Source organism: Aquamicrobium defluvii (assembly GCF_004363725.1).
In the GTDB taxonomy this organism is placed as follows: Bacteria; Pseudomonadota; Alphaproteobacteria; order Rhizobiales; family Rhizobiaceae; genus Mesorhizobium; species Mesorhizobium defluvii.
In genome coordinates this window covers 1-55,951 of the sequence record NZ_SNZF01000026.1, presented here as the reverse complement: position 1 = coordinate 55,951, position 55,951 = coordinate 1, and the positions used below count along the sequence as shown (strand labels likewise).

Sequence of the window (55,951 nt, the reverse complement as noted above, 5' to 3'; positions counted from 1 at the left end):
AGGCCTCGCCCGCCGGTGGGCCATTCCGTCGCTGCTTTCCATCCGCGACCTGTGGCCTGATTTCTTCAGCGATTTCCTGCCGTCGCCGGCAAGGCCGCTGGCGCATCTGGTCCTCGGGGGATTTGAGCGTCAGGCCGACTATGCCTGTCGCCACGCGACGGCGCTCGTCGGCATTTCGCCCCGCTATCTGGAGTGGGGGCTGGCCAGAGGCCGGCGCAAGAGAACGGATCGCGACGCGGTCGTGCCCCTCGGCTATCAGCCGGTCCCGGTGCCCAGGGGCGGGCGCGATGATCTGCTGCGCCAGCTGGGAGCCGACCCGCAAAGGCCGCTGGTCAGCTTTGTCGGCAACTGGGGCGCGACCTACGATCTCGATGCGGTTGTCGAGGCGGCGGCCCGGCTTGAAGGCCGCAGCGACGCCCTGTTCGTGCTGGCCGGCGACGGACACGAGCGTGACCGTCTGCTCAGGCGCATCGAGGTCCTTTCCAACGTCGTTGCGCCCGGCTGGCTCGCCGCCGGCGAGATCGCCCTGCTTCTCGATGCGAGCGCCATCGGCCTGATGCCCTACAGACAGGGCGCGCCACAGGGCCTGCCCAACAAGATCTTCGAATACATGGCCTATGGTGCTTTCCAGATATCGACGCTGGAGGGTGAGGCTGCCGAATTGCTGGCGCGCCTCGGTGTCGGCCTTACGGTTCCGGCCGGCGACGCCGGGGCCATGGCCGACGCGATAGGGGAGGCGCTGGCGCAACGGGGCGGCCCGAACGAGCGCGAGCATATCCGCACGCAGTTCCTGGCCCGCTACAGCGCGTCGGCCATCTATGAAGATCTTTCCCGGCGCATAGAGAGCCTTGCCGGCGCGGGGCAGCCGGACAGCGGTGCAGCAGCGGGAGCCGGCAGGTCATGACGCGCCGTGAGAAGCCATGCCCGGTTCCGGTTCAGCATGACGCGCCCGGCAACGCCGGTGCCTTCTTTTCCGTCATCGTGCCGGTCTACATCGACTGGCACCTGGTGCCCGGCCTGATCGATCGCCTGGAGCGGCAGACACTGCCGGCCGACCGCTTCGAGGTGATCCTCGTCGATAACGGTTCGCCGCAGTTCGAACCGCCCGATCGCCTGCCCGCCAATGTGCAGATCCTGCGCTGCGACACCCCCGGCTCCTATGCCGCGCGCAATCTCGGCGCGTCACGGGCGAAAGGCGAGTGGCTGGTGTTCACCGATGCCGATTGCCGCCCGGCGGCGGATTGGCTGGCGGAACTGGATGAGGTTCGCGGGCGGGCAGGCGACGGGGCGCTGATTGCCGGCGCGGTCGAGATCGTCGCGCAATCCGCCCGGCCGGGCGCGGCCGAGATTTACGATATCGTCAAGGGCATTCCCCAGCAGCGCTATGTGGGGCGTGGCTATGCCGCCACGGCCAATCTGGCGGTGCCGGTGGCGGCTTTCAGGGAACTGGACGGCTTCGACAGCAGGCGCTTTTCGGGCGGGGATGCGGACCTGTGCCGCCGGGCGGTTGCAGCCGGGCATGCGCTGGTCTTCGCCGAAACCGTGCGCGTCGAGCACCCCGCCCGCACGACGTGGCGGGAAATCGCCACCAAGGCGCGGCGCATCAAGGGCGGCCAGCTCAAGGCCGGATCGGCCTCGCGGCGCCTTATCTGGCTGCTGCGCACGCTGGTGCCGCCGCTGCGCGGGGCATGGGAGTTTCTCAGGAACACCCGTCATCCCCTGCGCCACAGGCTCGTTGCCATTGCCGTGCTCATGCGGCTCTGGCTCGTGGAGCTTGCGGAGGTCGTGCTGCTGATGGCCGGCCGTTCCCCGGAACGCCGCTGAAACCCCTGCAAAGCGCAAACCGGTCTTCCATTGCAAAAGTGGCGGGCGAGAAACCGCCTTGACGGCAGGGCGGGGCGCTTTACACTCATAAAGTGGTACCTACCACTTGCATACATGGATCATACCGGCGCGATGAAACAGCCCACAGCCCCCTGCATGCGTCCCGCGCTTGATATCCGGCCGGGGTGGCCGGAATATCCGGTGGCCGGCTGGCATGCATGCGGCCCGGCGATCCGCATCAACGGGACATTCGGGAGCCGGACATGACCGCAACGCCCACCGCCGCAGCCTATCTCGCCGAGCTTGCCGCGCGCACCGCCAGGCTCATGGAACTGAACGCGGACGCGATCGCCGCCGCCACGGAAGCGGTGGAGCGTACGGCGCGGGCCGATGGGCTGGTCTATATCTTCGGGACCGGCCACAGCCACATGCTGGCCGAGGAAGCGCACTACCGCGCCGGCGGGCTGGCGCTGACCGTACCGGTCCTGTCGACCCCGCTGATGCTGCATGAAGGAGCTGTGGCCAGCTCGGCTTTCGAGCGCATGCCGGGCTTGGTGGCTTCGGTGCTTCGCCGTTACCCGATAGGGTCCGGCGATGTCCTGGTTGTCGTCTCCAACAGCGGCGTGAATGCCGCCGTCGTGGAGGCGGCCGAGGCGGGCAAGGCGCTTGGCGCAACCGTCATCGCGCTCACGTCGCAGGATTATTCCAGACAGGCCGCGCGCGGGCGCAAGCGGATTGCGGCCATAGCCGACATCGTGCTCGACAATGGCGCTCCTGCGGGCGACGCCATCGTGGATGTGCCGGGCCTGGAACTGCGTGTCGGACCGGTCTCGACCTCCATCGGCGCGGCGCTTCTGAACGCCGTCTTCGCCGAGGCTGCGGCGCGGCTGCAATCCTCGGGCATGGCGGCGCCCGTTTATCTGAGCGCCAACATGCCGGGCGCAGCCGAAGTCAACGAAGAGCTGGTCGCCCGCTACCGGCCGCGCAACCCGCATCTTTGAACCGGCGGCCCCGAAGGCAGGGGCGCTGAAGTCGGGCGCGCGGATGAGACCGCAGAGGAGAAACACATGGCCGGCCTTTCGCTCAAATCGGTGAAGAAGCGCTTCGGCGAGACGGAGGTGATCCGCGGCGTCGATCTCGACGTGAGCGATGGCGAGTTCGTCGTCTTCGTCGGTCCGTCGGGCTGCGGCAAGTCCACGCTGCTGCGCATGATCGCCGGGCTGGAGAGCACCTCGGAAGGCCGCATCGGGATCGGCGGGCGCGACGTCACCGGCGAGGACCCGTCAAAGCGTGGCATCGCCATGGTGTTCCAGAGCTACGCGCTCTATCCGCACATGACGGTGGCAGCCAATATGGGCTTTCCGCTGGAAATGGCGAAGCGGCCGAAGGACGAGATCGGGCGCAAGGTGGCCGAGGCGGCGAAGATCCTTCATCTGGAGCCCTATCTGAAGCGCAAGCCGCGCGAGCTTTCCGGCGGCCAGCGCCAGCGCGTCGCCATCGGCCGCGCCATCGTGCGCCAGCCCGGCGTGTTCCTGTTCGACGAGCCTCTGTCTAATCTCGACGCGGAGCTGCGCGTGCAGATGCGCATCGAGATCGCGCGCCTGCACCAGCAGCTCGGCACCACCATGATCTACGTCACCCACGATCAGGTCGAGGCGATGACGCTGGCCAGCCGCATCGTGGTGCTGCGCGCCGGGCGCATCGAGCAGGTCGGCGCGCCGCTCGACCTCTACGAGAACCCCGACAACAGTTTTGTCGCCGGCTTCATCGGCTCGCCGCGCATGAATTTCATTCCCGCGACGGTCGATGCGGTGGAGGACGGCAAGGCGGTCGTCTCGGCACCGCAAGCCGGCCTTTCGGGGCTCGCCGTGGCGGCGCGGGGCGAACTGCCGAAGCCGGGCGCAAAGGTCAGCCTCGGCATCCGGCCGGAGCATTTCGTGCCGGCGGAAGGTGCCGCGGCCGCGCTCACCGGTCGGGTGACGCTGATGGAGCGGCTGGGCGGCGTCTCCTACGCCCACGCGCAACTGGGCAATGGCGAGAGCGTCACCGTCGAAAGCCGCGATGCGCGCAGCTTCGCCGCCGGCGAGGAGGCCCGCTTCGGCATCGATCCGGCGCGCGCCTTCCTGTTCGACGAGGACGGCCGGAGGCTCTGAGCCCCGGCCTGACCGGTCAGCCTTTCACGGCGCCGGCCGTCATCGAGCCGCTGATCTGGCGGTACATGACGAGCCCGAGCAGCACCGGCGGCAGCGCGCCGACGATCATCACCGCCGAGGCCACGCCCCACTGCACACCGCCGCCGCTGGCGGCGAAGAAGAACGAGGCGCCGACGGTGATCGGTACCGCCTTGGAGGTGGTCAGCATCAGCCCGAACAGGAACTCGTTCCAGGCTGTGATGAAGCCGAAGATCAGGCTGGTGACGATGGCCGGGCGGCACATCGGGGCGATGATGCGCACAAGGGTGCGGGTGCGCCCGGCGCCGTCGATCTGTGCCGCCTCGTCCAGCTCGGCCGGCAGCTCGCGGATGGCGTTGACGAGGATGATCAGCGCCAGCGGCAGGTTGACGATGGTGAGGATGAGGCCGAGCCCCAGCCGCGTGTCGAGCAGGGCCAGCCACTGGAACATCATGTAGAGCGGAATGGCGAAGATGATCAGTGGCACGGCGCGCAGGTTGACGATCAGCGGCAGCAGCGTGCGCTCGCCCACCCGCCCGCGCGCGATGGCATAGGCGGCGGGCAGGGCCAGCACCACGGCAAGCATGGTGCCGGTCAGCGCCGCGACCATGCTGTTGAACAGATAGAGCGCGATGTTGAGCCGGTCCGTCACCTGGAACACGGCCAGGTAGTTCGCCAGCGTCGGCGCCTGCACCCACAGGCCCGGATTGGTGGACAGTTCGCGCGCGCTCTTGAACGAGGTGGCGAGTGTCACCAGGATCGGGAAGTTCATCGCCAGCGCGGCGACGGCGAAGACCAGCCAGCGCAGCGCGGTGATCATGCTGTGGCTCCCTTGCGGCGCGTGGCAAGCGCATTGAGGCCGTAGAGCACGGCGAAGGAGGCGGCAAACAGCAGCACCGAGGCCGCCACCGCCTTGCCTATGGCCCCCTGCTTGAAGAAGGCTTCGTAGATGTAGATCGACAGCGATGCGGTCGCGCCGCCGGGGCCGCTGCCGGTCAGCACATAGACATTGTCGAAGACGCGGAAGCCGTCGATGAAGCGGATCAGCAGCGCCGCCACGATGGTCGGCGCCATCAGCGGCAGTTCGATACGCCACAGCCGCCTGAGCGGCCCGGCTCCGTCGATGGCCGCCGCCTCGCCGATGTCGGCCGGAATGGCCTGATAGGCCATGTAGAACAGGAGCAGGGCGAAGGGCGTCCATTGCAGCGTCTCGACCGCCGCCAGCGTCCAGAAGGCCGAGCCGGGGCCTAGGAAGGAGACGCCGGTGCCGAACCAGATCCACAGATAGTGGGGCACCGGGCCGACGAATTCGTGCAGCACCAGCCGGTACATCAGCCCGACCAGCGCCGGCGCCACCATCAGCGGCAGCATCAGGATCGCCAGCAGCCAGCTCCGCTTCACGATCAGCGGCGACAGGAAGATGGCGAGGAACAGGCCAAGCCCGCATTCGAGCAGCGCGGTGAGTGCCCCGAAGCGCAGCGAGAACCAGACCGACCGCCAGAAGGAGGTGTCGTTCCACACGGCCGCGAAGTTCGAGAAGCCGGACAATTGCGGGCTGCGCAGCGTCTCGAAAGACACTTGCGAGACCGAATAGACCAGATTGACGATGGCCGGGAAGCCGAGGAACACCAGAAGGAACAGCACCAGCGGCGTCGCCAGAAGCCTGAACTCCGGGGTCCGCGCGCTGGGGCTGGTCGTGGTCATCGGCGTTCCCGTGCCCTTACTTCAAAAGCTCGGCCATGCCCTTTTCGGTATTGGCCAGCGCCTCGTCGAGCGACTGCTGACCGGACCAGTAGCCGGTGAACTCCTTCGCCTGAAGCTCGTAGACCGAAAGCGCCCCGGCCGAGGTGCCGCCGCTCATGACATAGCCGTACGTGCCGGCGAACTCGCCGAGCTTGACGAGATCAGGCCGCTCCTCCGCCACCTCCTTGACCACGTCCGGCGTCAGCGCCGGCGCGCCGTTGTTGCGGGCGTAGGTGAGCGCAGCCTCTTTCGACGACAGCCATTGCAGGAACTTCACCCCGCCTTCCTTGTTGGCGGCGTTCTTGTTGAGGCCGAAGCCGAGGCCATGGATATGCGTGAAGCGGCCTGCGGGGCCGGTCGGCGGGGCGACGGTTTCCGTCACCTCGGCCACGGCCGGCGACTTTTCGGTGCTGGTCAGGTCGCTGGCGGCCGCGTTCCATTGCAGCATCGCCGCCACCTGTCCGGAGGCATAGGCGGCGTTGGCTTCCGGGAACTCGTAGGACAGCGAGTCGCGCGGCGTGGCGCCGTTGTCATAGAGCAGCTTGTAGGTCTCGAGGCCCTTGCGATAGGCGTCGGAATTGACCGTGACCTTGCCCTCGGCGTCCATCCAGTCGCCGCCATAGGCGCGCGGCAGAGACTGCCACACCATGACGTTGAACAGAAGGTTCTTGATCTGCAGGACGGTGCCGTAGCGGGTGGGGCTGTCCGGGTTGACGCTCTGGGTGAAATAGAGCGCGGTCGCGGCATAGTCGTCCCAGTCCCAGGCGTCCGGGTCCTTCGGCTCGAGCTTCTTGCTGAGCAGCTTTTCCGAGATCTCGCCATAGCGGGCCTTCGCCGCGTCGTCGTTCAGCAGCGCGTCGATCAGGTCCTTGCGGTAATACATGAAGTGCAGCGACAGGTCGGTCGGCACCCCATATTGCTTGCCCTCGAACTGCATGGTCTTGAGCACGGCGTCGCCATACACGCCCTCGGCCTCGCCGGACAGCTCGACCGGCTCCATGAACGGGGCGTAGCGGCCGATCGAATAGGTGGCGAGCAGGTTCACGTCAAAGGCGGTGGAGCCGGCGGCGAGATCGGCCTGGAGCTTGTCCCAGAAGCCGTCGCGGTTGAAGAACAGCAGCTCCACCTTGTCGTTCCCGGCCACGTCGGCCTTGGCGTTGTAGGCGTCGGCGGCGGCGCGCAGCGCCGTTTCCTCCGGGCCGCCCGGCCAGCCGAGCACGGTGACCTTGGCCAGCGCCGGGCTTGCCATGAGGGCGGCGATTGCGGTGGCCAGCAGGCCGGCTTTCCTGATCTGCGCCCTGAATTTTGCGTGTGTCATGTCCGTTCTCCTCCTGTCGGATTGTGTCTTGCCAGATCGGCGATGCCAATGATCCCGGCATGTTCGCCGAGCGCGGCGGCATGGATGTCGGGCCTGAGGCGGGCCGGCAGTTCGGCGAGCGCCTGCCGCACGCGGTCGAGATAGGACGGCGCCAGCCCGATGCCGCCGCCGATGACGATGCGGGCCGGGTCGAGCGCGAACTGGATGTCGCGGGCCAGCCGCGCCACCCGGCCGGCCGAGGTGTCGAGGATGGCGTTCGCCCAGCCCAGTCCGCCGGCCGCAGCCGCGAAGACCTCACGCGCGGTCGCGCCCGGCTGATGCCGTCCGGCCTCGGCGGCGATCCATTTGCCCGAGACGCGGTCTTCCAGCGGGCCTTGCGCGTCGTCGCCACCGACGAATTGCCCGAAATTGCCGGCCATGCCGCCGAGCAGATGGCCGTTCACGACAATGCCGCCGCCGATGCCGGTCGAGATGGTCAGGAACACCATGTCGGCGCCGCGGCCCGCGCCGAAGCGGTATTCGCCCCAGGCGGCGGCCTGCGCGTCGTTGGCCGCCAGCACCGGCGCACCGGAAAGGTTCGCCACGGTTTCGACCAGCGCAAAGCGCTCGGGAATGTTCAGGGTCCTGGCGTTGAGCGCCGACCACAGCCCGTCGTCGACGATGCCGGTGACGGCGACGCCGGTGCTGCCATAGCGCCCGCGCCACGCCGCGATTTCGCTGAACAGCGCCGCCAGCCAGTCGCCCGGCGTGCCGTTGGCCGGCGTCGCCATCCGGTGCGTGTCGAGGACGCGCTCGCCCTCGACCAGCGCCGCCAGCATCTTGGTGCCGCCAATGTCGAGCGCGAGGGCGGGGCCGGTCATGGCGTCAGGCCGCCCGTTCGGCTGCGGCCCGGTCGACCGCGACGCGGAACCAGGAGGTGGCGTGTTCCGGTCTGGTGATGGCCGAACCGACCACCACGGAAAAGGCGCCGGCCCGCAGCGCCGCGGCCGCAAGCTCGGGCGTGCGGATATTGCCCTCGGCCACCACATGGGGTGTGAGCCTTGCCATGGCGGCGACCAGTTCCAGATCCGGTTCGGTCGGCTCGACCGGCCCGGTATAGCCGGCCAGCGTCGAGCCCACGATTTCCGCGCCTTCCGCCAGCGCGCGCCCGGCGTCGGCCAGCACCGAACAGTCGGCCATGGCGATACGGCCATGGTGATGGATGCGCTCGACCAGCGCGCGGGTGGTTTCCGGGCGCACCCTATCGGTCGCGTCATAGGCGATGATGTCGGCTCCTGCCCCGGCCAGCGCGTCGACATCCTCCAGCCATGGCGTGATGCGCACCGGGCTGTCGTCGAGGTCGCGCTTGACGAGGCCGATGATGGGGCGGGCGGTGGCGGCGCGCACGGCGCGCACATAGTCCGCCGATTCGATGCGCAGGCCGGCTGCGCCGCCGTCGAGTGCCGCAAGCGCGAAGCCGACCACGATGTCGGCCCGGTCCATGGGTCCGCCCTTGACCGGCTGGCACGACACCACCAGTCCGTTTTTCAGGGAATGAAGGTCGAACGGCACGCGCAGCTTCTCCTGTGACCGGATCACAGTACCAGCGCAATACCAGAAAGCAACAGGACTTTAACTGGTATTATCTGACAAGCTCGATCACGAAGTCGTAGACGTCGCCCCGGTACTTGGTCTGGGTGAACTCCACGATACGGCCATCAGTTAGGAAGCAGCGCCGTTCCATCACCAGCAGGCTGGTGTCGTCGGGTGTGCCGAGCAGTTGCCGTTCCTCCTCGGTGGCGAGCTTGGCCTGCATGCGCTGCACGGCGCGCACCGGGCGCGCGCCAGTGGTGTCGAGATAGTCGTAGAGCGAGGACTGGATGGCGTCGGGATCGGGCACGAAGCGGGCGGGCAGGGTGGCCGTCTCGATGGCGATGGGGGTGTCGTCGGCGGTGCGCAGCCGCCGCAGACGCACGATGCGGTCGCCGGCCGAAATGCCGAGCGCCATCATTTCGGCCGGCGAGGGGCGGCAGGTTTCGCGCGAAATCCACACGCAGCCGGGTTCCAGCCCGCGCGAACGCATGTCCTCGGAAAAGCTGGTCATGGTGGCCAGCGATTTCTCCACCCGCGAGGCCACCACGGTCTTGGCGCCCTGGCGGCGGTCGAGCAGCCCGTCATGGACCAGTCCGTCGATGGCCTTGCGCACGGTGACGCGCGACATGCCGAGCGCCTGGCACAGCGTCCGCTCGCTGGGGATGACGGCGCCATGCTTGAGCTTCGCCCTGGCGATGGCGAGCTTCAGCGCCTCCTCGAGCTGCCGGTAGAGCGGCTCGCCGCTGCCGGCCGCAAGCGATTGCGCAAGAAAGTCGAGTGTTGCCTGATCGTCCATGGAATCCACCTTAGGAAGATGGCGTTCTTTATGCAAAATTCTGTTCGTGTATTAAACTGGTATTATCGCGATATGCGCAATCCACTTGCCGGCGGCGCAACTTTCGGACGATATGCAGGAACGATCCGAACGGCTGATGGTGCGGGGGTTGAATCGGTAACCATGATCGTCATGGCTGTCCTGGCACCCTGATCAGGATGAACGCATTGAAGGACGATCCGTTCATATGAATTTCCGTATTGGGGGGCCGGGGTGGCCCGCATGGCGCCGAAGGCCGGACCCGGCCGGGATGCTACCCGTTTCGCGCGGGTGTCTGTCCCAGAGAGAGTCTGCGACGAGCCTCGGAGTATTGCTGCCGGAGCCGTGCGACATAGTCGGCGGCGGGCCGGACATGTCCGATGGCGCCGATCCCCTGCCCGGCTCCCCAGATATCCTTCCACACCCTGGCCGATCTGTCCTCGCCGAAGTTCATCTTCGTCGGATCACTTGCGGGCAGGGCTTCCGGGTCGAACCCCGCAGCGACGACGGACGATTTCAGGTAGTTGCCATGGATGCCGCTGAAGAAGTCCGTGTAGACGACGCCGTCGGAGTCGCTCCCGACGATGGCCTGCTTGTAATCCGGCGAGGCCCTGGCCTCGTCGGTGGCGATGAAGGCCGAACCGATATAGGCCAGATCGGCCCCTTCCGCCTGCGCGGCGGGAATGGCATCTCCGGTCGCGATCGAGCCGGAAAGCGCCAGCGGCCCGTCGAACCATGAACGGATTTCCTGCACCAGGGCAAAGGGGCTTTTCGTTCCGGCATGGCCGCCTGCGCCGGCCGCAACGGCGATCAGCCCGTCGGCCCCCTTGTCGATCGCCTTTCCGGCGAATGTGTTGTTGATCACGTCGTGGAAGACGACACCGCCATATTGATGCGCCGCCTGGTTGATCTCCGGCTGCGCGCCCGCAACGGTGTCGGCCGGCTTCACCCGGATGTCAGTCCACCGGAACCTGTTCCAGAAGCGCGGCAAATACCTTCTTGGCCTTGCCGGGATGTTTGACGGCACTTGCCTCTTCCAGATTGACCGGATTGCCGACGACAACCAGCGCCACCATGCCCATGCCGTAGTGAGGCGTGCATTTGATGCCGTAGACGCCCTCCTTGTCGAACGTAACGGTGATCTGTTCATTCACCTTTCCCTTGAAGGGCGTTGCTCCTTCCGGGATCATGCCCTTGATGCTTTCGGCATCGTGCGACTTGTCGGTCGGCACGAAGGTGACGGTGTCTCCGGGTGCGGCCACGATAAAGTCGGGCTGAAAGACCATCGTTCCCTTTTCGCCCTTGTTGAGCATCTGTACCTGATGGTCCGCAGCCTGTGCGACGCCGCACAGCAACACGCCCGCAAGTGCCGTCGCGATCGTTAACGTCGATTTCATTTTTCTTGCCTTTCGTCCTGTTTCCAACGCTTGAGGTTGGGCTGTTTCTAGGTGCGCGCGCTCCAGGCGACTTTGCAAAAGTGCAAACAGAACAGGAAAGACCGAAACCCACGGATATGGCCGGGCGACCTTGCCGGACATATCGGCTTCATGTGAAAGTCATTATGGAAGAATCGTCTCGTGCGTGGGCGACCCAGAGGACCGATGAATGTGAGCAGACTTGACCGTTATCTGATTTCAGGCCTGCCTCCGTTCGAAGGTCTGGACGCTGCCGATCTGGACACCGTTCTTCAGGGCGCGCGGTCGTTGCGGGTGGAGAAGGACGCCGCGATCTTCGAGCAGGATGGTGAGGCGCATTCCTTCTTCGTGCTGCTCGATGGAAAGGCGCGGGTGGTTAAATCCACGGTCGACGGCCAGCAGGTCATCGTACGCTATATCGTTCCGGGCGAGTTGCTGGGCATCGCGCATGCGCTCGCACGCAGGACATATCCGGCCAGCGCGATAGCTGTCGTCGATTGTGTGTTGCTCTCCTGGCCGAGCAGACGATGGTCCGAATTCGCCGCGGCTTTTCCCACCTTCGGCATGGCGACCTACAAGACGGTGGGTACGCGTCTCGGCGACATGCAGACGCAGATCATAGAAATGGCCACCGAGCAGGTGGAGCGCCGTGTTGCTCATGCCTTGCTGCGGCTTGCCCATCAATCGGGTCGCAAGACTGACAAGGGCATTCTGATCGACTTTCCGCTCTCGCGGCAGGACATCGCCGAAATGACCGGCACCACGCTTCATACGGTGAGCAGGCTGATGACTGCATGGGAAGAAAAGGGGCTGGTCGGCAGCGGCCGCATGCAGGTGTGCATCACCGATCCGCACGGACTGTTCCTGCTTGCCGAAGGCAGGACGGGCAGGACCTGAATCTTCTCAGCCCCGCTGGCCGCGGATGGCTTTCATCAGGTCGTCGCGGAAATCGTCGCCGTCGATCTTGTGAGCGCGTATCGCGTCCTCCACGGTGTGGAAAGGTGCAATCGGACAGCCGACGCACAGCAGGCCATGATCGAGCACGACGCGAATGGTCGCCGGCCAGAGCCGCATGATCTCATCCATGCTCATATCGTCCCGATATTGCCTGTTGGTAGGCATGGCACAGCGCTGACCTCTCCAGCCAAAAGGAACTCCATGGAAAGGGAACGGGCGCATCGTGGATACGCCCATTCCCGCCGCCGACTTATTTGCCGAGGCTTCCGGCCGGGCCGGAATGCATGATCTCGTCATCCTTCGGGCCGTCCACGATGAGGTAGCCGGCCAGCCCGCGCTCGGCGCGCGACAGGGCATGGTCCACCAGCACATAGTGCCCGCCGCGGTCGATCTTGAAATCGACGATGGTGGCACCGCCGGGCGGCACGGTGACCGTCTGGACTCCGGCGAGCGGGGGCGAAAGCACGCTGCCCAGCGAGTAGACGTGATCGAAGATCTCGCCGATCACATGGAAGGACGATGTATAGTTGGGTCCGCCCACGCCGAAGAAGATGCGCACCGTCTCGCCGGCCGTCGCATAGAGCGGATGGGACTTGGTGAGCGCCCCGACGGAGCCGTTGAACAGGAAGTATTCTGCCTTCTCGGAGATCAGCTTGTCATAGTCCATCTCCATCTCGCCCTGCGTGCCGAACGGCTCGACGGTGTAGAGCTCGCCCTGCATCACGTAGAACTCGCGGTCGACCTGCGGCAATCCGCCTTCCGGCTCCACGAGTATCAGGCCGTACATGCCGCTGGTTATGTGGTGGGCGACGCTCGGCGTGGCGCAGTGATAGACATAGATGCCGGGCTTGAGCGCCTGGAAGGTCACCACCGCTTCCTCGCCCGGCGCGATCTGGGTGAAGTCGGCTCCACCGCCCGGTCCGGTCGCGGCATGGAAGTCGACCGAATGCGGCATCACGCTGTCGGAGGCGTTCCTGATGTGAACCTCTACGGTGTCGCCAACGCGCACCCGCACGAACGGCCCCGGGACCTTCTTGTTGAACGTCCAGTAGACATAGCTCGTGCCATCGTCGAGCCTGCCCTTCAGTTCCACGGTTTCCAACTCGACCTTTACGACCTGCGGCGGACGCTGGCCGATGGGGCCGGGCAGGTCGGCGGGATCGTGCACGATGTCGGCCGCATCCGTGTCCATGTCCTCGCGCGGGCCTGGCATCACATGGATCAGGCCCTCCATGCCCGCTTCGCGGTGACCCGCGATCGAGCAGAAATAGGCGAACTCGCCGACTTTCGTCGCGACGAAGGAGAAGGTCGAGGACGCGTTCACACCCACGACGATGGACGAGCGCGCCGGGTACTGGTCGATGACCACATCGTGCTCGGCGCCCTCGCCGTTGATGAGGTTGATCTGCACGAGTTCGCCCTCATGCACCATCAGCGTCGGATTGGTCTGGCCATCGATGTCTCCGCCGACGCCGATATAGACCATCCGTCCGCCCGCGATGCCTGTCTTCAGGGTGAAGATGGTGGCATTGTGATAGCTGACGGCGGGTGCGGTGGCCGCGCTGGTGCCGTCGGCGGGCGTTGCCACCGGTTGCGCGGTGTTCGCCTGTGACGAAGCCGTGCCTGTGGCGTGATTGTGCTCCTGCGCCATCGCCGGAGCCATGGCCAGCATCAATGCGCCCGCCATCGCAACCAGCCACCGCGCCGGATTTCTGCGAACCATATCCGGCCCGGCCCTGCTTCCTCTGTTCATCGGGAAAACTCCTCAGTCGACGATTTAGGACGGAATTTATCCGGGCCGCGCGGAACGGACTTTGTGCAAACACAAACAATTGCAAGGGGCGCGCGAGGCGCCTCAGCCGCGCTTCCCGTCCGGTTCGCCGGCCGAAGGCTCCGGACCGCCGCCGATCCGGTCGCCTTCCGCGTCGATGAGGATGCGCTGCGCCGCCCCGTCGAGGTCGTCATACTGGCCGCTCTTCAGCGACCACAGAAAAGCCCCGAGCGCGACCGCGCCGAGAAGCAGCGCCAGTGGAACGAGATAGAGAAGGCTGCCCGTCATCCGCAGGCCCGTGGCCGCAAGGCGGGGCGGCAGCTCATCTGATCGCCCTGTAGCTGTGCCAGGTCGCATGGCCGAGCAGCGGGAAGATGACGATGAGGCCGACAAGGCCGGTGACGACGCAGATCAGGAACAGCGCGAGCACGATGGCGCCCCACATCAGCATCACCGGCAGGTTCCGGAACACCATGGAGATGGACGTGCCCATGGCGGTGAAGGCGTCGATCTTCTCGGCCAGCAGCATGGGAATGGAAAACGTGCTGATGGCGAAGGAGAAGGCCGCGAACAGGCCGCCCACCACGGTGCCCACCGCCAGCATGCCCCAGCCTTCCGGCGTGGTGAACAGCATGGCCGCGATGTGGTCGAGGCCGGGGAATGGCCTGAGGCCGAAGAACAGCGCGTAGATGATGACCGCCGCGCGCATCCACACCAGCATCAGCAGGCACAGGATCGCCCCGGTGAACCAGACCTGCGCGCCCGATTCCGCCTTGACGAAGAGCATGCGGGCAAGGCTCACGGGCCTTCCTTCCTCCAGATCCCGGCTTTTCTGGTAGAGGCCGATGGCGACCAGCGGGCCGACCACCATGAAGCCGGCGAGCGCCGGGAACAATATGTAGTCGAGTTCCAGCCTGAACAGGCACGTCACCACCGCCAGCGACAGCACGAACACCGCCAGCCCGTAGGCGAGGCTGGGCAGGGGATTACGCCACAGGTCGCGCCAGCCTGCCGCCAGCCAGCCGAAGGCCGCACTTGCCGGCAGGTTGCGCCGGCGCTGGGCGGCCAGCGGCAGAGGCGTGCTTTCAGTGTGTCCCATGACCTTCCTCCTCTCAGCAGGCCGACCTTGCGGCACGGTAGCTTCCCGCGGTGTCGCCCGCCTTCTCGTCTCTCGTCTTCTCATGCGGCACGCATTCTGGCTGCGACGCCAGCGCGACGTAGACGAGATGGGCGTTGGCACCGACGAAAAGCAGCACGCCGCCGGCGACGATCAGCGCCGAGACCAGACGCCAGTTGAGGCGTGTGCCCTGTCCGGCGCTCATCTCTCGCCTTCCCCCAGCGTGCCGACATAAAGGGCGAGGATCCTGATGTCGGTGGGCGAAAGCCGGTCCTGCCAGTGCGGCATATGCCCTTGCCGGCCCGAATAGATGGTCGTGAACACGCTCTGCTCGTCCCCGCCATAGATCCAGTTGTCGTCGGTGAGGTCGGGCGCGCCGACCTCGACCATGCCCTTGCCTTCCTCGCCATGGCAGGAGGCGCAGTTCGCCGCGAACACCTCCTTGCCGGCCGGCAGCCGGGCCTGATCGGCCTCGCCGGGCTGCTGGCCAGACAGCGAGCGCACATAGGCCGCCACCGACCTGATGTCTTCGATCTCGAGCACGCCGTCGCGGCCGAAAGCCATCATCTGCGAGATGCGCGTGTCTTCATCGGTGGAATTGATGCCGACATTGATGGTTTCGGCGATGGTCTCGGGATCTCCACCCCATAGCCACGATCCGGCGGCAAGGTTCGGGAAGCCCGGACCGCCGGTGCCGCGCACGCCGTGGCAGACGGCGCAATTGTCCACGAACAGCGTGCGGCCGGTGTCGCGCACATGGCGCATCAGGTCCTCGTCGGCGGCGATGGCGGCGAAGTCCTCTGTGGCGATGCGATCGGTCCACACGGCACGCGAGACCGCGGCCTGCTCGACCTGCCGCGTCACCACATTGCGCTGATCGATGCCGAGCAGGCCCCTGGTGTAGGTCCAGCCCAGCGGCCAGGCCGGCATCAGCAGCCAGTAGCCGATGGCGAACAGGGTGCCGGCGATCAGGAAGAAGATCACCACGCGCGGGATCGGCGTTTCGAGTTCCTCGATGCCGTTCCACTCATGCCCGGTGGTGAGCCGCCCGGTTACGGGATCGTGTCTTTCGGTTGCCATGCGCCTATTCCCCGGGCCGGTCGTCCTTGTCGAGAATGCTCTTCTTGGCGCGGTCGAAGCGCTTCCTGTTGGAAGGCCAGAACACGTAGACCAGCACCCCGACCGCGAAGATGATCAGGTAGAAAAGCCCCCAGCTCTTGGCGAAGGCGACGAGCGTCTCGTGGTCCATGGCCTCACTCCTCCGCGGCTGCGGCCGCGGTCTGGTGCGCGGCATCCGTCAGCCGGCCCAGAATCTGGAGATAGGCGACCAGCGCGTCCATCTCGGTGATGCGGGCGGGCTCGCCGTCGAACACCCTTATGTTGGTGGCCTCGCCATAGCGCTCGGCCACGCCCTGCGCATAGCTGCTGTCGGGGTTGGCCTGACCGTAGGCATCCCACCGCGCATTGGCGATCATGTCGTCGGTATAGGGCACGCCGACCTTGCGCTGGGCCGCCAGATGCAGGCCGAGATCGTCGTATTTCAGCTCGTTGCGCATCAGCCAGCCATATTTCGGCATCACCGATTCCGGCACCACGTCGCGCGGGTTGATGAGGTGGGCGACATGCCAGGCGTCGGAATATTTGTCGCCGAGGCGGGCGAGATCGGGCCCGGTTCGCTTCGAGCCCCACAGCATGGGATGGTCGTATTGCGATTCCACCGCCAGCGAGAACGGGCCGTAGCGCTCGACCTCGTCGCGCAGCGTGCGGATCATCTGCGAATGGCAGGCATAGCAGCCCTCGCGGATGTAGATGTTGCGGCCTGCCAGTTCGAGCGGCGTGTAGAGACGCATGTCGGGCGCTTCCTCGACCGTCTCGCCGATGGTGAACAGCGGCGCGATTTCCACGATGCCGCCGATGGAGGCGACGCCGACGATCGCCAGGACGAAGCCGATGGCGTTGCGTTCGATCTTGCGGTGGAAGAATTCCTTCATCGCTATTCTCCTGCCTGCACGGCGTCGGCCTTGCCGTAGACCGGCACGTCCGCGCCGCTCTCCTGAGACTGGCCGAAGCGCGCCATGCGGATCGTCATCCACACGTTCCACGACGCCACGATGGCGCCGGCGAGGAAGAACAGGCCGCCGACCGTGCGCGCGATGTAGTAGGGGTGCATGGCCACGAGACTGTCGATGAAGGAATAGGCCAGCGTGCCGCTGTCATTGTAGGTGCGCCACATCAGGCCCTGAATGATGCCCGAGTTCCACATGGCGAAGACGTAGATGATGGTGCCGGTGAGCGCGAGCCAGAAGTGGACCTCGACCAGCTTCGGCGAATACATGCGCTCCTGCTTCCACATCCACGGCACCAGCGCGTAGAGCGAGCCGAAGGTGATCATCGCCACCCAGCCGAGCGCGCCGGCATGGACGTGGCCGACGGTCCAGTCGGTGTAGTGCGACAGCGAGTTGACGGCGCGGATGGCCATGAACGAGCCCTCGAAGGTGGACAGGCCGTAGAACACCGCCGCCACCATCATGAAGCGCAGCGTGGCGTCGGTGCGCACCTTGTCCCACGCGCCGTTCAGCGTCGCCAGCGCATTGCCGGCCGAGGCCCAGGAGGGCACCAGCAGCACCAGCGAGAAGGTCATGCCCAGCGTCTGCACCCATTGCGGGAGCGCCGTGTAGTGCAGGTGGTGCGAGCCCGCCCACATATACATGAAGGTGATGCCCCAGAAGCTGATGATGGAAAGCCGGTAGGAGAAGATCGGCCGCTCGGCGCGCTTCGGCAGGTAATAATACATCATGCCGAGGAAGCCGGAGGTGAGGAAGAAGGCCACCGCGTTGTGGCCGTACCACCATTGCGTCATCGCGTCCTGCACGCCGGAGAACAGCGAGTAGCTCTTGGCATGGCCGAAGGAAACGGGCACCGCGAGATTGTTGACGATGTGCAGCACCGCCACCACCAGGATGAAGGCCATGTAGTACCAGTTGGCGACGTAGATGTGCGGTTCCTTGCGTCGCTGGAGCGTGCGGATATAGATGAGGAAATAGACCACCCACACGATCACCAGCCAGATGTCGGCATACCATTCGGGCTCGGCATATTCCTTCGACTGGGTGAGCCCCATCAGGTAGCCGCTGGCGGCCAGCACGCAGAACAGGTTGTAGCCGATCAGCACGAACCACGGGCTGAACTGGTCGGGCAGCCGCGCCCGCGAAGTACGCTGGAGAACGTGGAAGGAGGTGGCGATCAGCGCGTTGCCGCCGAAGCCGAAGATCACGCCGGAGGTGTGCACCGGGCGCAGGCGGCCAAAGCTCGCCCAGCCGGCATCGAAGGTCAGATCCGGCCACGCCAGCAGCGCGGCCACCCATACGCCGAAGAACATGCCGACCACGGCCCAGATCATGGTCAGCACGATGCCGACCTTGGTTGGATCGTCGTAATAGCGCGACAGCCGTTCGGTGGGCGGTTCGGGATCGTTGTAGCGGGAGATCACCAGGAAGATCAGCCCGAGGCTGAAGGCGAGCACGATGAAGCCATGGATGCCCAGCGCATCGGCGCGTCCGGCCGCCGCCATGGCGAGCCCGCACAGCGCCAGCGCTGTGAGCACGACCAGTGAGAGCTGGCGTTCGGAAACCGTCAATCCTGAAACCATCTGGCTTTTTCCTCGATTGTTTGCCGGCTATGCAGCCACGCCTCCGGTGCCGGGCCGGCCCCCGTCGCGCACGATGCCGGCGCCGATGGGCATGCGCGGCACCGGACGCATTGCGGGGGCCATGCACAACGGAAACGGGGAAGCACGGATGAAAACGGGCCTGACAACGGTTGCCAGGCGCAAATCGGAAACGGATGGCATCAGGCTCTCCTGGACGAAGCTCGTGCACCTTAAAGAGGTATCTTAAATAATCTTTTTGCGCAAACTCGCCGGGCAACAAATGTGCGATATGGTCGCAGTCACGGTAAGCGCCATCATTACGGCCATTCTCCATCCATCGCGCATATTGATCCTCACGCGCAGCATTCTGTGCGATGCCCGTTCCTTGTCAGACCCATGGTGGGATCATGGGGCCGGAAGCCAGCCCTACTGCCCGCGGCACCATTCACGACGTTGCGGCGGCAAGGATCGCGGACTTGCGGAAGCGCCTTTCCAGGCTGGGCGATCCGGTGCCGGCTTATGGAAATCCGGTCCGGGCAATCCGCAGGTCGAAGGGCCGATATTCCATCTTTGTTTGATCTGGCACAAACTGGAATATCAAATTCAAGTTTATACGGGGAAACTGTCCATAAGGACCGACTACTCGTTCGTTGCCGGGAGCTGTTCCATGTACCAATCCGCGATACCATCCTGCGCCAGCCCGGACCGCCGCTCCGTTTTGCTCACTCTGGGCGGTGCGCTGGCGCTGCCTCTCGTGGCGAGTTGCGCCGGGCAAGCCTTTGCCGCGCCGCTCGGCGAACTTGAGCTCTACGGTCCGCCGGCCGGGCCTTCGGTCATCCTTGCCCGTGCGGCCGCGTCCGGCGCGCTCTCGCGGATCGCCGACAAGGCCAGCTTCAGGGCCTGGCGAAATCCGGATGAAATGCGGGCCGGCCTGACCTCCGGCACCATGCGGGCCGTGGTGCTGCCGGTGCAGGTGGCCGCCAGCCTCTACAATCGCGGTTTCGGGCTGAAGCTGCTCAACGTGATGACGAAAGGGCTGCTGTACGTCATTTCCGCCGATACCGGCGTGACCAGCCTGGCGGACCTGAAGGGCAAGCGTCTCGCGGTTCCGTTCCGCAACGATATGCCCGATCTCGTGCTGGCGCGGCTGCTGCCGCACTACAGGCTCTCCCCCGGCACCGATCTTGCCATTGAGACGGTCGGCTCCCCGGTCGAAGCGATCCAGATGCTGATGGCAGGGCGGGTGGATGCGGTCCTTGCGCCGGAGCCTGCGATCTCCGCCGCGATCATGCTTGCGGGGGCAACCGGCAAGACCCTGGCACGCGTCATAGACATCCAGGAGGTCTGGGGTGAGGTGAGCGGGGGGCCGCCGGTTCTGCCGCAAGCGGGCCTCGCCCTCACGGATGCGTTCACACAAGCCGATCCGGATATTGCCGAAGCCTTGCAGGCCGCGTTGGAGAAGGTGGCCGCCGAGGTCAATGCCGAGCCGGAAAAGGCGGCAGCAGATGCCGCGCCGGCGCTGGAGATGCCGGCGCCCGTCATCGCCGCGTCCATCGCCAATTCCAGGCTGGTGGCACAACGCGCGTCGACGGTAAGGACGGAGATCGAGGCCATGCTCGCCATGCTGTCGGATGCCGACCCCGGCCTGATCGGCGGCAGGCTGCCCGACGACGGTTTCTATCTCTAGGCGATGTTCGAAGCGGCGCTGTCACGGCTCGGGCGCATGGGAAGCTTCCTGTGGGCAGGCTGGTCCGGCCTTGCCGGGCTCGCGCTTCTGGCTGCGCTGTGGCAGGCCGGTCATGAGGCCTATGGCGCGTTCATCCTGCCCTCGCCGCTGGAGACGCTGGCGGCGGGAGCGGCCATCCTTTCCGACGGCCGCGCCTGGGAGGTGGCGATGCTCACATGCATCCGCGCGGTGGAAGGCTTTGCGGTTTCGGCGCTGGCCGGGGCCGTTTCGGGTCTGGCGGCAGGCTATTTTCCCGCCACCATGCGGCTCGCCCGGCCGCTCGTAACGGTTCTGCTGGGCGTGCCGCCGATTGCCTGGATCGTGCTGGCCATGATCTGGTTCGGCTCCACCGATGGCACAGTCGTCGTGACCGTCGTGGTCGCGGCGGCACCTCTGGTCTTCGTGGGCGTGGCCGAAGGGGTGATGACGCGCGACCGTGGGCTGGACGACATGGCGCGCGCCTTCGGCGCCGGGCCGGTGCAGCGCCTGATCACGCTCGGCCTGCGCCATGTCGCAGCGCATCTCTTTCCCGCACTGGCGGTTGCGCTCGGCATGGCTTTCAAGGTCGCAGTCATGGCCGAACTGCTGGCCAATGTCGGCGGCATCGGCGGTGAGCTGGCACGCAGCCGCGCCAATCTCGACGTGGCAGCCGCCCTCGCCTGGGTGACGATTGCGGTCGCAGCGCTGATTGTCGTGGAATACGGGGTCGTGCATCCCGTGCGCTCGGAGTTCGAGCGCTGGAGAGCCGCGGCCCAGCCATGGGGCGTCAAAAGATGAGCGTGCTTTCCCTCTCGCACATCGGCCATGCCTATTTCGGCCGGACCGTACTCGACAGGATCGACCTCGACGTCGAACCCGGCGAGATGGTGGCGCTCGTCGGCCCCTCCGGCTGCGGCAAGAGCACGCTGATCCATATCGCTGCCGGAATCGTGGAGCCGCTGCGCGGCACCGTTGCCGCCGGCTATCGCCGCCATGCCATGGTGTTCCAGGAACCGCGCCTGCTGCCCTGGGCCACCGCTCGCGACAACATCGCCTATCCGTTGCGGCTCGCCGGCATCCGGGCCCGCGAACGCAGGGCAAGGGCCGGGGCGGCGGCACGGCGCGTCGCCTTCGATGCCGTCGATCTCGACAAGTATCCGGCCGAGCTTTCCGGCGGCATGCGCCAGCGCGTGGCGATCGCACGCGCCCTTGGCGTCGACCCGGATTTCATTTTCTTCGACGAACCTTTCACCGCGCTCGACGCCGCCCTCAAGCGGCGCATGCAGGATCTCGTGATCGATGCGGCGCGCAACGCCCGTTTCGCCGCGCTGTTCGTAACCCATGACCTCATGGAGGCGGTGCGTATCGCCCATCGCATCGTCGTGCTCGATGTTGCCGGCAAGGGCATCGCAGGTCAGCGCATGCTGCCCGGCGAACCCGGCACACGCGAGGACAGCGACGTCTTCGCCGCAGTGCAGGCGTTCCTGAAACGGGACCCTCTGTTTCGTCATATCCACGATGTCAATGAACGGCGGGTGGCGTAACCATGCATGCTCCCGCCGAACGGCAGCCATCACCGCCAATCGGCGAGATTCTCGGAGACGAGGGCTTCCGGCTCTTCTTTCCGCTGGGGGCGATATACGCCGCGCTGTGGCCGCTGCAATGGGTTCTGGTGTTCGGTCTCGATCTGCCGCTGACGCGATCGACGCCGCCCGCCCTGTGGCATGCGCATGAGATGATCTTCGGCGCCTTCGGTGCGGCATTGATCGGCTTCATCACCACGGCCGTTCCCGAATGGACCGATACGCCGAAGATGCAGGGCCGACGCCTCTTTATTCTGGCGGGCTTGTGGGGTCTCGGCCGCCTTGTTGGCTTCTTTGGCGCGGATGCCGTTTCCGTTGTCGGCGCCATGGCCGACGCTGCATGGCTCGCGGCGCTCGCTGCCTATGTGACGCAGGTGTCGCTTCGCAGGCGCACCGACCGGCTGCTGGGTTTTCTGTTCTGGATTTCCGCCTTGCTGTGCACGCAACTTGCCGTGCGCTACGCGTTCCTGACAGGCGATGCCGAACAGGCGCAGTTGCTGCTGCATTGCTCCGGTCTTGTATTTCTCGGTCTTCTCGGACTGGCGCTGGCGCGTATCACCGTGCCCGTAACCAATCTGGTGCTCGATCCGGGCGAAGAGACCTCGCCCTTCCGTCCGCATCCCGGCCGCCGGCATCTGGCGCCAGGGCTGGTCGTCGTTGCGATAGCCGGCGAGCTTGCCGGGCTGTCGCCGGCGGCAAGCGGTTTCCTGATGATCGCGGCGGGCGCGGCTTTCATGGATCGCGTCGGCGAAGCTTTCATCGGACGTGAGGCTTTGCGCGCCGAAATCCTTGTCCTTGCGGCTGCGAGCGCCTTTGCCGGTTCGGGCCTGATCCTTGTCGGGGCGGCACGGCTGGGCGCGCCGTTTGGCGAGGCGGCCGGATTGCACACGGCCTTCATGGGGGGACTGGGCATCGGCGTGCTTGCGGTCTACTCCATCGCCGGTCTGCTTCACACAGGCCGGAAGCTCGTCTTCCCGCGGGGCGCGAAAGCCGCCTTCGCCTGCGCGGTCGCGGCAACGCTCCTGCGTGTCCTGCCCGATCTCGGCCTTGTCGCGCATCTGCCGGGGCCGCCTTACGCTGCGGCTTCCCTGCTGTGGGCCGCCGCCTTCCTCGTATGGCTGGCAAGCTATTGGCCGCTGTTTCGCCATCCGAGGGATTCCGGCGGGGACGGCTGCGGATGACCGGCTTCACCCAGCCTGCACAGGTAGTCCGCAGGGGCGACCTCCCATATCCGGCCGGCAGCACCGGCCTCCGTCAGGATATGCGGGGCAAGGAGCTGAACTGATGGTAGGGCGGTGGCGAGGACAATGTCCATTCCAGCGTGGTGGCGCCTTCGCCCCATGGGTTGGCTGAGGCTGCGCGCTTGCGCATGAAGGCTTCCGCCACGGCGATGAAGAACACCGCCAGCCCCGCGGCCGAGATGTAGGAGCCGACAGAGGAGATGAAGTTCCACCCTGCCATGGCGTCGGGATAGTCGGCATAGCGGCGTGGCATGCCGGCCAGCCCGAGGAAATGCTGAGGGAAGAAGACGAGGTTGACGCCAATGAAGGTCAGCCAGAAATGCACCCGGCCGAGCGTTTCGCTCATCATGTAGCCGGTCATCTTGGGGAACCAGTAGTAGAACCCGGCGAAGATGGCGAAGGCCGCTCCGAGCGAGAGCACGTAGTGGAAATGGGCCACCACGTAATAGGTGTCGTGCAGCACGCGGTCGAGGCCGGGATTTGCAAGCTGGACACCCGTGACGCCGCCAATGGTGAAGAGCAGCACGAAACCTGCCGCCCACAGCATGGGCACCCTGAAGGTGATCGACCCGCCCCACATCGTCGCCAGCCACGAGAAGACCTTGATGCCGGTGGGCACGGCAATGACCATCGAGGCGAAGGCGAAATAGCGCTGCGATTCGACCGATATGCCGACGGTGAACATGTGGTGCGCCCACACCACGAAGCCGATCAGCCCGATGGCCACCATGGCGTAGGCCATGCCGAGATAGCCGAAGATCGGCTTTCTGGCGAAGGTCGAGATGACATGGCTGACGATTCCGAAGCCCGGCAGGATCATGATGTAGACCTCCGGGTGCCCGAAGAACCAGAACAGGTGCTGGTAGAGGATCGGGTCGCCGCCGCCGGAGGGCACGAAGAAGGTGGTGTCGAAATTCCGGTCGGTAAGCACCATGGTGATGGCCCCCGCCAGAACCGGAAGCGACAGCAGCAGCATGAAGGCGGTGACCAGCATGGCCCATGCGAACAACGGCATGCGGTGCAGCGTCATGCCGGGCGCGCGCATGTTGAAGATGGTGGTGATGAAGTTGATGGCGCCGAGGATTGAGGACGCGCCCGACAGGTGGATCGACAGGATGACGAGATCGACCGCCGGCCCCGGCTGGCCGGTGGTGCCGGAGAAGGGCGGATACATCGTCCAGCCGCCGCCATGGCCCGGCACACCGGCCGCGCCCGGCACGAACAGGGACATGAGGAACAGGATCAGGGAGGACACCAGCAGCCAGAACGAGATGTTGTTCATGCGCGGGAAGGCCATGTCCGGCGCGCCGATCATGATCGGGATGAACCAGTTGCCGAACCCGCCGATCAGCGCCGGCATGATGACGAAGAAGATCATCACCAGCCCGTGGCCGGTGGCGACGACATTATAGAGGCCCGGATCGGCGAAGATCTGGAGGCCGGGTTCCTGAAGCTCCATGCGCAGCGCGACCGAAAGGCCGGTGCCCAGAATGCCGCACAGCATCGACAGGATCAGGTAGAGCGTGCCGATGTCCTTGTGGTTGGTGGAGAAAATCCATCTTGCGACGAAGCTCCGGCCGGAAGCCGGACTGTCATGAGTGGTGTCCGACATGCTCTTCTCCTTCCCTTTGCGTCCCGCTTTCGCGCGAGGGGTTGTTTCGGAAGGGGCGGCGTTACGCCGTCGCGGTCGGGAACAGGCCCTCGCCTGCGGATTGTGCGATCAGTCGGTGACGATCGCATCCATCGGAATATCGTGCGGCTGCGGGTAGATCGTCCTGATCCTGCTCAGCGTGTAACCGACGCCGATGGTCAGCGGTTTGCGCGGCATGGCGGCCAGCGTGCGGTCGAAGAAGCCGCCGCCGTAACCCAGCCTGTACCGCGCCTCGTCGAAGCCGACGACCGGGGCAATGACGACGTCCGGCAGCACTGCCGGGCCGCGTGAGGGCACCAGGATGTTCCACACGCCGCGTTCCAGCGGATCGCCGGGCGCCCATATCCGGTATTCCAGCGGCCAGCCCTTCTGGATAACGACCGGCAGCGCCAGCCTGCCGCCACGCTCGATGACGCCGATACCCCAGTTGCGCAGGTCCGGCTCTCCCCGGAATGGCCAGTATGTCCCCACGACGCGCCCCCGCAGCTCGCCGACCGCGGCGTCGAGCTTGTCAGCGATACGGACGGAGCGCGCGTGGCGTTGCTCCTGTTCCAGTGCCATACGCTCCGCGATCAGCCGCTCGCGCTCGGCTTTGCGCCAGCGCATGACGTCGCTCCAGGCATCCGAACGCAGGGGCATGAAACGGAATTCGGGATCCAGTTCATGCATGAAGCAGGGGGGCGACGCATATTCGGCGGTTTCAGTCTCCGCGTCCTTGCTCTGGGGATCGTCGCTCATCGTCGGCACCCTGGCTGATTGTCCCTTTCGAGGGTGCGCCTCCGGAAACCGGAAGGCAAATGGAATTAAATGCGGTATGAATGCAAAATAATTGCATTCAAGGCAGCGTCATGGACATAGACCGTGCCAGGACCTTTCTGGAGATCGTTCATACCGGCAGCTTCCTGAAAGCTTCGCATCGCCTGCACGTCACCCAGACGACGGTGAGCGCACGAATCCGCACGCTGGAGGAGGAGCTCGGCCGGCAACTGTTCGTGCGCAACCGCAACGGTGCGTCGCTGACTGCCGCCGGCCGCGAGTTCGAACGTTTCGCGCAATCCATGGTGCAGATCTGGGAGCGTGCGCGCCAGCAACTCACCATCCCGACCGGCCGCACCAGCGTCGTGGCGCTCGGCGGCGAACTCAGCCTGTGGAACCCGCTGCTGCTGGACTGGCTGGTGTGGATGAAGCGCGAGCAGCCGAAGATTGCGATTCACGCCCATGTCGGCGTACCCGACCAGCTGCTTGAACAGTTGCGGACGGGCGCGCTCGATCTTGCGGTGCTGTACGCGCCCAAGATGCTGCCGGGCTTCCGGGTCGAGCTGATCGAGGAAGAACAGCTCATTCTGGTGCGCACGCCCAGCAGGCAGGAGCCGCTGGATTATGTCCATGTCGACTGGGGCTCCGGCTTCGCCGCGCAACGCGGCTTCGGGCAGGCGTCATCCGCGGCGCCGGGCCTCATGGTCGGACTGGGTCCGCTCGGCCTCAGCTATGTCCTGCGCGCGGGCGGCATGGGATATTTCCGCAAGGGCGTGGCCGCCCCCCACATCGAAGCGGGCGAGCTCGAACCCGTCGAGGGTGCGCCGGAGTTCACCTATCCGGCCTATGCCGTCTATCCGGAATCGGCCGAAGCGCGAAGCGACGTGCAGGAAGCCCTGCGCGGCCTCAAGCAGGTGGTCGCCGCGCCCTGACGTCCCTGCAATCCGACACGAACCGTCCGGGCGGCCAGGGTCTCGATATGACGGGACATGGGGTCGTCGGATTGGTCGCAATGCATGTCGACCGGCAGACCGCGATCCGCAGCGATGCGGCACAAGGCTTCGACAGAAGCGGCCCCTCGCTCATGGTGCGTTCGTAACGGGAGATGCCGCCGCCGCCGTCGAGCTCTTCGATGATCCGGCTGGCGAAAGCCCTGTCGGCATTGCGGTTCACCAACCCGTTTCTTTTTGAGGGCCGGCGAGGATATCCGTTCAAGCACCGCATTTTCCCGGATCGCCATTTCATGGATCGCGCCCTCATGGTTGCAATCTTCCGGAATGCGGCCTCATTGCAGAGAGCCTTGAGGTTTTCCACCTGCGGCTGTTCACCGGCCGAAACCGTGCAGCGAACGCAGTTGCGGCGCGCATTCGATCAGATCGTTCATGCGCTTCCGATGAAGCGCCAGGGCCCGACAGAACAAGAACCGCCAGCAATTGTCTGGTTCCTGAAACCCCCGATATCTGTCGTGACTTGCGGCCTGCTGCCTTGCCGGCGGTCACATCGGCAACCGCCGCATCGAGGATCGGCATATGTTTCCAATGACATGGTGTTATTTTGTATTCAAAAAAACAACGACAATACAGGCAGGGAGATATGCGGGGCGGGGTGTGCATGGCATACGAAATAATCAGATTTTCTCTGTGGGCGGCTGTCATCAGATTGCAGTTTCCACGGAAACTGGCTGATTTTTCAAATACAGAGGATCGCCAGACCTCCTTGCGCTTCCGGCAAGGCGCATGCGATAGCATCGCTAGGGCGGTTAAATACCCTCGTAAAGGAGTAAAAAGTGACACAAATCCCGGAAAACAGACAAATTGAACTTGTCGAACTGACGGCCGATCTTGTTTCGGCCTACGTGTCGAACAATCCTGTCCCTGTTTCCGACTTGTCCGCGCTGGTCGCACAGGTGCACCACGCATTGAAAAACCTTGGCGCGACAGCTGAGGAAACGCCGCATCAGGAAAAGCCCGCGCCTGCCATATCCGTCAGGAAGTCGGTCACGCCGGACCATATTGTGTGTCTTGAAGACGGCAAAAAATTCAAGTCGCTCAAGCGGCACCTTGCCACGCATCACGGCATGACTCCCGAGGGCTACCGGGCCAGGTGGAACCTGCCCGCCGACTATCCGATGGTGGCTCCTGCCTACGCCGCTGCACGCTCGCAGCTGGCAAAGCAGATGGGACTTGGACGCAAAAAGCAGGAAGCTGCCGCGCCCGGGAAGAGAACGCGAAAAAAGCCAGATGCCTGAACGGGCAATGCAGCCACCTCGTCTCCCGCCCGTCTGATTGCAAAGGCTCCGTACCTGTAACGGAGCCTTTTCTTTCGGTTCCACTGCAAATTCCGCGGCGATCCGGCGGGAAATCATAAGATGAAACGAAACCCTCCGGAGCCGGCAACAACACGATCTCTTGACGTGCTGCCGTGGCTTTCGAAGTCTTGTCCCGAGAGGTGCGGGCCTCTCGGGCATCAATCGCGAAAGACGACCGGCCGGAGGTGCCTGCGCCGGATCCTGTCGGTAAATTCGATCAACCGTCCATCTGCTGCCGAAGCTGCAAGGCGATGCCTTCTGCCATTTTCACGGCTGCCTGCACAGCATCGATGATGGGTACGGAGATGTCGGCCTGCAAGGTTGAGGCTTTGCCCGCAAGTCCGCCGGAGCCGAGCAATATTGCTTCGGCCCCATCCATCTCGATAGCTTCGTGGATCGTCCGGAGAAACCGCAGCCGGGCCTCTGTTCCATTTTCGGAAGCGTCGGCCACACCCACGCCGGCGGCGCGCACTGTACAGATATCGGCAACGCCATAGTGCACCAGCAGATCATTGATTCCCGGCAAGGCCGCATGGACTGTGGTGACTATCGAGAAACGCCTGGCAAGGGTGCGCATGGCGGCAATTCCGGCCTCGCAGGGACCTACGACGGGCACCTTCGTCAAGGCGCGGGATTCGAAGAGCCCGATGTCGTCGAAACAACCAAGTACAAAGGCGTCGTATCCGGCAGACAGGTTCTCCGATACCAATGAAATCACACGCGGAACGGCCAGCGCGCGATGCTCGGCCGTTTCTATCGAAAATGGTCCCGTGGCAGGGTTCACCACTGTCACGGCGGTGGTTTCATGCACCACGCAGGCGGCGGCATCGCGTATGGTTCTCGTCACCGCCGGGTTTGTGTTCGGGTTGATGACAAGAAGGCGTCTGCCTTTTGCCGGTTCTTTGACGCCTTCCGCCCGTCGCAATGTCATCACCGGCCCGCCAATCGATCAGGAAGCCACATGACGATGTCCGGGAAGAACATCAGCATGATCGTGAACATGATCATTACGATCACGTAGGGGAAGGAGCCCCAGATGACATCGCTGTAGCCGCCGCCATCCTTGCGCACGCCGTGGACGATGAAGAGATTCATGCCCACAGGCGGCGTGATCAGCGCGATCTCGCACATCAGCACGATGAAGATGCCGAACCAGATCGGGTCGATACCCACCGAGACGACGATCGGGATGACAACCGGCACCGTCAGCACCAGCATCGACATGGCGTCCATGAAGGTTCCCAGCAGCACGTAGAAGACCAGAAGCGCGAACAGCAGTTCGATCTGTCCGAGGCCGAGCGACGCGATCCATTGGGTCATCGCCTGCGCCGCGCCCGTCATGGAGATGGTCACGTTGAGCAGGAGCGCACAAACCAGCACGATGATGACCATGCCGCTCGTCCTCGCCGCCTGGATCGAGCACTCGATCAGGAAGTGGATCGACATCCGGCCGTTGAGCGCGACGAATGCCATCGAGATGACGACGCCGATGGCTGCCGATTCGGTTGGTGTCGCCAACCCTCCATAGATCGATCCCATGACGACGGTGAAAATGACGAAAGGTGGAATGAGATGTTTTCCAAGCGCCAGCTTCTGCCGAAACGGCATATCGACCAGATCGGTCGCTTCCGCGCCTGCGTTCCGGTGCGCAATGAAGATGTAGAGGGAGAAGCAGAAGGCGAGAAGCAGTCCCGGCACAAGTCCTCCGGCGAAGAGTTGCCCAACCGACGCGTTGGCGAGCGACCCGTAAACCAGCAGGTTGATGCTTGGTGGAATGAGGATGCCGAGCGTGCCTCCGGCGGCCAGCGAGCCCAGAGCGGGCCGTATCGGGTATTTGTATTGCCGCAGCGCCGGCAGGGCGATGGTACCCACGGTCGCCGCCGTTGCCACCGAAGATCCCGAGGTGGCGGAAAACAGCGTACTGGTCGCTATATTGCTGTGAAGCAGGCCGCCCGGCAGACGGGCAAGCCATACCGCCATGGCATCGTACATGCGGTCCGCGATGCCGCCGCGCAGCAGCAGTTCGCCCAACAGCATGAACAATGGAATGGCGAGGATGGCCGGACTGTTGACGCTCTGCCAGATGACGCCGCCCATCATGTCGACAAGCGGGGCGCCATACAGGAAATAGCCGCCGAGTGCGCCGACGGTAATGATCGCGACCGCCACCGGAAAGCTGAGGAACATCAGAACCAGCATGGCGGCGAAGCCGACGAAGACGATGCCGATGCTCATTGGGCCATTCCTTCACGCTTCCTGAGATCGTCGAGTTCGGCCTGCAGTTCTTCCTCGGCCGATATGGTCCCGAACCGGCGTTTCAGCGCCGACCAGTCGCCGCGGGCGAGGAGCGTCAATGCCTGCGTCGCGAGAATGACCGCCGCAACGGGGAAGGTCACCGATGCGACAAGCCAGATCCCCTGTGGATAGATCAGCGGCGTGGCCCAGGGCGTCTGCGCGATGGACTTGTAGGCATGCGTGTCCATCACGGTCTGAACGGTGAAGTAGAAGAAGTACGCCGACAGTATCGCCATCGAGAGGGCGGCGATGGCATCCAGCGCCGCCTGTGCTTTCCTGGGGAACAGGTTGGTGAGCTGGGTGATGCGGATATGCGATTTCTGCACCAGCGCCACGGTGAAAGCCAGCGGGGCGCCCACCGCGATCGCATAGCCGCCCAACTCGTCGATTCCCCCGAGCGTGACGGAAAAGAATTTTCTGAGCAGCGTCTCCGCGGTTACCGCGAAGGACAGGAGGATCATCAATGCCCCGAATATGATGCCAAGAATGCGCGAATAGGCCTGCATCGTCCGTCTCCGTTTACGCGAACTAGAGGCCGAGCTGCGTGCCGACCGTTTCGCGCCACTTCGCCTCGCAGTCCGGCGCGACAGCGTTGCATTGCGCGGCCCAGATCGGCAGCGAGACTTCGCCCACCGCACCAGCCACCGTCTTCAGGTCCGCCTCGGAAACCGGCGCTTCGACCAGCTTGTAGGATACGCCGCGCTCGCACGGGGTCTGGCCGGTGTTGCAGCGCATGGCATCTTCATAGAGTTCCTCGGAGAATGCCCAGATGTCACTGGTCAGCGACGCAATGGCGCCGGCCAGCTTCTCCTGCTGTTCCGGCGTGAACTTGTTCCAGCTATTGGTGTTGATCGCATAGCCGTTGACAGCGAGCTGGAGGGCTATGGGCAGCACGGTGGTCGTCGCTTCCGGCCAGCCGCCGGAATTGGCCGAGGCAGGACCGGTGATGGCGCAATCCACCACGCCGCGCGCCAGTGACTGCTGGACCTCGCCGAACGGCATGGAGATGCCGGTTGCACCGAGCCTGGCCACGAAATTTGCGGCGCTCTGGTCGCCGACGCGCACCTTGTGACCTGAAAGTTCGGCGAGACCTTTCACTTCGGGCTTGCAGAAAAGAACCTGCGGACCCGCGGGCCAGATGCCGAGCAGCTTGCCGTTGAACTGGCTCTCGATGCGCCTGGCGACATAGGGGAAGAAGGCGTCGATGTGCTTCTTGCCGGCCTCATAACTGGTATTCAGCCCCACAAGATCGAGGCCCAGTACCGATGGCTCGTCACGGCTGACCTGTGGGCCACGGATCGAGATGATGTCGAACAGGCCGGACTTGAGGATGCGAAGCGCGTCGGTGTCGGGAATCCCGGCGACGTCGATGGGAAGGTATTCCACCTTGATGTCGAGGCCGGAGGTCTCGGCAAGCTTTTCAAAGAAGGGCTGCTCTTTCTGCTGGGCAATGAGGCCCGAACCCGAAGGCTGGCCGAGTACGCGCAGGGTGATGGTATCGGCACTGGCCGGCGCAGGCGCAAGAAGCATGGCGGCGGCGGCAAGCAGAGTACGGTACGACATGCGATTGTCCTTTCCCTCTGGATCAAATCAATTCCGGTCGGTCCGCGCAGGAATTGTGCGACCAGGGCTCTTGATGGCCTTTCCGTGACCTCATCCTAGCAGAAAGGAAATGAGATTTCACATAAAAGTTTGTGAAATTATAGTTTCTTTATAAATTACATTGACTTGCGGGGATAAAGCTCGTTTTCCCGATTGAACACGGCTATCTCAGCCGGGATTTTTCCGGATCGTTCCGGCACTCCGCCCAAATCGGGGTCAGAGTTCCTCCAGCGCGTCGTTGATCGCCTCGATTTCGCGCAGGCGCTTTCTTCCAGCGGTCGCCGCCAGCTCGATGCAGCGGCTGGCGATCAGATGGCAGACGGCCATGACCGACACATGGCTGAACAAGGGGCCGGGAGCCAATGTCTGGCAACGAATGTGCCAGGTTGCACGATCAAGGAAATTCTCTCCCTCGTCGGTAACGTAAAGCAGCTTTGCCGATGATCTGGCGACCTGATCGAGGATCTGGTCCATGCGGGCGATCCTGCGGCGCAGGCCGAAAACGATCACCACATCATCCGCAGCCAGACTTACCAGATGCTCGCCCATGGTTTGCCCTGCGCCGGGGATGGAAACGATGTTCTCCACGACCTGGGTAAGTTGCCACTGGAGATAGGCCGCGAAAGGCTGGCTGGCTCGGAACCCGACCACCCATACCTTGCGCGCGTCAAGGATTGCGGTGGCGATGGCGTTTACCTGTGTGTCGGCCAGCATCAGGAATGTTGCTTCCAGATTGGCTATTGCCTGGGCAGTATGTGTTGCGACCGACTGCGCACCGCTGGCATCCGCCGCAGAGGCGAGAAACAGACGCGAACCGGTTTGCTTCTCGACGCGGGCATGCCGGCGCGCTTCCTCGTAATTGTCGTAGCCCAGCCGCTTGATGAAACGCGAAACGGTAGCTTTCGAGACATGCGCCAGCATGGCCAGTTCCTGCGCGGAGTAGCTGGCGAGTTCACCGGGAAAATCACAAACGAATTCGCCTAGCCGCCGTTCGGCCGGTCGAAGCTGGGGCAGAGCCTCCCGTACTCTCGTCACAAAGGAGCGCTCCTTCGTTGCCATCCATCACTCCTTAAAGCCCGTTCCCACGCTAGCCTGAACGGGTCAGCAAGGGCAACTGTTGTCAATGGCCGGTGAGGAACACCCGTGAAACATCAATTTGCACAGATAAGCTTGAGCGGGCCTGCGCTGTCGCAGCCTGCTTCGAGCGGTGTGCGGAAACTGTCCTCCTGTTGCAGCCGCGCGCCACCGGTCCCGCCTTCCCGCAGGCAAAGTTGCCGGACACGCATCCGGAACGATCCGATCCTTGCGGCCAAAGCAGGCCCGGTCAGACGGGCTTGCGCAGATATTTGTTCAGCACGTTCATGGTCACTTTTTCGACCATGGGGTCTTCTTTCAGCAGGCCCGCAATCCATTCGCAGCTTCCTGCATGGAAGACCTCGCCCTTTCCCATTGGGAAATTGACGATCATTCCGCATCCGCGCTTTACCCGCTCGACATATTCCGCATCGTCGCTGCCGAAGCGCAGGCGGGCGACGAAACGAGCATCTGCATCGCCCATGAAGCGATGTTCCGCCGGCACGTCCGCGCTCTCTTCCTTGAGGGACGACAGGCCGAGCGCAAGAATCTGAAGACCTTCGGGAGCACCGCTGTCCGGAGTCGCCTCCGGCAGGCCATTTCGAATGATGTAGTCCAGCCCGTCGACCTCATAGCCGTAAACGTGGCTGTCGACGCCAAGCTGGTCGCCATAATAGAGACCGGTTCCTGCAAACGCCCAGTGCTCGGGGCGGTAGACCGGAAAGCCGCGCGTGCCTCGCGGCGCACACCCGCCCCATCCGGCATACAGGCCGTTGGTGGCGTTCAGCCCGAATGTCCGCGCGCCGGGCCGGCCGATATGCGGGTCTTCCCAGGCGCCGGACGTGCGGCTTCTGTCTGCCGCCCGATAGACAGGGTCTTCGTCGCGGGCGCGGTATTTGTAGCAGACATGACGCGCGCCCTCGTCCTCAAGGCGCGACTGCCACATGAAGTTGCCGGCGAAGCGGGCCACCCGGCCCCCGCGCGCGACATAGCTCTCGACAGCATCACGCATTTCCCATGTCCAGTATTCGTCGTGCCCGACGAAGACCACGCAGTCGTAAGCCTCCAGCAGTTCGGGCATGAAATGAAGCTCGTGCTGGCTTGCAAAATCCACGGCATAGCCTTGCCGCTCGGCCCAGCGGAAAAAATGGCTGTCATAGCTTGCCCAGCCGGAAGACGCATATTTCCGGCTGTGGCCAGTGGCGTAGGCCCATTCCATATGCGGATAGCGCGGGATCATGGCCGGCGGGATCGAAGGTTCCAGCGGCACGCGCGGCGCATCGGGCGGCAGCATGACAAAGCCGCGTGCCAATGGCCGTTCGATGCTGACTATCGGGGAATATTTGTTCTTCCCCGGACCGGTAAGGCCCTGATAGTGGTTGGACCCGCCCCAGGTGTTGTAAGCGGTCCAGGTTCCCGTGGCCGCAACCTGCAGCATGCGGCCGGGTTTGGCGCCCGGCAGCGGATGCACGATGAACATGTGGTAGCCGACGATTTCTTCCCCGGTTGGCCCGGTTCCGCGCAACGTCACGCGATAGGCGCCGGACGGCCAGTCCTGCGGAATGGTGATGCTGTGAGCGACCTCCCAGCCGCAGCCCCCGATCGAGCAGTCCTCGGGCGTTTCCTGCCAGCGCGCCGGAATATTGCTTTGCGTGCAGACGACCGTTTCGACGGCGCCGTCACGCGCGATCTCAAGATCGATCAGCGGTGCCGACGAGCTTATATGCAGATCGACCCGTGCGCCGGCCGGATAGGCATAGCGGCGTGTGTAGCACCAGATTTCCCCCTTTTCGCCGTCCATGCCGGGATATTCATAATAATGCCCCCGCACCGCTTCCCGCATCTGTTCGGGGGTAAGGCCGTGGTCGACAAATCCGGCAGTCTGCTTCGCCATGACGAGTTCCATCCGCGCCGCTGGCGTCGAAATCCATGATCCGTGGTTTTGAGACAGCTCAGGCGGAAGCGCCGGCCGGCCGCAGCGGTTGCCGCAACAGCGTGACAAGCGGCCAGTAGTCGCCTTCGTCGAATGCAGCGAAGGCCGGCTTGAAGTCCGCAGTGTCATAGCTGCGCGTCGCCCCGTCAAACTTCTCCATCAGCTTGTCCCGCGCCATCGGATTGTCCGGATCGCCGAGCGGATAAAGCACCTCGCGCATATGCTGCCCGGTCGCGGTCTTGAGGATAATGCGCGCGGCGGTGGTTTCGGGGAAGCGGTTGTCCAGCGTGGGGTCCACGAACAGATTGACCCGACGGGCAAAATCGACCGCCTTCTCATCGTGCAGGCGGTTATCCGACAAAGGAAGCAGTGCTTCGCGTCCGTACTGGGCCGCAACGCCCAGAACGAAGGGAACGGAATATTGCGCGCCTTCCAGTGTCTCGGGATCGACATCGTTGTTGAGCTTGAGAGCGCGGGCGAATGTGTGGACTTCGACGTGCTCCACCGCGTCGACCCGCAAGCCGTCATGTTCGAGAATGTCGGTCAATCCGTCGATGGCCGCGTGAGCCCAGCGGCAGCAGGAATAGGGTTTGAAGTAGACCCGCTCGATCGCAGCAGAGCGACCGAGACCGCGCACGATGTTGGACGCTTCGAAATAGGCCGGGTGGTCGAGAATATCGGTGGGGCCTGTGAAGCCGCTTGCGGCGAGATCCACTGCCACCACGCCAGTCAGCGTGCTCCACGGAATTCCTTCCTTTGCATGGTTGCCCATCACCTTGGAATAGCCGGCTGCCGACTGGTTGGGACCATGCACGCCGGCAATGGCCATCGCCTGCACGAGCTGGTCATGATCGAGACCGCGAAGGCGGCCGACCGCTGCCGCGACACCGTAGTTGCACCATTTTCCGGTCGACATCGTATCCAGACGGCTGAAGTCGCGCCCTGCGGCAACCCGCACGGCCACCTCGTATCCGACCACGATTGCCGCAGCCAGCTCCTCCCACGAGGCGTCGACTTCCTCGGCCACGGCGAGGCAGGCAGGGATGATCGCGGCGCCGGGGTGGCCGGTAGCGGCACGATGGCCGTCGTCAAGGTCGAGAATGCTGGCGGCATTGCAGTTGGCCAGAACGGCAGCGCTTGCCGGCACCATGGCTCCTGTGAACCAGACCGAACTGCGGCCCGCGCCGAAGGCGCTTCCGGCCACAGCGCGCGCGGCGCTCGCGCCGGTTTCCTGCGAGCCGGCGATTGCCGCCGTCACACAGTCGAGAACACAGTCTTTGACCGATTGCAGGGTCGCTTCCGACATTTTGGCAACGGAGACGCCCCCGATATAGCTGGCAAGGCGCGAAAGCGTGACAGTGCTTCTGCTGGAAGCGGCAGGCAGCGGACGGTTGGGATGGGTCAACGGCATGGTCTTATTTTCCTACTCGCTTCAGTCTCGGGTCCATTGCATCGCGCAGGCCGTCTCCGAGCAAATTGACTGACAGTATTGTAAACATGATCGCAAGCCCCGGCAGCGTCACCAGCCACCAGGCATTGAGTATGTAGTTGCGTCCTTCAGCCAGCATGATCCCCCAGGTCGGTGTCGGCGGGGGAACGCCCATGCCCAGAAATGAAAGCCCGCTTTCCCAGATGATGTAGTTGGCGGCGCGCACGGTGGCCAGAACCAGAATGGGCGCGATGGTATTGGGAAGAATATGCCGGCGGATGATGGTACGGTTCGGCGTCCCGATCGCTTCGGCGGCCCTGACATATTCCTTGCCGCGCACGGCAATGACGCTGCCGCGTACCGTGCGTGCATAGGTCACCCAGTCGGCCAGCGCCAGAATGATGATCAGATTGGTGAGTGAGGGTCCAAGCAGCGCAATCACCGAAATGGTCAACAGCATAAACGGATAGGCGAGGAAAAGATCGCCCACGCGCATGATGACGCTGTCGATCCAGCCGCCATAGAAGCCGGAGAGCGTGCCGAGCACCAGGCCGATGGAGAGGGCCATGGCGACAGCGCAAAAGGCGACGGTCAGCGAAATGCGCCCGCCAATCAGAATGCGTGAAAGCGTGTCGCGTCCGAGATGGTCGGTCCCCAGAGGCGTGGCCCACGAGCCGCCTTCCTGCCACACCGGCGGCACGAATGTATTGAGCAGATCGGTCGCCTCGCCATCCTGCCCGAGAAGAGCGGGCACGATGAAGCAGGCGAAAACGATCAGCACAAGTATCAGGGCGCCTATGAAGGCGCTGGGGCTCTGCAACAGCAGCGCGTGCAGCGCAGACCACGCACGCGCAGGCCCGCTCCTGCGCCTATAGGCCGGCCCGGCGTCGGCTGCATCCAGTTGTTCATGGCTCATTTGCTTGCTCTCCGCAGGCTGACATCGGGGTCCAGCCAGCCATAGGCGAGGTCGACCAGAAGGTTGACGATCACGAAGATCATCGACAGCAACATCACTGCTCCCTGCACCACCGGATAATCGCGGTCCATGATCGCCTGCACGATGAGACGGCCGACGCCGGGCCACGCAAAAACCGTTTCGATGATGACGGCCCCGCCAAGCAGCAGGCCGAATTCCATGCCGATCATGGTGACAAGCGGGATCATCGCGTTCTTCAGCGCATGCTTGCCGATCACGATATATTCCGGCAGCCCCTTGGCGCGGGCGGTGCGCACATAATCCTGCCCGAGAACCTCAAGCAGGGTGGAGCGCGTGAGGCGGGCAAACAGCGCGACCATGGAAATGCCCATGGCGGCGGCGGGCATGATGATCTGGGCGAAGCTGCCCCGGCCGGAGGTAGGCAGCCACCCAAGTTGCACCGAAAACAGCATGATCATCATGATGCCGAGCCAGAAGTGGGGCATGGACAGACCGAACAGCGCCAGGACCATGCTGGCCGTATCGATCAGGGTGCCGCGCTTCAGTGCCGAAACGATGCCGATCGGCAGGGCGATGACCAGTGCGAACGCCATGGAGAAGAACGCAAGCTCAACCGTGGCCGGGAGGCGTTCGAGAATGAGTGCCGCCACCGGTTCGTTGGAAAACAGCGAGCGGCCGAGATCGCCCCGCAACGCATTTCCCACAAAGCGCAGATACTGAACGACCACCGGATCGTCGAGCCCGAGTTTATGGCGCAGATCCTCGATCTGCTGCGAGGTCGCATCCTGCGGCAGCATGAGCCCGACAGGATCGCCCGAAAGCTGCAGAAACACGAAGCTGACGATGGATATCCCGACGATCACGAGCAGAGTATGGCTGAGCCGCTTCAGAACATAGGACAGCATAAAATCTGCTCCGTGCAGGATTGAAAGACAGCGCTATGATCCCAGCTGATCCGTCGCAAAGCCGCGCCGGATCCGGGGAGTGCGGACAGCCGGGCCACCGGCCGGGCTGTCCGCGTTTCAGTGGCGGCTACCCGTTTTTGGGCGATGCAAAGCGCATGAACAGGAAGCCGTCCCGGCGCCCTTCATACTGGACATCCGGCGCAACCCCGTACGCGACCGGGATGACATAGAGGTAGACCCACGGCGCTTCCTCATACAGCTTGCGGTCGAACTGCTGATAAATCTTCTCGCGTTCCGCACGGTCGAGGGCCGAGCGGCCCTTCGCCAGCAGCGCGTCGGTTTCGGGGTTCTTGTAATAATAGTCGCGGCTGTTGGAGTGGAACAGCGTGTAGGCGTAGCGGTCCGGCTCGGGGTTATCGTCCCACCAGTAGACATACATGTCCTGCTTGCGGGCGCGATACTGTTCCACCATCACGGAACGGTCCAGCGGCCGCAGCTCCACCTTCACGCCGATCTTTGCGAGGTCGGCTGCGATAACCTGCGCCTGCTCCTGAATCTGCACCATGTCGGTCGGATAGCTGAGCGTGGTGGAAAAGCCTTCCGGATAGCCGGCCTCGGCCAGCAGCGCCTTCGCCTTTTCCATGTCGTAGGCATAGGGCTGAAGCGTCAGGTCAGCGCCGAAGGTGCGCGGGCTGAGCGGTCCCGCAGTCAGGATCGCCTTCTCGCCGAACAGCGCCTTGTTGATCAGCTCGCGGTTGATGCCATGGTTCAGGGCCTGCCGCACACGCTGATCGTCGAACGGCTTCTCATAGGTGTTGAGGCCGATGTAGTTCATGATGCCCATGCTGTTGGTCAGCGAGCCCCGTCCGGATTTCTCGATCATGTCCTGGCTGTTGCGCGAAATGCCCTCGACCAGGCCGACTTCACCGGTAAGCAATGCGGCAACACGCGCGCTTTCCTCGGGAATTGTACGGAACACCAGACGGTCATAAGCCGGCTTGCCCGCCCAGTAGCCGTCGAACGCCTTCAGCACGATGTCGCCGCCACGGTCCCATTTTTCGAAGACATAGGGGCCGGCACCAATCGGGTGGCGATTGAAGGTGTCAGGATCGGTCCCGGCAGTCGCCTTGGGAGGCACGATCGGCAGATAGATCGACATCAGATGCAGGATGGGGGCGAACGGCTCCGAGGTGGTGAACTCGACCGTCAGCGGATCGATGATACGCACGCCGGTGATCTGCTGCATGCGCGCTGCATGAGGGGAAGCAATTGCCGGGTCGAGCAGACGCTCCAGCGAAAACTTCACCGCTTCGGCATCGACATCTTCGCCGTTGTGGAACTTCAGCCCTTCCCGCAGCTTCACCTTCAGCGTGGTGTTGCTGGTAAACTCCCAGCTCTCGGCGAGCCCCGGCCCGACGCCGCCATCTTCAAGCGGATCGAACAGACGGTCCTGAATATTGAAGGCAACATTCAAGGAATGCTGCAGATTGTTGCGCGCGGCATCGAGACCGACCGGTTCGGCGGACTGCGCCACGATCAGTTGCGCTTCCTGCGCCACAAGGGGTTTTGGCGCCCCCAATGCCACGACCAGGGCAAGAGCAGCGGCTCCCACCCATTTCCCGAGCGATTTCATTTGTTTTCTCCTCCTTGTTTTCAGTGTTGGTCCGGCCTGCGACCCGCTAATCCGGCTTTTTCCACCGGAACGGGTGCAGGCGTGTCGATGCCGCCTGTCGGTGCGAAAAGATGGCAGGCGACCCGTCGTCCGCCGCCAACCTCGTTGAATGCGGGTGCAACCGAGTTGCACTGCTTCAGGGCGAGCGGACAACGGGGATGGAAATGGCAACCACGAGGCGGGTTCACCGGCGAAGGAATTTCGCCGGTCAGCAACTGGCGTGTCTTGCCGGGGCGCAGCCTTGGCACCGGCACGGCATCGATCAATCCTCTGGTGTAGGGATGCAGGGGCTCGCGAAACACGTCTTCCGTGCGCCCTTCCTCGACAACACGGCCCAGATACATGACCGCGACGCGATGGCAGATGAACCTGATCGCTCCCAGATCGTGGCTGACCATGACGAAGCTGGCGCCGGATTCTTCCTGCAACTGCTTCATGAGGTTGAGGATCTGTGCCCGGATCGAAACATCGAGCGCGGAGACCGGCTCATCGCCGATTATCAGTTCCGGCCGCAGCACAAGCGCGCGGGCAATGCCGATACGCTGGCGCTGGCCGCCGGAAAATTCGTGCGGATGACGGTCGCACAGGCGCGGGTCCAGCCCCACTTTCGCCATCACTTCCCGCACCCGCTCGAGCCGGGCCGCCGCGCTGTCGCGGCTGTGCACGCTCAATGGCTCATCGATCAGCTCGCGAACCGTCATGCGCGGGTTGAAGGAGCCGAACGGGTCCTGAAAGACGATCTGCATGTGCCGTCTTTCCCGGCGCAGTTCCTCCTTCGTCAGACTTCTGATGTCGCGGCCGCGAAAGATGATCTCGCCCTCGTCCGGTTCGACAAGGCGCAGCATGGCGCGCGACAGGGTGGTCTTGCCGCAACCGGATTCGCCCACAATGCCGAGCGTTTCCGCACGGTTCAGGCTGAACGAAACACCGTCAACCGCATGGATATAGCGCTGCTGCCTTGAAAAAAGCCCCGAGCGCAACTCATAGCGGCGTACCAGATTCTTGACACGCAGCAGTTCAGCTTGCATCGGCGGCCTCCCAGCAGGCTACGTGATGTTGGGCGCCGACAGCGACACGCGGCGGATCCGAAATCCGGCAGATATCGCGCGCGACCGGGCAGCGCGGATGAAAACGGCAGCCACCGGGCAAATGGCCCGGACGGGGCACATTGCCTTTGATTTCATGCAGCACGTCCGGCATGTCTTCCGCATCGGGCTGCGGAACTGCACCCATCAGGCCGCGCGTGTAGGGGTGACGCGGATTCCGGAACAGTTCCGCAACGGGCGCCTCTTCCACCACGCGCCCGCAATAGAGGACGGCAACATGATCCGCGACTTCGGCAACAACGCCCAGATCGTGCGAAATGAAAACGATCGAGGTTCCGAAATTGCGCTGCAGGCCGCGCATCAGTTCCAGTATCTGCGCCTGTATGGTGGTATCCAGTGCGGTTGTCGGCTCGTCCGCGATCAGAATCTTCGGCCGGCATGCAAGCGCCATGGCAATCATGACCCGCTGCCGCATGCCACCGGACAAATCGGCGGGATATTGCCCGACGCGGATTTCCGGTGACGGCACGCCGACCGCCGCCAGCGCTTCCACGGCTTTGGCGCGTGCCTGCGGCCTCGACAGCCGCTGATGCGTGCGGAACACCTCGGCAACCTGATCGCCAATGGTGAAGACAGGGTTGAGCGCGGTCATCGGCTCCTGAAAGATCATGCTGATCTCATTGCCGCGCATGGCGCGGATTTTGCGCTCGGGCAGCGTCGCAAGCGACCGGCCCTCCAGGCGGATATCTCCCCCGGAAATGCGCAGCCCCGGCGCCAGCAGCCGCAGGATGGAATAGGACAGCAGGCTCTTGCCACAGCCGGATTCTCCCACAAGCCCCAGCACCTCTCCGGCCCGCAGCCCGAGGGTGACGCCATCGACAAGGCGTACCGGCCCGTCCGCCAGCATGGCGTCGATCGATAGGCCGTCAATTTCAAGCAGCGGCGGCGCAGCTTCCATTGCGAAAATCCCCTCTCACGCCCGGCTCATGCGATTGTGTTTATTCAGCTATAATTATTTGGGCGCATTCCGCACATAAGTGCGCAACACGCACATCTAAGTGATAATGATCCGGCGTGTCAATATGCAAGCCGGCCCGCAAGCGAAGGGAGGCTGCGGCTTTCAGAAAGAAGGACTGGCTGGAAACGTCAGCGAAGCACGAATCGGCACGCCGCAGGGGCGACCGAACGGGCGTCGACGCGATGAAATGAGCTGCCACCTCTGAGGCAACGGCGCTCTCAAGAGCGCCGTTTCATCGGCTCAGGGGTTTGCTTTGGCTGGCACCCGCGAAGCCAGACAAGGCCGCACCATTGCAAATGTCCTAGAAATTGCCGATGGCGCGCTCGGTGTCGCGCGCAGCGCCGCGCAGAACTGGAAGCACCGTTTCAAGCAGCGTTTCCACGGAAACACGGCCGGCATGCGCGCCAACGCTCATCGCCGCGATGACCTTGTTGCGCCGGTTGTGGATGGGAACCGCTATCGAGCGCATTCCGCGCTCGAATTCCTCATCGACGATCGCATAGCCATGCAGGCGCACGTTTTCGAGCCTGTCCATGAAAGCCTGCCTGTCGCCGGGAAGAGATTGCGGATCGCGAAGCGCCTGCAATTCCCAGATAGCATCGAGTTCGGCATCGCTCAGTTGCGCCAGCAGAACCTGTCCGGCCGTGCTGGTGAAGCTCGGCAGCCGCATGCCCACAGCAAGCGATTCCGTCATCACCCGGCCCGTTGCAACACGCGCCACACAGATGACGTCACCTTCATCCAGCACACCGAGGGAGCAGCCCTCGCCGACCTGGCGGGTGACATCTTCCATGTAGACCTCAGCCACATCGGCAATACCGAAGGAGGAAAGGTACGAATATCCAAGCTCAAGCACACGCGGGGAAAGCTCGAACAGGCGCCCGTCGGTGCGCGCATAGCCAGTGGCGACCAGCGTGTGAAGAAGGCGGCGCGACGTAGCGCGGGTCAGGCCGGTGCGCCGCGAGACATCGCTCAGCGTCATATGGGAATGGTCCCGGTCGAAGGCGCGGATGACCGACAACCCCTTTTCAAGGGAGTGGATAAAATCCCGCCGTTCAGGCGACTTGCCTTCGTGTTCCTCGTCCAATCGCCACTCCCAAAAACGCCGATAAATACAGAGCATTTATCTCAGGCCGGCAAACCGAACCGGAACATAGACGGGAGGTGCAGGCTGTCAATGCAAAGGCAAAAGAATGGCTCCGGCGGTGCTTGACAGCCGCGCGAGAGTATCATAGCCAATACGTGCGTTAAGCGTACATATGTGCGCAATACGCACATAAGCTCAAATCTTGCATGGATGCACCGGTAACCGGCTGCACAAGAGGGCTTAAAGGGAGGACATCTCGATGACGCTTCGTATTGGCGTCGACACTGGCGGCACCCACACAGATATCGTGCTTCTCGACAGAAGCGCCTGCGAATTTCATACGCTGAAGGTACCCACCACGCCGGACGATCTGTCGATCGGCATTCTGGATGGCGTCCGGCGTATCATGGGAGAAAACGGCTATGCGGACAGCTCTGCCGACATCTCCTTCTATTATGGCACGACCCTCATCACGAACATCATCGTGGAGCGCAAAAGCGTCCGCATCGGCCTCGTCACAACGGGCGGGTTTCGCGACGTTCTGGAAATCGGCCGCGCTGTCCGCAAGCCCAACATCTACGACATCCACTGGCGTCCTCTCCCTCCGCTGGTTCCGCGCGAGCTGCGCCATGGCGTGAGCGAACGCATCGACTACAAGGGCAACATCGTCGCGCCCCTGAACGAAGATGACGTGCGTTCCGTGCTTCGCAAGCTGCTTGGCCAGAATGTGCGGGCCATCGCAATCTGCCTGATGAACGCCTACGCGAACCCGGAACACGAGCAGCGCATCGCGGCAATCGCCGCTGAAGAATGCCCGGACATTCCGGTTTCGCTGTCCAGCGACGTGGCGCGTGAATTCCGCGAATACGAACGGACCTCGACCACCGCGCTCAACGCGTTCGTCGTTGCGCCGATGACCGCTCACCTCGACCAGCTTGCCGCCCGCCTTTCCGGACAGGGCATCGAGCATGTGCCGTTCATCATGCGCGGCAATGGCGGCGTGATGAGCTTCGAGCTGGCCAAGAACCTGCCTGCTGCGGTGACGCATTCCGGACCGGTCGCAGGCATCGTCGGCGGCAACGCCATCGCGCGCGCGGCCGGCATTGAAAATGCCATCACCTTCGACATGGGCGGAACCTCGTCCGACGTGGCGCTGATTTCGCAAGGCAAGCCCTATTCCACCACGCGGGGAGATCTCGCCGGCTATCCGATCCTTCTGCCGATGCTGGACCTCGTCACCATCGGTGCCGGCGGCGGCTCTATCGCCTGGATCGATCCGGCCGGTGGCCTCAAGGTCGGTCCGCAGAGTGCCGGCTCCGTGCCGGGTCCGGTCTGCTATGGCAGGGGCGGGGAAAACCCGACCATCACCGATGCGAATCTGGTTTGCGGCCGCCTGAACGCCGACTTCTTCCTCAATGGCGAACGCGAACTGCGGCTGGATATGGCGCGTCAGGCAATCGAGGAGAAGATCGCCGGGCCGCTGGGGATGAGTGTGGAGCAGGCCGCTCTCGGCATCCTTGCGGTGGCGGAATCGCACATGGTCAACGCCATCAAGCTGGTATCGGTCCAGCGCGGCATCGACCCGCGCGATTTCACGCTGATGGGTTTCGGCGGCGCCGGCCCGCTGCACACCGTATCGCTTGCCGGTGCGCTCGGCATCGAGCGCGTGCTCATTCCCGCCGCGCCCGGCAATGTGTCGGCGTCAGGACTGCTCTCGGCCGAAATCCGTCACGATCTGGTGCGCACCAGGGTAGCGCCGCTGACGTCGGTCGACGCAGATGCCATGGAAGCGGACTTCGCGCTTCTGGTTGCCGAAGCACAGGAAAGCCTCGACAGGCAGGATGCGCATGACGGCCAGATCCTGCGGGCGCTGGACCTTCGTTATCGCGGCCAGGCTTATGAGCTGACCCTGCCGGTTCCTTCCACCGCCCTCGACAGTGCGTTGTTCGACAAGATGGCCGAAGCTTTCCATGCCGAGCATGAGCGCGTCTACGGCTACCGGCTCGACCATCACGGCATCGAGATCGTCAACCTGCGCGCCACCGCAATCGGCGGCCTGCCGGAAAACCCGTGGCCGGCGTCGGAGAAGCGGGAAGGTGCTGCCCAGCCTGTCGCCACGCGCCCGGTGATCTTCGGCACCAGCACCGATGCGCAGGAATGGCCCGTCTACCGCTTTGTTCAGGTTGCCGCCGGCCAGACTGCGAACGGACCCGCAATTATCGAATATCCGGGTTCAACCTGCATTGTTCCAGCCGGGTGGACGATCACCTGGGACGAGGCGCGCCACGCGCACATCGTCAGGAACGCGAACTGATTTCGGCAAGGTGGTTCAGATGACTATTGCAGCCAATGTAAAGCCCCGCAGTGAAGGCTCCGCCGGACGTTCGGGCGTCAATCCGATCACGCTGGAAATCGTCCGTAACGGTCTGACCATGATTGCGGAGCAGATATCGCGCCGTATGATCCGGGCAGGAACGTCGTATATCATCAAGGAGATGGAAGACTGCTCCGCCGCTCTGTTCGACGGGCAGGCGCGTCTTCTGGCGGAAAGCGCCTCCATTCCCATTCACCTCAACTGCATCGGCATCACGCTCAAGACGGTGCTCGAGCACTACTACCCTGCCGACACCTGGCGCCCGGGCGATGTTGTCATCACCAACGACCCCTATGCGGGCGGCGAGTCCAAATCCTCGCACCACACCAACGACATCATCGCTTTCTACCCGGTATTTTCCGGCGAAAGGCTGGTGGGTTTCACCGCGCTCAACACTCACCATATGGACATCGGCGCCATGTGGATGGGAACGCGCGGATGGGGCGTGGAGATCTGGCAGGAGGGCCTGCGCATTCCGCCGCTCAAGCTGATGCGGGAAGGCAAGCTCGACCAGTCCCTGATGGCGCTTGTGCTCAACAATACGCGCGTTCCGCTCATTCTGGAAAACGACCTCATCGCGGAGATGTCGGCGATCCAGAAGGGGGCGGAGGAGATGCAGAAGATCTTCGACAGCTACGGCACGGACACCGTGCTCGATTGCTTCGACGAACTGATCCGCCAGTCGGAGGTGCGCACGCGCGCCGAAATCGCCGCCATACCGGACGGCGTTTATCGTCATGAGGAAAAGATCCTCGACGACGGCGCCAAGGGCGGACCTTACAATCTGTGCCTGACCATGACCGTCGAGGGCGACAGCATCACCTTCGACTATACAGGCACCGATCCGCAGATCGACGGCCCGATCAATGCACCGCTCTCCGCGACCATGGCCGCGACCTATTATGTGATGAAGTGCATTACGGACCCGACCATCCCCAATACGGAGGGCTGCTCGCAGCCGATCACCATCATTGCGCCGCCCGGCAGCCTGGTGAATGCCCAGCTTCCGGCCGCCTGCTTCCAGCGCATGATCGTCTGCCATTCCATCGTCGACCTTATCATGGGGGCGATGGCACAGGCTGTGCCGGAGCGGTCCATGGCCGACAGTTGCGGCTGCCTCTACAACTCCGTGGTGGCGCCGCATCTCGAAACCGGTGAAATCGGTGTGGCTTCCGAGGTGGTGCCGGGCGGCATCGGCGCGACCTCACGGGCAGATGGCCTCAATGTCATGTCCTGCCATGTCACCAACTGCCCGATCCCGCCGATCGAAGCGACCGAGATCGAAGCCCCCGTCCTCTATCTGCGCCGGGAGTTCTCGCAGGACAGCGGCGGCGCGGGATACTGGCGCGGCGGTCTCGGTCAGGTGCTCGAATACAAGGTGCTCGGCAAGAACCCGCTCTTCCACCACACCTCGCAGAAATCCGTCATCCCGCCACAGGGCATGATGGGCGGAATGGCGGGCAACGGCGGCGGCTGGTACATCAATCGCGGAACGCCCGCTGAGCGCAAGCTCGAATATGCAATCGGCGATGTGGAATTCCTCAACACAGGCGATGTGGTGACGCATATCAGCCCCGGCGGCGGCGGCTATGGCAATCCGCTAGAGCGCGACCGCGAAAAGGTCCGCCGCGACATCGAGGCCGACTTCATCAGCCGCGAGGCCGCCGAGAAACTCTACGGCTACTCCTTCTGAGGAAATCGCGGCTGGCTCGCGCCGTCAGCCGCTATCTCCGGCCAATGACCACCGGCAACCGGCAAAACCGCCAGGCCGCCACTGGCGGTTTGCGGCGCCGGCCGGTGGTTTTCACACATCGATTTTCCAGCAGGCCAATGTACAGCCCCCGCTTTCACAGCATATCGGAAAACGACCGGCAAAAGCTTACCCTGCTTGTCGACGGCGTTTCGGTCGAGGCGAGAGAAGGCGATACCCTTCTCACCGCCCTGATGAGACACGATGGATGGGTCAGGACACATGAGTTCGATGCCGGGTCGCGTGCCGGGTTCTGCGCCATGGGCGCATGTCAGGATTGCTGGGTGACACTTGCCGACGGACAGCGTCTGCGCGCCTGCACGACACCTGTGCGCTCGGGAATGGCCATTGTCAGAAAGCCGGCAATCAATGTCTGAGCTTTCTGAAAAACCATCTTCGCGCATCGCAATCATAGGCGCCGGACCGGCGGGCATGCGTGCTGCGGAAACGCTGCTGCGCGCCGGCCTGAGCGCGGCGTTGATCGACGAGGCGCCCCTGGCAGGTGGCCAGATCTACCGGCAGCCGCCGGAAAGCCTGCGCCGGCCGGCCAGACAGCTCTATGGCTCCGAAGCCCGCAAGGCGCTTGCATTGCATGAGAGTTTTTCCCGCCTGCGCACCAGCATCGACTATCGTCCGGAAACGCTCGTATGGGGGGCAAGGGAAAAGCGGCTGCTGCTGTCCGGGCCTGCGGGGAATACGGAACTGGCTTTCGACAAGGTTATCCTTGCCACCGGCGCCATGGACCGCATCGTGCCGGTTCCGGGCTGGACGCTGCCCGGTGTATATTCTCTGGGCGGCGCACAGGTGGTGCTCAAAGGGCAGGCCTGCCTCATCGGCAAGCGGCCAGTATTCATCGGCACTGGCCCGCTGCTGTATCTGGTTGCATATCAGTACTGCAAGGCGGGCGCGGAACCTGCCGCCATTGTCGACACCAGCGATTTTACCGCTCAGATCGGGGCGCTTCCACGGCTGCTCAGTCAGCCCGCCACCTTGCTCAGGGGCATCTGGTACAACGCCGCCCTGGTGGCCCGCCGCGTTCCGGTCTTTCGCTCCGCAAAGCCGCAAAAGATCGAGATCCGGGGCCGGCAGCTTGTCGTAACCTTTAAACGCAACGGCAAAAGCTTCGAAATCGGCGGTGACGCCGTCGGCATGGGATGGGGCCTGAAACCGGAAACGCAGCTTGCCGAAATTCTAGGCTGCGCGTTCAGTTTTCATGCCGGTTCGCGGTGGCACCTTCCCCGTTGTGACGCCATGGGCCGAAGCAGTACGGAACATGTCTATATCGCAGGCGATGCTTCCGGCATCCGGGGCGCGGACGCTGCCGAAGCGGCCGGGGAACTGGCAGCATTCGCCGTATTGGAAGATCTTGGACACACGGTGCCACAGACAAGAAGGCAGCGGCTTCTGGCGCATCTGGCGCGGGCTGAAAGGTTCCGTTCCGGTCTGGAAAGGGCGTTTCCCTACCAGGTCCCCGAGCTTGCCGGCGATACGGTGCTTTGCAGGTGCGAGAACGTCACCGTGGAGGAAGTTCGCGCCGCGATATCCTCATGGCAGATTTCCGAACTGAACCAGCTCAAGGCCCTTACCCGCTGTGGAATGGGGCGTTGTCAGGGTCGGCTGTGCGGCTCTGCCGCCATGGAAGTTCTGGCGGCTGAAACCGGGGTCGAAATTTCCGATGTCGGCAGCATCAGAGGGCAAATCCCTCTCAAGCCTCTGATCGGTGCCCGGTTCCAGAGAAAGGCCGCGCCGTGAGCGACATCATGCAATGCGATGTCTGCATTATTGGCGGCGGACTTGTCGGCTGTTCCACCGCTCTTCATCTGGTGCGGGCCGGCAAATCCGTGGTCCTTGTCGAGCGTGACAGGATCGGCGCTCATGCCAGCGGCGCGAATTTCGGCGGTGTGCGCCGTCATGGGCGCAACGTGCTCGAACTGCCGCTTTCGACGCGCGCGTTCGATATATGGCGCAATATGGGCACGCTGGTCGGCAATGACTGTGAATTCATGCCGACCGGCCATCTCAAGATTGCCCGCAGTGAAGCCGAGATGGCCGTTCTCGAACAATGGAGCAGCTTCGGTGCGGAGCATGGCATTCCCGTCGTGCTGCATGATCGCACTTCATTGCGCGCGAATTTCCCCTGGCTGAACACCAGCAGCTTCGGTGCGTCTTTCTGTCCGGGCGACGGCCACGCCAATCCACGGCTCGCCGCGCCCGCTTTCGCGCTGCGGGCGGGAGCGGAAGGGGCCGTTGTCATTCAGGGGGATGGTGCCACTACCGTTGAAGATGCGCGCGACGAATTCGAAGTGACGCTGCATTCCCGCAGGCGCATACGCGCTGCGGTGCTGGTAAATGCGGCAGGCGCGTGGGGGCGCCATTTCGCCCGGTATTATGGCGACGAAGCCCCCGTGGAAGCGGTTGCGCCGCAAATGTTCGTCAGCGAGCCGGTTCCCTACATCATAGATGCCGTGCTGGGCATGGTGACGGGAGGTCTCTATCTGCGCCAGATTCCGCGTGGCAATGTGATCTTCGGCGGCGGGCGCGGCATTCTGGACCCGAACTGCCATCGCAGCAGTCCAAGCGATCGCGTCTTTGCCGAAACGGTGGGTTTGGCAGGCGACCTGGTCCCGTCGCTCAGGGACATCGCGGTCATTCGCTCATGGACCGGTGTGGAAGGCCATTGTGAAGACGGCCTGCCGATCCTCGGCCCGTCGCCGCGCCGCGCCAATCTTTATCACGCCTTCGGATTCTCCGGCCACGGCTTCCAGATGGCGCCCGCTGTCGGTGCCGTCCTGAGCGAACTGATTGCGCGCGGATTCTCCGAAACGGACATCTCCGCACTCAGTCCCCGGCGTTTCACCGGCGCAAAAAGCAGCATTCTGGCCGAAAGCGAGATATGAAGAACCGGCGATGCCACTTGAGCGGACCGATCTGCAATTTGCAGAGCCTGGCGGTGTTTCCCCTGAGGGTCTCAAGGATCTGTCCGCACTGATGGCTGCAAGCGGCGGTCGGTGCCGTACCGGGTTTCACAAGGCCGAACATCGCATTCATGCGGAGCGCATGTCTGTGGAGCAGATGGTGCTGCGGTTCCGGGACGCTCCGCGAACGGGATGCCATTACCGGTCGGGATCGCGTGGATCTGCAGGGAATGGCCGCCAGAATGTGTTCGAGCAATTCCCATGCCGTTTTTCCGTCGGCCCTATCTTCATGTCCTCGGGCGTCGGACGTTTCCGCCACTTCGCCACCGTTTTCGGGTTGATGCCCAGTTCGCGGCTCAGCTACGCGAGCGAAGCCTGGGATCGCGTTGTTGCAGCTCTGACGGCGTGTGTCGTCGTGGCGCTTCCGTGACGAGCTTGTCCCACGGGCCCTCCTTCCATTCCAAAGAGAGGAGTGCACCATCAACCGCGGATCGAACAGCTGTGAAGCAAATGCGGGAAACTGGATCCTGCCTGAATTCCGGCGCCTGTGGGAGCTCAAAACAATCGCTTCATCCACTTCATGACGCCGGCCAGGACGACATTGATGAGTGTCGAAAACAGCAAGCCTCATCGCAACGCGCGCAGTGCATTCACGATGACTGCGACGTCGATAGCCTCCTGCAAAAAAGCTCCGGCGACCGGAGGAAGGTAGCCGAACGCGGCGAAGACCATTGCAACGACCGATAAGCCCAGACCCGCCAGGACGCTCTCGAGAGCGATGCGGCGTGTTCGCCGGGCGGCACGCACCGCGACCGCCAGCCTGTCGATGCGGTCGACCAGCAGTACGACGTCGGCGCTTTCGGCGGAAGCCGCCGAGCCGCGGGCTCCCATGGCAACACCAACTGCGGCGCTGGCGAGCGCCGGGGCGTCATTGACGCCATCGCCCACCATGAGGACCGGCGCGCGTGCTGCCTCCTGCGCCACGACTTCGACTTTTTCCTCCGGCGTCAGCTCTCCGTAGGCCGGCGCGACCGAAAGCTGGCCGGCAACGGCATCCACGACATCCTGACGGTCACCGGAAGCGATCACAATCCTGTCGATCCCCGATTCCGTGAGTGCCTCCAGCATGGCAGCCGCATCCGGTCTGAGGTCGTCGGCAAGGACGATGATGCCGGCAAGCGCCCCATCCACCGCGACCGCAACGACCACGCTTCCCTCAGGAAGATCCGCGCGCAACGCATAGGGATCGCGATCCCTGACGAGTTCACGGATAAATCGACTGCCGCCGACCGCAATGTCGCGACCCTCGACGCGACCGTGAATCCCGGTTCCCCCGATTTCGCGCACCCCGGAAGGCGGTGACAAGGGGAGGTGCCTGTGATGCGCTTCCTTCACGAGTGCCTGCGCTATCACATGGCCGGACGCCTGATCCAGCGACGCTGCCAGACGCAGCATTTCGTTGGCATCCCGGCTTTCCACTGTTCTCATGGTGATGATGCGTGCTTCGCCGAAGGTAAGTGTGCCTGTCTTGTCGAGGATCGCCGTTTTCACCTTCGCCAGGGTTTCGAGTGCGCCGCCATCCTTGATGAGGACGCCTTCCCTGGCCATACGCGACATGCCGGCGATGATGGCGACGGGCAAGGCGAGGATCAGCGGGCAGGGCGTGGCCACCACGAGCACGGCCAGTGCGCGGATCCTGTCGCCTGTCGCCCACCAGGCCGCGCCCGCGATCAGAACGGTCAGGAGCAAGAACCAGATGGCATAGCGGTCGGCGATGCGTACGATCGGCGCCTTCCGTTCCTGTGCCTGCCGGACCAGCCGGACGATGTTGGCGTAGGTACTTTCTGCCGCCGGACGGACGGCGTGCAAATCGAACGGTGCGCCGGCATTTGTCGCGCCACTCAACACCTCGTCACCCTCCTGGAGCCGGGCAGGAAGGCTTTCTCCGGTCAGTGCGGACCGGTCGAGGATGGCCGTATCGGAAAGCAGGGTTCCGTCGACCGGCACGACTTCGCCTTGACGTACGAGGATGCGGTCTCCTGGCAGGATAGTGTCGATCGGCACGATCTCCAGCCTGCCATCCACATAGCGGCTGGCTTCACGTGCGACGCGGCCGAGCAAGGCCGACATTTCGCGGCGGGCGCGTCCCGCGGCATAACCCTCCAGAAACTGTCCACCGGCATACATCAGCGCGACGATATTGCCTGCCAGCAGTTCGCCGAAGGCGAGTGCGGCCGACATGGACAGGGCCGCGACAATATCCAGACCGACTTCGCCACGGCGCAGGCTGGTGACGATTTCCACGATCAGCCCGGTCAGCACGATCGCCGTTCCCGCCGACCATGCCCATCCGGACCATGCTTCACCGGCGATCCAGGCGAGTGTTCCAACGGCCAGACCGCCAGCAGCGATCGCAAGAAGAAAAGTGCGCGCTGACGGCATCTGTATCCCCATCAGGAAGATTCTCCGGGTCGTCGTAAAGGTGGTTCGGGAGTTCGCGGCATCATCTGTCGGGTCCCGTCGCCAGCCTTTAGCAATCGGGGTGCCGCAGGTCGGAGGGGATGACCTGCCGCACCCCGGTGCGTCGATCTTTCCTGTCGCCCCGGCCCGCGTTTTGGCGCGGTGGAGGTTTCGTCAGGTCGCGACCGGGTGTCTCACGCTCCTCGCCGCACAACGGCCCGCCGCGAGCATGAACACGATTGCCCCGGCCGCAATACCCGGCACGAGGGCAAGCAGAGTGGCGAACAGAATGTCGACCGCGCCGCTCAACGCATCGATGCCGGCGAGCGTCCAGCCAGGAACCATGAAGAAGAATACGGCCGTCGCAAGGACCGTTGCCGCGATCGCCGCCATGACCGGCTTTCTGGCCGGACGATCCGCACGGCGCAGGCGCAGAGCCGTCACGATCACGCCGACAAGCAGGAGAAATGCCGCACCGGCGAGGGCGAAGAGCCAGGCGCCCAGGCTTTCATAGAGAATGAAATAAAGCGTCACAGGATCGAAGTCAGCCATTTGTCCTTGCTCCTCACGCGCGTCCGCGCAGCATGGCGCGGTAGGCTCCCTTGAGCCCCTTCTCCTCGATCAACCACGAGATCCAGCGTTCCCCGAGCGGATCGATGAAGGGGAATGAGGGGATAAGGGTGCCGTCATAGTCGAACTCGATCAGCATCGCCTTGCCGTATGCGGTGACCATCGGGCAGGATGTGTAGCCGTTATAGGTTGCGGTCGGCTCGCGGCCGGCCGTTTCGGCAACCAGATTGTCCACGACCACAGGCACCTGCCATTTGACGCTGGCTGCCGTCTTGCCACGGGGAACCCCGGCGACGTCTCCAACAGCGAAGACATTGGCAAAGCGCGGGTGGCGAAGCGTCGTCTTGTCTGCCTCGATCCAGCCATCCGCGGCAAGCGCACCCTCCTGCCAGGGCAAGGGGCTGTTGATGATGGCGTCAGGGGCGCGCATGGGTGGAACCACGTGGATGAAGTCATAGTCGAGGGTGACATCACCGCTCTCGGTCCGGTAGGTCGCCTTCTTCGCGCCGGGATCGATCGCTGTCAGAACATGGTTGTAGTTCACTGCGACGTCGCGTGCGGCAAACATCTCCCTGACCTTGTCGTTGACCGGTGGAACTGCGAACACCGTGCCGGCATGTGCGTTGTAGATCAACTCCACATTGCCGCGCCGCCCCTTGCGACGCGCCCTGTCGTCTGCGATGAAGGTGATCTTGAGCGGCGCGCCGGCGCATTTCATCTCCGAAGATGGACGGCCGAACAGGCCGACGCCGCCCTTGTCGACGAAGCTTTCGATTTCCCGGAACGAGGCGGCGGCCGCATCGGGCCCTGCATAGATCGACGCAATGCCGTCTTTCCCGATCAGCGACTCGTCCATACCGTCGATGCGGCGATAATCCAGCACAAGGCCGGTTGCCGCAAACAGGAAATCGTAATCCACAACGCGACCCGATGCGGTCGCAACGCGGTTGGCGTCGGGATCGAACTCCGTCACGCTTTCCTCGATCCATTCGACGCCGGAGGGGATGAAATCGGCGTTCCGGAAGGTCACGTCCGACGGTTGCCAGAGACCTGCCCCGATCAGGGTGTAGCCCGGCTGGAAATGATGTGCGCGCTTGGCGTCGATGATTGTGATGGTCGCGTTTTCCATCTGTCGCGACAATCTGGACGCTAGTGAAAGGCCGGCCGCACCCGCGCCGGCAATGACGATGCGGGCGCGCGCCGACGACACCTGGGCACGGGTTGAAGACGCTCCGAGCGCGCTGAGCGCACCAGCGGCACCGGCGCCAAGAAGTAGTTCTCGTCTGTTCATCATACACCTCGGTTCAAAGGCCATTGCGTTCTTTTGCGCGTCGTGCCGATGGTGGATTTTGCTCCCTTTCTAGGCCACGGTGCCCAGATGTCTTTGCGTCCAGTCAAAAATCTGCCTGGCCGTCATGGCGCCGGACGTTCGTGCAAGCTCCTTGCCGCCCCGGAACAGGATCATGGTCGGGATGCCGCGGATGCCGAGTCGTCCCGCGACCTCCGGCTCACTGTCGGAGTTGAGCTTGATCAGGCGGACATGGGGTTCAAGTTCTGCGCTCGCCTGGGCAAAGGCTGGCGCCATCATCCGGCAGGGCCCGCACCACGGCGCCCAGACATCGACGAGAACGGGGATGTCGTTTCGTGTCACCTGGCGATCGTACATATGCCCATCCACATCGACGGGATGGCCCTCGAAAAGCTTCTGCTTGCACGATCCGCAGCGGGCAGGCCGGGCGTCGCGCCCGGCAGCAATCCGGTTCACTGCCGCGCAGTGAGGACAGACGACGTTATGGTCACCGGCTTTCATGGTCCTGATCTCCGCAACATCGTGACGGCGAGTGTCGCCGGCGCGGACATTTGTCGTTGACATATATATTCAAATTATCGTAGATTCGCAACAATGAAAATTGATCTTGAAGCCATTGAAGCGGCTGCCGACGATGCCAGCGAACTGCTGAAGGCGCTCGCCAACCGGCACCGCCTCCTCATCCTGTGCCAGCTCATCGACGGCGAGAAGTCGGTCGGGCAGCTTGCGGAATATCTTGGCATCCGCGATTCGACTGTCTCCCAGCATCTGGCTCTGCTGCGCCGCGACCGGCTGATTGCCGCCCGCCGGGACGGCCAGACGATCTGGTACCGGATCGAGAGCGAAGCGGCGCGCAATGTGCTGTCCAGTCTGTACAAGTCTTTCTGCGAACCACGCGTGGCAAGGAAAGCGGCAGCCTCTGATGCGCCATTCGCGCGGAACCGGATCACCAGGCGGCCCAAGGCGGATCACAACTGACAGGGGATATCGATGCCGGTGGATGCGCTTGCACGCAGGAACGTATTCATCCTGACAGTCGCACAGGCATTGGGGGGCGGCCAGCCCGCCGATCATCATTTCGCTTGGCGGCATCGTCGGTCAGGCGTTGTCGCCGAATCCCGCGCTCGTGACCTTGCCGGTCAGCCTCTACAATCTCGGGCTTGCGCTCGGAACGATCCCGGCCGCGATTGTCACGCGTCATTTCGGACGCCGGACCGGATATCTGTTCGGCGCGGGGATCGGTATCATCTCGGGTCTCGTTGCGACGCTGGGCGTCATCGCTGCGGCATTCGTGATTTTCTGCCTCGGCACTTTTCTCGCCGGTTTCTATGGCGCCTATGTCCAGAGCTATCGTTTCGCCGCGACGGACGCGGCCTCCGACAGTTTCAAGGCCAGGGCGATCTCGCTTGTGATGATCGGCGGTCTGATCGCCGCCGTCATCGGGCCGCAGCCGGTCATCTGGACGCGCGACGCGCTGCCGGCTGCGCTCTTCGCGGGCAGTTTTCTCAGCCAGGCGGCTTTGGCGCTGCTGGCGCTTCCCGTGCTGGCAATGCTGCGCACCCCGAAGATCGCACAGGCCAGGACGTCGACAGGCGATGGCGGTCCCCTTCGGGAGATTCTTCTCACGCCGCGCTTTGCGCTCGCGGTGGCGGCAGGAATGGTCTCCTACGGGTCGATGAGCTTCGTCATGACCGCCGCGCCTATTGCCATGGTCGGCTGCGGGTTTACCGTCGGTGGGGATACCCTCCTCCCCCTCTGACGCACGAGCAGGCCCCATATGGCGATCGTCGGCCAGATGCCGGGGACGGAACGTTTTCGCAATGTCGAGCGGCATCAGGTTCTCACCGATCCGCGCATCCTGTCGGTCCGGGTCGATGAAAGCCTCTAGGCACGAAACCCAATCAGGATGTTGATTGGTTTAAGCTTTCATGATTCAAGCTGGAAAACGCTGGAGTTTGGATCATGGCAGGAGAGTTCTGG

The 55,951-nt window shown here is 63.7% G+C and carries 52 protein-coding genes and 5 pseudogenes (1 of these 57 cut by a window edge); 20 read left to right on the top strand and 37 right to left on the bottom strand.

Features of this window, described 5'->3' with window-relative positions; all coding sequences use genetic code 11:
* The 4 genes from DES43_RS17335 to DES43_RS17320 form a co-directional block, all read left to right on the top strand.
* Positions 1 to 904, top strand: partial view of a glycosyltransferase gene (locus DES43_RS17335; protein ID WP_133675844.1) — the 3' portion only. It extends 470 nt beyond the left edge of the window; only the last 904 of its 1,374 coding nucleotides appear in the window; its start codon lies beyond the left edge, outside the window; the stop codon is at positions 902 to 904.
* Positions 901 to 1,824 (top strand): glycosyltransferase family 2 protein, encoded by a 924-nt coding sequence (locus DES43_RS17330; protein ID WP_198027558.1) that lies wholly within the window; start codon positions 901 to 903, stop codon positions 1,822 to 1,824. The genes DES43_RS17335 and DES43_RS17330 overlap by 4 nt, the downstream gene beginning before the upstream one ends.
* 263 nt (positions 1,825 to 2,087) lie before the next feature.
* Positions 2,088 to 2,825: an SIS domain-containing protein gene (locus DES43_RS17325; protein ID WP_035031547.1), complete on the top strand. Its 738-nt coding sequence runs from the start codon at positions 2,088 to 2,090 to the stop codon at positions 2,823 to 2,825.
* Positions 2,826 to 2,891: 66 nt separating this feature from the next.
* The gene (locus DES43_RS17320; RefSeq protein ID WP_035031469.1) at positions 2,892 to 3,977 is read left to right on the top strand and encodes an ABC transporter ATP-binding protein; all 1,086 of its coding nucleotides are present in this window, start codon (positions 2,892 to 2,894) and stop codon (positions 3,975 to 3,977) included.
* Between the two features lie 16 nt (positions 3,978 to 3,993).
* On the opposite strand, the gene DES43_RS17315 is transcribed toward DES43_RS17320, so the two are convergent.
* From DES43_RS17315 to DES43_RS17290, 5 genes and pseudogenes are all read right to left on the bottom strand, one after another.
* Positions 3,994 to 4,815, bottom strand: a complete 822-nt coding sequence (locus DES43_RS17315) for a carbohydrate ABC transporter permease (RefSeq protein WP_035031466.1) — start codon at positions 4,813 to 4,815, stop codon at positions 3,994 to 3,996.
* On the bottom strand, positions 4,812 to 5,699 hold the full coding sequence (locus DES43_RS17310) for a carbohydrate ABC transporter permease (RefSeq protein WP_051520768.1): 888 nt from the start codon (positions 5,697 to 5,699) through the stop codon (positions 4,812 to 4,814). The genes DES43_RS17315 and DES43_RS17310 overlap by 4 nt, the downstream gene beginning before the upstream one ends.
* Before the next feature lie 16 nt (positions 5,700 to 5,715).
* On the bottom strand, positions 5,716 to 7,056 hold the full coding sequence (locus DES43_RS17305) for an extracellular solute-binding protein (RefSeq protein ID WP_035031463.1): 1,341 nt from the start codon (positions 7,054 to 7,056) through the stop codon (positions 5,716 to 5,718).
* Positions 7,053 to 8,538, bottom strand: a pseudogene (locus DES43_RS23400) (putative N-acetylmannosamine-6-phosphate 2-epimerase). The gene DES43_RS17305 and the pseudogene DES43_RS23400 overlap by 4 nt, the downstream one beginning before the upstream one ends.
* 139 nt (positions 8,539 to 8,677) lie before the next feature.
* Positions 8,678 to 9,424 (bottom strand): GntR family transcriptional regulator, encoded by a 747-nt coding sequence (locus tag DES43_RS17290; protein WP_035031454.1) that lies wholly within the window; start codon positions 9,422 to 9,424, stop codon positions 8,678 to 8,680.
* A gap of 18 nt (positions 9,425 to 9,442) precedes the next feature.
* Here DES43_RS17290 and DES43_RS22745 point away from each other — a divergent pair, with 18 nt between their 5' ends.
* Positions 9,443 to 9,616: a hypothetical protein gene (locus tag DES43_RS22745; protein ID WP_198027557.1), complete on the top strand. Its 174-nt coding sequence runs from the start codon at positions 9,443 to 9,445 to the stop codon at positions 9,614 to 9,616.
* Positions 9,617 to 9,716: 100 nt separating this feature from the next.
* Here DES43_RS22745 and DES43_RS17285 read toward each other — a convergent pair.
* Positions 9,717 to 10,367, bottom strand: a pseudogene (locus DES43_RS17285) (NAD(P)H-dependent flavin oxidoreductase); the annotation flags it as partial.
* A gap of 31 nt (positions 10,368 to 10,398) precedes the next feature.
* A complete protein-coding gene (locus DES43_RS17280) occupies positions 10,399 to 10,839 on the bottom strand; it encodes a pseudoazurin (RefSeq protein WP_035031451.1) in 441 nt (146 codons plus the stop codon).
* Between the two features lie 210 nt (positions 10,840 to 11,049).
* Here DES43_RS17280 and DES43_RS17275 point away from each other — a divergent pair, with 210 nt between their 5' ends.
* Positions 11,050 to 11,754 carry a Crp/Fnr family transcriptional regulator gene (locus DES43_RS17275; RefSeq protein WP_035031537.1) on the top strand — a complete coding sequence of 235 codons (705 nt, stop codon included), beginning with the start codon at positions 11,050 to 11,052 and terminating at the stop codon, positions 11,752 to 11,754.
* 6 nt (positions 11,755 to 11,760) lie between these two features.
* Here the strand turns inward: DES43_RS17275 and DES43_RS17270 are convergent, their stop codons facing one another.
* The 9 genes from DES43_RS17270 to ccoN form a co-directional block, all read right to left on the bottom strand.
* Positions 11,761 to 11,943 carry a DUF1858 domain-containing protein gene (locus DES43_RS17270; protein ID WP_342585403.1) on the bottom strand — a complete coding sequence of 61 codons (183 nt, stop codon included), beginning with the start codon at positions 11,941 to 11,943 and terminating at the stop codon, positions 11,761 to 11,763.
* A gap of 121 nt (positions 11,944 to 12,064) precedes the next feature.
* Positions 12,065 to 13,567, bottom strand: a complete 1,503-nt coding sequence (gene nirK / locus DES43_RS17265) for a copper-containing nitrite reductase (RefSeq protein WP_051520767.1) — start codon at positions 13,565 to 13,567, stop codon at positions 12,065 to 12,067.
* Between the two features lie 102 nt (positions 13,568 to 13,669).
* Entirely contained in the window at positions 13,670 to 13,873 is a 204-nt protein-coding gene (gene ccoS, locus DES43_RS17260) for a cbb3-type cytochrome oxidase assembly protein CcoS (RefSeq protein WP_035031447.1), read from the bottom strand.
* Positions 13,874 to 13,907: 34 nt separating this feature from the next.
* The gene (locus DES43_RS17255) at positions 13,908 to 14,684 is read right to left on the bottom strand and encodes a DUF2189 domain-containing protein (RefSeq protein ID WP_035031444.1); all 777 of its coding nucleotides are present in this window, start codon (positions 14,682 to 14,684) and stop codon (positions 13,908 to 13,910) included.
* Positions 14,685 to 14,697: 13 nt separating this feature from the next.
* Positions 14,698 to 14,907, bottom strand: coding sequence for a hypothetical protein (locus DES43_RS17250; protein WP_035031442.1), 210 nt, complete (start codon positions 14,905 to 14,907; stop codon positions 14,698 to 14,700).
* Positions 14,904 to 15,782: a cytochrome-c oxidase, cbb3-type subunit III gene (ccoP, locus tag DES43_RS17245; RefSeq protein WP_035031438.1), complete on the bottom strand. Its 879-nt coding sequence runs from the start codon at positions 15,780 to 15,782 to the stop codon at positions 14,904 to 14,906. The genes DES43_RS17250 and ccoP overlap by 4 nt, the downstream gene beginning before the upstream one ends.
* Positions 15,783 to 15,786: 4 nt before the next feature.
* Entirely contained in the window at positions 15,787 to 15,951 is a 165-nt protein-coding gene (locus DES43_RS17240; RefSeq protein WP_035031435.1) for a CcoQ/FixQ family Cbb3-type cytochrome c oxidase assembly chaperone, read from the bottom strand.
* Positions 15,952 to 15,955: 4 nt separating this feature from the next.
* Positions 15,956 to 16,693 carry a cytochrome-c oxidase, cbb3-type subunit II gene (gene ccoO / locus DES43_RS17235; RefSeq protein ID WP_035031432.1) on the bottom strand — a complete coding sequence of 246 codons (738 nt, stop codon included), beginning with the start codon at positions 16,691 to 16,693 and terminating at the stop codon, positions 15,956 to 15,958.
* Positions 16,694 to 16,695: 2 nt separating this feature from the next.
* The gene (gene ccoN, locus DES43_RS17230) at positions 16,696 to 18,351 is read right to left on the bottom strand and encodes a cytochrome-c oxidase, cbb3-type subunit I (RefSeq protein ID WP_035031429.1); all 1,656 of its coding nucleotides are present in this window, start codon (positions 18,349 to 18,351) and stop codon (positions 16,696 to 16,698) included.
* A gap of 667 nt (positions 18,352 to 19,018) precedes the next feature.
* Between ccoN and DES43_RS17225 the strand changes: the two genes are divergently transcribed.
* The 4 genes from DES43_RS17225 to DES43_RS17210 are packed head-to-tail and all read left to right on the top strand — an operon-like array spanning position 19,019 to position 22,820.
* On the top strand, positions 19,019 to 20,038 hold the full coding sequence (locus tag DES43_RS17225) for an ABC transporter substrate-binding protein (RefSeq protein ID WP_035031425.1): 1,020 nt from the start codon (positions 19,019 to 19,021) through the stop codon (positions 20,036 to 20,038).
* A 3-nt stretch (positions 20,039 to 20,041) separates the two neighbouring features.
* The gene (locus DES43_RS17220) at positions 20,042 to 20,854 is read left to right on the top strand and encodes an ABC transporter permease (RefSeq protein WP_035031422.1); all 813 of its coding nucleotides are present in this window, start codon (positions 20,042 to 20,044) and stop codon (positions 20,852 to 20,854) included.
* Positions 20,851 to 21,600, top strand: coding sequence for an ABC transporter ATP-binding protein (locus tag DES43_RS17215; protein ID WP_035031419.1), 750 nt, complete (start codon positions 20,851 to 20,853; stop codon positions 21,598 to 21,600). The genes DES43_RS17220 and DES43_RS17215 overlap by 4 nt, the downstream gene beginning before the upstream one ends.
* Before the next feature lie 2 nt (positions 21,601 to 21,602).
* A complete protein-coding gene (locus DES43_RS17210; protein ID WP_035031417.1) occupies positions 21,603 to 22,820 on the top strand; it encodes an NnrS family protein in 1,218 nt (405 codons plus the stop codon).
* Between the two features lie 73 nt (positions 22,821 to 22,893).
* Here DES43_RS17210 and ctaD read toward each other — a convergent pair whose 3' ends face one another.
* Entirely contained in the window at positions 22,894 to 24,492 is a 1,599-nt protein-coding gene (gene ctaD / locus DES43_RS17205) for a cytochrome c oxidase subunit I (protein WP_035031414.1), read from the bottom strand.
* A gap of 108 nt (positions 24,493 to 24,600) precedes the next feature.
* Complete coding sequence (locus tag DES43_RS17200) at positions 24,601 to 25,269, bottom strand: 5-formyltetrahydrofolate cyclo-ligase (protein ID WP_133675842.1); 669 nt, start codon at positions 25,267 to 25,269, stop codon at positions 24,601 to 24,603.
* A 110-nt stretch (positions 25,270 to 25,379) separates the two neighbouring features.
* On the opposite strand from DES43_RS17200, the gene DES43_RS17195 reads away from it, so the two are divergent.
* The gene (locus DES43_RS17195) at positions 25,380 to 26,219 is read left to right on the top strand and encodes a LysR family transcriptional regulator (RefSeq protein WP_035031412.1); all 840 of its coding nucleotides are present in this window, start codon (positions 25,380 to 25,382) and stop codon (positions 26,217 to 26,219) included.
* On the opposite strand, the pseudogene DES43_RS23015 reads toward DES43_RS17195, so the two are convergent.
* Positions 26,219 to 26,400, bottom strand: a pseudogene (locus tag DES43_RS23015) (cytosine deaminase); the annotation flags it as partial. The gene DES43_RS17195 and the pseudogene DES43_RS23015 sit on opposite strands and share 1 nt — an antisense overlap.
* Positions 26,401 to 26,419: 19 nt before the next feature.
* Here DES43_RS23015 and DES43_RS22475 point away from each other — a divergent pair.
* Together DES43_RS22475 and DES43_RS17185 are read left to right on the top strand one after the other, a co-directional pair.
* Complete coding sequence (locus DES43_RS22475) at positions 26,420 to 26,914, top strand: hypothetical protein (protein WP_166647774.1); 495 nt, start codon at positions 26,420 to 26,422, stop codon at positions 26,912 to 26,914.
* A 159-nt stretch (positions 26,915 to 27,073) separates the two neighbouring features.
* Positions 27,074 to 27,535: a Ros/MucR family transcriptional regulator gene (locus DES43_RS17185; protein ID WP_035031409.1), complete on the top strand. Its 462-nt coding sequence runs from the start codon at positions 27,074 to 27,076 to the stop codon at positions 27,533 to 27,535.
* Between the two features lie 277 nt (positions 27,536 to 27,812).
* Here the strand turns inward: DES43_RS17185 and DES43_RS17180 are convergent, their stop codons facing one another.
* From DES43_RS17180 to DES43_RS17120, 13 genes are all read right to left on the bottom strand, one after another.
* Positions 27,813 to 28,520, bottom strand: coding sequence for an aspartate/glutamate racemase family protein (locus DES43_RS17180; RefSeq protein ID WP_208110846.1), 708 nt, complete (start codon positions 28,518 to 28,520; stop codon positions 27,813 to 27,815).
* Positions 28,521 to 28,525: 5 nt separating this feature from the next.
* Entirely contained in the window at positions 28,526 to 29,830 is a 1,305-nt protein-coding gene (locus tag DES43_RS17175; protein ID WP_035031408.1) for a TRAP transporter large permease, read from the bottom strand.
* Positions 29,827 to 30,396, bottom strand: coding sequence for a TRAP transporter small permease subunit (locus tag DES43_RS17170; RefSeq protein ID WP_035031407.1), 570 nt, complete (start codon positions 30,394 to 30,396; stop codon positions 29,827 to 29,829). Before DES43_RS17170 ends, DES43_RS17175 begins: the two co-directional genes overlap by 4 nt.
* A gap of 22 nt (positions 30,397 to 30,418) precedes the next feature.
* Entirely contained in the window at positions 30,419 to 31,453 is a 1,035-nt protein-coding gene (locus tag DES43_RS17165; protein ID WP_035031406.1) for a TRAP transporter substrate-binding protein, read from the bottom strand.
* 255 nt (positions 31,454 to 31,708) lie between these two features.
* Positions 31,709 to 32,551, bottom strand: a complete 843-nt coding sequence (locus DES43_RS17160; RefSeq protein ID WP_035031405.1) for a MurR/RpiR family transcriptional regulator — start codon at positions 32,549 to 32,551, stop codon at positions 31,709 to 31,711.
* Positions 32,552 to 32,816: 265 nt separating this feature from the next.
* Complete coding sequence (locus DES43_RS17155; RefSeq protein ID WP_035031402.1) at positions 32,817 to 34,460, bottom strand: N,N-dimethylformamidase beta subunit family domain-containing protein; 1,644 nt, start codon at positions 34,458 to 34,460, stop codon at positions 32,817 to 32,819.
* 58 nt (positions 34,461 to 34,518) lie between these two features.
* On the bottom strand, positions 34,519 to 35,910 hold the full coding sequence (locus tag DES43_RS17150; RefSeq protein ID WP_051520765.1) for an MmgE/PrpD family protein: 1,392 nt from the start codon (positions 35,908 to 35,910) through the stop codon (positions 34,519 to 34,521).
* A 4-nt stretch (positions 35,911 to 35,914) separates the two neighbouring features.
* Complete coding sequence (locus DES43_RS17145; RefSeq protein ID WP_035031388.1) at positions 35,915 to 36,844, bottom strand: ABC transporter permease; 930 nt, start codon at positions 36,842 to 36,844, stop codon at positions 35,915 to 35,917.
* The gene (gene nikB, locus DES43_RS17140; protein ID WP_035031384.1) at positions 36,841 to 37,770 is read right to left on the bottom strand and encodes a nickel ABC transporter permease; all 930 of its coding nucleotides are present in this window, start codon (positions 37,768 to 37,770) and stop codon (positions 36,841 to 36,843) included. The genes DES43_RS17145 and nikB overlap by 4 nt, the downstream gene beginning before the upstream one ends.
* 127 nt (positions 37,771 to 37,897) lie before the next feature.
* A complete protein-coding gene (locus tag DES43_RS17135) occupies positions 37,898 to 39,403 on the bottom strand; it encodes an ABC transporter substrate-binding protein (protein ID WP_035031382.1) in 1,506 nt (501 codons plus the stop codon).
* A gap of 20 nt (positions 39,404 to 39,423) precedes the next feature.
* Positions 39,424 to 40,470 carry an ABC transporter ATP-binding protein gene (locus tag DES43_RS17130; RefSeq protein ID WP_063608095.1) on the bottom strand — a complete coding sequence of 349 codons (1,047 nt, stop codon included), beginning with the start codon at positions 40,468 to 40,470 and terminating at the stop codon, positions 39,424 to 39,426.
* On the bottom strand, positions 40,460 to 41,446 hold the full coding sequence (locus DES43_RS17125) for an ABC transporter ATP-binding protein (protein ID WP_035031378.1): 987 nt from the start codon (positions 41,444 to 41,446) through the stop codon (positions 40,460 to 40,462). Before DES43_RS17125 ends, DES43_RS17130 begins: the two co-directional genes overlap by 11 nt.
* A 361-nt stretch (positions 41,447 to 41,807) precedes the next feature.
* Positions 41,808 to 42,593, bottom strand: a complete 786-nt coding sequence (locus DES43_RS17120) for an IclR family transcriptional regulator domain-containing protein (RefSeq protein ID WP_035031375.1) — start codon at positions 42,591 to 42,593, stop codon at positions 41,808 to 41,810.
* 259 nt (positions 42,594 to 42,852) lie between these two features.
* Here DES43_RS17120 and DES43_RS17115 point away from each other — a divergent pair, with 259 nt between their 5' ends.
* From DES43_RS17115 to DES43_RS17095, 5 genes are all read left to right on the top strand, one after another.
* Positions 42,853 to 44,907, top strand: a complete 2,055-nt coding sequence (locus DES43_RS17115) for a hydantoinase/oxoprolinase family protein (RefSeq protein WP_035031373.1) — start codon at positions 42,853 to 42,855, stop codon at positions 44,905 to 44,907.
* Between the two features lie 19 nt (positions 44,908 to 44,926).
* Positions 44,927 to 46,660: a hydantoinase B/oxoprolinase family protein gene (locus tag DES43_RS17110; protein ID WP_051520764.1), complete on the top strand. Its 1,734-nt coding sequence runs from the start codon at positions 44,927 to 44,929 to the stop codon at positions 46,658 to 46,660.
* A 137-nt stretch (positions 46,661 to 46,797) separates the two neighbouring features.
* Entirely contained in the window at positions 46,798 to 47,094 is a 297-nt protein-coding gene (locus DES43_RS17105; protein ID WP_035031370.1) for a (2Fe-2S)-binding protein, read from the top strand.
* On the top strand, positions 47,087 to 48,469 hold the full coding sequence (locus DES43_RS17100; RefSeq protein ID WP_035031367.1) for an FAD/NAD(P)-dependent oxidoreductase: 1,383 nt from the start codon (positions 47,087 to 47,089) through the stop codon (positions 48,467 to 48,469). The genes DES43_RS17105 and DES43_RS17100 overlap by 8 nt, the downstream gene beginning before the upstream one ends.
* On the top strand, positions 48,466 to 49,614 hold the full coding sequence (locus tag DES43_RS17095; RefSeq protein ID WP_051520763.1) for an NAD(P)/FAD-dependent oxidoreductase: 1,149 nt from the start codon (positions 48,466 to 48,468) through the stop codon (positions 49,612 to 49,614). Before DES43_RS17100 ends, DES43_RS17095 begins: the two co-directional genes overlap by 4 nt.
* 282 nt (positions 49,615 to 49,896) lie before the next feature.
* On the opposite strand, the pseudogene DES43_RS23395 reads toward DES43_RS17095, so the two are convergent.
* From DES43_RS23395 to trxC, 5 genes and pseudogenes are all read right to left on the bottom strand, one after another.
* Positions 49,897 to 50,076: pseudogene (locus DES43_RS23395) on the bottom strand (IS481 family transposase); the annotation flags it as partial.
* A gap of 183 nt (positions 50,077 to 50,259) precedes the next feature.
* Positions 50,260 to 52,074 carry a heavy metal translocating P-type ATPase gene (locus tag DES43_RS17085; RefSeq protein ID WP_035031501.1) on the bottom strand — a complete coding sequence of 605 codons (1,815 nt, stop codon included), beginning with the start codon at positions 52,072 to 52,074 and terminating at the stop codon, positions 50,260 to 50,262.
* 192 nt (positions 52,075 to 52,266) lie between these two features.
* The gene (locus DES43_RS17080; protein WP_035031360.1) at positions 52,267 to 52,644 is read right to left on the bottom strand and encodes a DUF5368 family protein; all 378 of its coding nucleotides are present in this window, start codon (positions 52,642 to 52,644) and stop codon (positions 52,267 to 52,269) included.
* Positions 52,645 to 52,657: 13 nt separating this feature from the next.
* Positions 52,658 to 53,953 carry an NAD(P)/FAD-dependent oxidoreductase gene (locus DES43_RS17075; RefSeq protein ID WP_245264780.1) on the bottom strand — a complete coding sequence of 432 codons (1,296 nt, stop codon included), beginning with the start codon at positions 53,951 to 53,953 and terminating at the stop codon, positions 52,658 to 52,660.
* Positions 53,954 to 54,022: 69 nt separating this feature from the next.
* On the bottom strand, positions 54,023 to 54,472 hold the full coding sequence (gene trxC / locus DES43_RS17070; RefSeq protein WP_035031353.1) for a thioredoxin TrxC: 450 nt from the start codon (positions 54,470 to 54,472) through the stop codon (positions 54,023 to 54,025).
* Between the two features lie 93 nt (positions 54,473 to 54,565).
* On the opposite strand from trxC, the gene DES43_RS17065 reads away from it, so the two are divergent.
* On the top strand, positions 54,566 to 54,949 hold the full coding sequence (locus tag DES43_RS17065; protein WP_051520761.1) for an ArsR/SmtB family transcription factor: 384 nt from the start codon (positions 54,566 to 54,568) through the stop codon (positions 54,947 to 54,949).
* A gap of 12 nt (positions 54,950 to 54,961) precedes the next feature.
* Positions 54,962 to 55,703, top strand: a pseudogene (locus tag DES43_RS17060) (MFS transporter); the annotation flags it as partial.
* Positions 55,704 to 55,951 lie beyond the last annotated feature (248 nt).

What these genes read in the sequence shown, in the direction of transcription:
- nikB (WP_035031384.1), bottom strand. Translation starts at nt 37,770, where the DNA reads ATGCTGTCCTATGTTCTGAAGCGGCTCAGCCATACTCTGCTCGTGATC.
- DES43_RS17195 (WP_035031412.1), top strand. Translation starts at nt 25,380, where the DNA reads ATGGACATAGACCGTGCCAGGACCTTTCTGGAGATCGTTCATACCGGC.
- DES43_RS17305 (WP_035031463.1), bottom strand. Translation starts at nt 7,056, where the DNA reads ATGACACACGCAAAATTCAGGGCGCAGATCAGGAAAGCCGGCCTGCTG.
- DES43_RS17210 (WP_035031417.1), top strand. Translation starts at nt 21,603, where the DNA reads ATGCATGCTCCCGCCGAACGGCAGCCATCACCGCCAATCGGCGAGATT.
- DES43_RS17110 (WP_051520764.1), top strand. Translation starts at nt 44,927, where the DNA reads ATGACTATTGCAGCCAATGTAAAGCCCCGCAGTGAAGGCTCCGCCGGA.
- ccoS (WP_035031447.1), bottom strand. Translation starts at nt 13,873, where the DNA reads ATGACGGGCAGCCTTCTCTATCTCGTTCCACTGGCGCTGCTTCTCGGC.
- DES43_RS17325 (WP_035031547.1), top strand. Translation starts at nt 2,088, where the DNA reads ATGACCGCAACGCCCACCGCCGCAGCCTATCTCGCCGAGCTTGCCGCG.
- ccoO (WP_035031432.1), bottom strand. Translation starts at nt 16,693, where the DNA reads ATGAAGGAATTCTTCCACCGCAAGATCGAACGCAACGCCATCGGCTTC.
- DES43_RS17280 (WP_035031451.1), bottom strand. Translation starts at nt 10,839, where the DNA reads ATGAAATCGACGTTAACGATCGCGACGGCACTTGCGGGCGTGTTGCTG.
- DES43_RS17320 (WP_035031469.1), top strand. Translation starts at nt 2,892, where the DNA reads ATGGCCGGCCTTTCGCTCAAATCGGTGAAGAAGCGCTTCGGCGAGACG.
- DES43_RS17130 (WP_063608095.1), bottom strand. Translation starts at nt 40,470, where the DNA reads ATGCAAGCTGAACTGCTGCGTGTCAAGAATCTGGTACGCCGCTATGAG.
- nirK (WP_051520767.1), bottom strand. Translation starts at nt 13,567, where the DNA reads ATGAACAGAGGAAGCAGGGCCGGGCCGGATATGGTTCGCAGAAATCCG.
- DES43_RS22745 (WP_198027557.1), top strand. Translation starts at nt 9,443, where the DNA reads ATGGCGTTCTTTATGCAAAATTCTGTTCGTGTATTAAACTGGTATTAT.
- DES43_RS17220 (WP_035031422.1), top strand. Translation starts at nt 20,042, where the DNA reads ATGTTCGAAGCGGCGCTGTCACGGCTCGGGCGCATGGGAAGCTTCCTG.
- DES43_RS17125 (WP_035031378.1), bottom strand. Translation starts at nt 41,446, where the DNA reads ATGGAAGCTGCGCCGCCGCTGCTTGAAATTGACGGCCTATCGATCGAC.
- ctaD (WP_035031414.1), bottom strand. Translation starts at nt 24,492, where the DNA reads ATGTCGGACACCACTCATGACAGTCCGGCTTCCGGCCGGAGCTTCGTC.
- DES43_RS17080 (WP_035031360.1), bottom strand. Translation starts at nt 52,644, where the DNA reads ATGGCTGACTTCGATCCTGTGACGCTTTATTTCATTCTCTATGAAAGC.
- DES43_RS17165 (WP_035031406.1), bottom strand. Translation starts at nt 31,453, where the DNA reads ATGTCGTACCGTACTCTGCTTGCCGCCGCCGCCATGCTTCTTGCGCCT.
- DES43_RS17135 (WP_035031382.1), bottom strand. Translation starts at nt 39,403, where the DNA reads ATGAAATCGCTCGGGAAATGGGTGGGAGCCGCTGCTCTTGCCCTGGTC.
- DES43_RS17200 (WP_133675842.1), bottom strand. Translation starts at nt 25,269, where the DNA reads ATGAGCGACGATCCCCAGAGCAAGGACGCGGAGACTGAAACCGCCGAA.
- DES43_RS17175 (WP_035031408.1), bottom strand. Translation starts at nt 29,830, where the DNA reads ATGAGCATCGGCATCGTCTTCGTCGGCTTCGCCGCCATGCTGGTTCTG.
- ccoP (WP_035031438.1), bottom strand. Translation starts at nt 15,782, where the DNA reads ATGGCAACCGAAAGACACGATCCCGTAACCGGGCGGCTCACCACCGGG.
- DES43_RS17250 (WP_035031442.1), bottom strand. Translation starts at nt 14,907, where the DNA reads ATGAGCGCCGGACAGGGCACACGCCTCAACTGGCGTCTGGTCTCGGCG.
- ccoN (WP_035031429.1), bottom strand. Translation starts at nt 18,351, where the DNA reads ATGGTTTCAGGATTGACGGTTTCCGAACGCCAGCTCTCACTGGTCGTG.
- DES43_RS17100 (WP_035031367.1), top strand. Translation starts at nt 47,087, where the DNA reads ATGTCTGAGCTTTCTGAAAAACCATCTTCGCGCATCGCAATCATAGGC.
- DES43_RS17270 (WP_342585403.1), bottom strand. Translation starts at nt 11,943, where the DNA reads ATGGATGAGATCATGCGGCTCTGGCCGGCGACCATTCGCGTCGTGCTC.
- DES43_RS17065 (WP_051520761.1), top strand. Translation starts at nt 54,566, where the DNA reads ATGAAAATTGATCTTGAAGCCATTGAAGCGGCTGCCGACGATGCCAGC.
- DES43_RS17225 (WP_035031425.1), top strand. Translation starts at nt 19,019, where the DNA reads ATGTACCAATCCGCGATACCATCCTGCGCCAGCCCGGACCGCCGCTCC.
- DES43_RS17085 (WP_035031501.1), bottom strand. Translation starts at nt 52,074, where the DNA reads ATGCCGTCAGCGCGCACTTTTCTTCTTGCGATCGCTGCTGGCGGTCTG.
- DES43_RS17105 (WP_035031370.1), top strand. Translation starts at nt 46,798, where the DNA reads ATGTACAGCCCCCGCTTTCACAGCATATCGGAAAACGACCGGCAAAAG.
- DES43_RS17155 (WP_035031402.1), bottom strand. Translation starts at nt 34,460, where the DNA reads ATGGCGAAGCAGACTGCCGGATTTGTCGACCACGGCCTTACCCCCGAA.
- DES43_RS17145 (WP_035031388.1), bottom strand. Translation starts at nt 36,844, where the DNA reads ATGAGCCATGAACAACTGGATGCAGCCGACGCCGGGCCGGCCTATAGG.
- DES43_RS17315 (WP_035031466.1), bottom strand. Translation starts at nt 4,815, where the DNA reads ATGATCACCGCGCTGCGCTGGCTGGTCTTCGCCGTCGCCGCGCTGGCG.
- DES43_RS17160 (WP_035031405.1), bottom strand. Translation starts at nt 32,551, where the DNA reads ATGGCAACGAAGGAGCGCTCCTTTGTGACGAGAGTACGGGAGGCTCTG.
- DES43_RS17075 (WP_245264780.1), bottom strand. Translation starts at nt 53,953, where the DNA reads ATGAACAGACGAGAACTACTTCTTGGCGCCGGTGCCGCTGGTGCGCTC.
- DES43_RS17170 (WP_035031407.1), bottom strand. Translation starts at nt 30,396, where the DNA reads ATGCAGGCCTATTCGCGCATTCTTGGCATCATATTCGGGGCATTGATG.
- DES43_RS17330 (WP_198027558.1), top strand. Translation starts at nt 901, where the DNA reads ATGACGCGCCGTGAGAAGCCATGCCCGGTTCCGGTTCAGCATGACGCG.
- DES43_RS17115 (WP_035031373.1), top strand. Translation starts at nt 42,853, where the DNA reads ATGACGCTTCGTATTGGCGTCGACACTGGCGGCACCCACACAGATATC.
- DES43_RS17240 (WP_035031435.1), bottom strand. Translation starts at nt 15,951, where the DNA reads ATGGACCACGAGACGCTCGTCGCCTTCGCCAAGAGCTGGGGGCTTTTC.
- DES43_RS17310 (WP_051520768.1), bottom strand. Translation starts at nt 5,699, where the DNA reads ATGACCACGACCAGCCCCAGCGCGCGGACCCCGGAGTTCAGGCTTCTG.
- DES43_RS17255 (WP_035031444.1), bottom strand. Translation starts at nt 14,684, where the DNA reads ATGGGACACACTGAAAGCACGCCTCTGCCGCTGGCCGCCCAGCGCCGG.
- trxC (WP_035031353.1), bottom strand. Translation starts at nt 54,472, where the DNA reads ATGAAAGCCGGTGACCATAACGTCGTCTGTCCTCACTGCGCGGCAGTG.
- DES43_RS17290 (WP_035031454.1), bottom strand. Translation starts at nt 9,424, where the DNA reads ATGGACGATCAGGCAACACTCGACTTTCTTGCGCAATCGCTTGCGGCC.
- DES43_RS22475 (WP_166647774.1), top strand. Translation starts at nt 26,420, where the DNA reads ATGATCCGGCTGGCGAAAGCCCTGTCGGCATTGCGGTTCACCAACCCG.
- DES43_RS17215 (WP_035031419.1), top strand. Translation starts at nt 20,851, where the DNA reads ATGAGCGTGCTTTCCCTCTCGCACATCGGCCATGCCTATTTCGGCCGG.
- DES43_RS17150 (WP_051520765.1), bottom strand. Translation starts at nt 35,910, where the DNA reads ATGCCGTTGACCCATCCCAACCGTCCGCTGCCTGCCGCTTCCAGCAGA.